This window comes from Petralouisia muris, assembly GCF_004793545.1.
In the GTDB taxonomy this organism is placed as follows: domain Bacteria; phylum Bacillota; class Clostridia; order Lachnospirales; family Lachnospiraceae; genus Petralouisia; species Petralouisia muris.
Genome location: NZ_SRYA01000033.1, coordinates 1 through 56,876, shown reverse-complemented (window position 1 = coordinate 56,876; position 56,876 = coordinate 1). Strand labels below are relative to the sequence as shown.

General features: G+C 43.8%; 55 protein-coding genes. 41 read left to right on the top strand and 14 right to left on the bottom strand.

The annotated features are described in order from the left end of the window. Positions 1-103: 103 nt before the first annotated feature. The gene (locus E5329_RS16260) at positions 104-592 is read right to left on the bottom strand and encodes an RNA polymerase sigma factor (RefSeq protein WP_135990522.1); all 489 of its coding nucleotides are present in this window, start codon (positions 590-592) and stop codon (positions 104-106) included. A gap of 303 nt (positions 593-895) precedes the next feature. Between E5329_RS16260 and E5329_RS16255 the strand changes: the two genes are divergently transcribed. The 6 genes from E5329_RS16255 (at position 896) to E5329_RS16230 (ending at position 6,038) form a co-directional block, all read left to right on the top strand. After that, positions 896-1,315 carry a hypothetical protein gene (locus E5329_RS16255; RefSeq protein WP_135990521.1) on the top strand — a complete coding sequence of 140 codons (420 nt, stop codon included), beginning with the start codon at positions 896-898 and terminating at the stop codon, positions 1,313-1,315. Positions 1,316-1,473: 158 nt separating this feature from the next. Beyond that, positions 1,474-2,766: an ABC transporter substrate-binding protein gene (locus E5329_RS16250; RefSeq protein ID WP_135990520.1), complete on the top strand. Its 1,293-nt coding sequence runs from the start codon at positions 1,474-1,476 to the stop codon at positions 2,764-2,766. Between the two features lie 14 nt (positions 2,767-2,780). Then, entirely contained in the window at positions 2,781-3,653 is an 873-nt protein-coding gene (locus E5329_RS16245) for a carbohydrate ABC transporter permease (RefSeq protein WP_135990519.1), read from the top strand. A gap of 2 nt (positions 3,654-3,655) precedes the next feature. Further along, entirely contained in the window at positions 3,656-4,528 is an 873-nt protein-coding gene (locus tag E5329_RS16240) for a carbohydrate ABC transporter permease (RefSeq protein WP_168356652.1), read from the top strand. A gap of 20 nt (positions 4,529-4,548) precedes the next feature. Further along, on the top strand, positions 4,549-4,950 hold the full coding sequence (locus E5329_RS16235) for a hypothetical protein (protein WP_135990517.1): 402 nt from the start codon (positions 4,549-4,551) through the stop codon (positions 4,948-4,950). Then, complete coding sequence (locus tag E5329_RS16230) at positions 4,947-6,038, top strand: ABC transporter permease (protein WP_135990516.1); 1,092 nt, start codon at positions 4,947-4,949, stop codon at positions 6,036-6,038. The genes E5329_RS16235 and E5329_RS16230 overlap by 4 nt, the downstream gene beginning before the upstream one ends. A 177-nt stretch (positions 6,039-6,215) precedes the next feature. On the opposite strand, the gene E5329_RS16225 is transcribed toward E5329_RS16230, so the two are convergent. Both E5329_RS16225 and E5329_RS16220 read right to left on the bottom strand, forming a co-directional pair. Further along, entirely contained in the window at positions 6,216-6,737 is a 522-nt protein-coding gene (locus E5329_RS16225; RefSeq protein WP_275443351.1) for an FMN-binding protein, read from the bottom strand. Between the two features lies 1 nt (position 6,738). Next, positions 6,739-8,697, bottom strand: a complete 1,959-nt coding sequence (locus E5329_RS16220) for a methyl-accepting chemotaxis protein (protein WP_168356651.1) — start codon at positions 8,695-8,697, stop codon at positions 6,739-6,741. A 166-nt stretch (positions 8,698-8,863) separates the two neighbouring features. Between E5329_RS16220 and E5329_RS16215 the strand changes: the two genes are divergently transcribed. From E5329_RS16215 to E5329_RS16130, 18 genes are all read left to right on the top strand, one after another. After that, positions 8,864-10,327 (top strand): aminotransferase class I/II-fold pyridoxal phosphate-dependent enzyme, encoded by a 1,464-nt coding sequence (locus tag E5329_RS16215; RefSeq protein ID WP_135990514.1) that lies wholly within the window; start codon positions 8,864-8,866, stop codon positions 10,325-10,327. A gap of 267 nt (positions 10,328-10,594) precedes the next feature. After that, entirely contained in the window at positions 10,595-11,182 is a 588-nt protein-coding gene (locus E5329_RS16210; protein ID WP_135990513.1) for a nucleoside/nucleotide kinase family protein, read from the top strand. Positions 11,183-11,340: 158 nt separating this feature from the next. Next, positions 11,341-11,781 (top strand): YaaR family protein, encoded by a 441-nt coding sequence (locus E5329_RS16205; RefSeq protein WP_135990512.1) that lies wholly within the window; start codon positions 11,341-11,343, stop codon positions 11,779-11,781. Between the two features lie 23 nt (positions 11,782-11,804). Further along, positions 11,805-12,794 carry a DNA polymerase III subunit delta' gene (gene holB, locus E5329_RS16200; RefSeq protein ID WP_135990511.1) on the top strand — a complete coding sequence of 330 codons (990 nt, stop codon included), beginning with the start codon at positions 11,805-11,807 and terminating at the stop codon, positions 12,792-12,794. A 3-nt stretch (positions 12,795-12,797) separates the two neighbouring features. After that, entirely contained in the window at positions 12,798-13,697 is a 900-nt protein-coding gene (locus tag E5329_RS16195; protein ID WP_135990510.1) for a PSP1 domain-containing protein, read from the top strand. Positions 13,698-13,824: 127 nt separating this feature from the next. Further along, positions 13,825-14,562 carry a tRNA1(Val) (adenine(37)-N6)-methyltransferase gene (locus E5329_RS16190; protein ID WP_135990509.1) on the top strand — a complete coding sequence of 246 codons (738 nt, stop codon included), beginning with the start codon at positions 13,825-13,827 and terminating at the stop codon, positions 14,560-14,562. A gap of 40 nt (positions 14,563-14,602) precedes the next feature. Beyond that, complete coding sequence (locus tag E5329_RS16185) at positions 14,603-14,998, top strand: hypothetical protein (protein WP_135990508.1); 396 nt, start codon at positions 14,603-14,605, stop codon at positions 14,996-14,998. Between the two features lie 412 nt (positions 14,999-15,410). Beyond that, positions 15,411-15,674: a leucine-rich repeat protein gene (locus E5329_RS32580; RefSeq protein WP_135990507.1), complete on the top strand. Its 264-nt coding sequence runs from the start codon at positions 15,411-15,413 to the stop codon at positions 15,672-15,674. A 358-nt stretch (positions 15,675-16,032) separates the two neighbouring features. Continuing rightward, positions 16,033-16,689 (top strand): response regulator transcription factor, encoded by a 657-nt coding sequence (locus tag E5329_RS16175; RefSeq protein WP_275443350.1) that lies wholly within the window; start codon positions 16,033-16,035, stop codon positions 16,687-16,689. After that, the gene (locus E5329_RS16170; RefSeq protein WP_275443349.1) at positions 16,682-17,725 is read left to right on the top strand and encodes a HAMP domain-containing sensor histidine kinase; all 1,044 of its coding nucleotides are present in this window, start codon (positions 16,682-16,684) and stop codon (positions 17,723-17,725) included. Before E5329_RS16175 ends, E5329_RS16170 begins: the two co-directional genes overlap by 8 nt. Before the next feature lie 84 nt (positions 17,726-17,809). After that, positions 17,810-18,340: a hypothetical protein gene (locus tag E5329_RS16165; RefSeq protein WP_135990506.1), complete on the top strand. Its 531-nt coding sequence runs from the start codon at positions 17,810-17,812 to the stop codon at positions 18,338-18,340. Then, entirely contained in the window at positions 18,250-18,753 is a 504-nt protein-coding gene (locus E5329_RS16160) for an ABC transporter permease (protein ID WP_330572217.1), read from the top strand. Before E5329_RS16165 ends, E5329_RS16160 begins: the two co-directional genes overlap by 91 nt. 334 nt (positions 18,754-19,087) lie before the next feature. Further along, entirely contained in the window at positions 19,088-19,933 is an 846-nt protein-coding gene (rsmI, locus tag E5329_RS16150; protein ID WP_135990504.1) for a 16S rRNA (cytidine(1402)-2'-O)-methyltransferase, read from the top strand. Between the two features lie 46 nt (positions 19,934-19,979). Continuing rightward, entirely contained in the window at positions 19,980-20,891 is a 912-nt protein-coding gene (locus E5329_RS16145; RefSeq protein WP_330572215.1) for a LytR/AlgR family response regulator transcription factor, read from the top strand. A 59-nt stretch (positions 20,892-20,950) separates the two neighbouring features. Then, entirely contained in the window at positions 20,951-22,246 is a 1,296-nt protein-coding gene (locus tag E5329_RS16140; protein ID WP_135990503.1) for a sensor histidine kinase, read from the top strand. Positions 22,247-22,443: 197 nt separating this feature from the next. Next, complete coding sequence (locus E5329_RS29825; RefSeq protein ID WP_168356650.1) at positions 22,444-22,620, top strand: hypothetical protein; 177 nt, start codon at positions 22,444-22,446, stop codon at positions 22,618-22,620. A gap of 1 nt (position 22,621) precedes the next feature. Next, positions 22,622-23,329, top strand: coding sequence for an ATP-binding cassette domain-containing protein (locus tag E5329_RS16135; RefSeq protein WP_135990502.1), 708 nt, complete (start codon positions 22,622-22,624; stop codon positions 23,327-23,329). Then, positions 23,310-24,530: a hypothetical protein gene (locus tag E5329_RS16130; protein ID WP_135990501.1), complete on the top strand. Its 1,221-nt coding sequence runs from the start codon at positions 23,310-23,312 to the stop codon at positions 24,528-24,530. The genes E5329_RS16135 and E5329_RS16130 overlap by 20 nt, the downstream gene beginning before the upstream one ends. Positions 24,531-24,565: 35 nt before the next feature. Here E5329_RS16130 and E5329_RS16125 read toward each other — a convergent pair whose 3' ends face one another. After that, the gene (locus E5329_RS16125; protein ID WP_135990500.1) at positions 24,566-26,338 is read right to left on the bottom strand and encodes a DUF885 domain-containing protein; all 1,773 of its coding nucleotides are present in this window, start codon (positions 26,336-26,338) and stop codon (positions 24,566-24,568) included. A 336-nt stretch (positions 26,339-26,674) separates the two neighbouring features. On the opposite strand from E5329_RS16125, the gene mgtE reads away from it, so the two are divergent. After that, entirely contained in the window at positions 26,675-28,024 is a 1,350-nt protein-coding gene (mgtE, locus tag E5329_RS16120; protein ID WP_135990524.1) for a magnesium transporter, read from the top strand. 64 nt (positions 28,025-28,088) lie between these two features. Here the strand turns inward: mgtE and E5329_RS16115 are convergent, their stop codons facing one another. From E5329_RS16115 to E5329_RS16070, 10 genes are all read right to left on the bottom strand, one after another. Continuing rightward, complete coding sequence (locus E5329_RS16115; protein WP_135990499.1) at positions 28,089-28,685, bottom strand: ATP-binding cassette domain-containing protein; 597 nt, start codon at positions 28,683-28,685, stop codon at positions 28,089-28,091. A 93-nt stretch (positions 28,686-28,778) separates the two neighbouring features. After that, complete coding sequence (locus tag E5329_RS16110; protein ID WP_135990498.1) at positions 28,779-29,474, bottom strand: hypothetical protein; 696 nt, start codon at positions 29,472-29,474, stop codon at positions 28,779-28,781. Further along, on the bottom strand, positions 29,471-30,220 hold the full coding sequence (locus E5329_RS16105) for a hypothetical protein (RefSeq protein WP_135990497.1): 750 nt from the start codon (positions 30,218-30,220) through the stop codon (positions 29,471-29,473). The genes E5329_RS16110 and E5329_RS16105 overlap by 4 nt, the downstream gene beginning before the upstream one ends. 483 nt (positions 30,221-30,703) lie before the next feature. Next, positions 30,704-31,441, bottom strand: coding sequence for a translation initiation factor 2 (locus E5329_RS16100; RefSeq protein WP_330572214.1), 738 nt, complete (start codon positions 31,439-31,441; stop codon positions 30,704-30,706). A 12-nt stretch (positions 31,442-31,453) separates the two neighbouring features. Next, entirely contained in the window at positions 31,454-31,891 is a 438-nt protein-coding gene (locus E5329_RS16095) for a DUF4869 domain-containing protein (protein WP_135990496.1), read from the bottom strand. Between the two features lie 16 nt (positions 31,892-31,907). Further along, on the bottom strand, positions 31,908-32,333 hold the full coding sequence (locus tag E5329_RS16090; RefSeq protein WP_135990495.1) for a DUF1810 domain-containing protein: 426 nt from the start codon (positions 32,331-32,333) through the stop codon (positions 31,908-31,910). A 319-nt stretch (positions 32,334-32,652) separates the two neighbouring features. Further along, positions 32,653-32,949 (bottom strand): Txe/YoeB family addiction module toxin, encoded by a 297-nt coding sequence (locus E5329_RS16085; RefSeq protein ID WP_135990494.1) that lies wholly within the window; start codon positions 32,947-32,949, stop codon positions 32,653-32,655. Further along, positions 32,950-33,198 (bottom strand): type II toxin-antitoxin system Phd/YefM family antitoxin, encoded by a 249-nt coding sequence (locus tag E5329_RS16080; RefSeq protein WP_135990493.1) that lies wholly within the window; start codon positions 33,196-33,198, stop codon positions 32,950-32,952. A gap of 377 nt (positions 33,199-33,575) precedes the next feature. Continuing rightward, entirely contained in the window at positions 33,576-34,016 is a 441-nt protein-coding gene (locus tag E5329_RS16075) for a MarR family winged helix-turn-helix transcriptional regulator (RefSeq protein ID WP_135990492.1), read from the bottom strand. 239 nt (positions 34,017-34,255) lie between these two features. After that, complete coding sequence (locus E5329_RS16070) at positions 34,256-36,040, bottom strand: sigma-54-dependent Fis family transcriptional regulator (RefSeq protein ID WP_135990491.1); 1,785 nt, start codon at positions 36,038-36,040, stop codon at positions 34,256-34,258. Between the two features lie 185 nt (positions 36,041-36,225). Here E5329_RS16070 and E5329_RS16065 point away from each other — a divergent pair, with 185 nt between their 5' ends. The 16 genes from E5329_RS16065 to E5329_RS15990 all read left to right on the top strand — a co-directional run bounded on the left by E5329_RS16065 (position 36,226) and on the right by E5329_RS15990 (position 56,654). Continuing rightward, positions 36,226-37,380, top strand: coding sequence for an iron-containing alcohol dehydrogenase (locus tag E5329_RS16065; protein ID WP_135990490.1), 1,155 nt, complete (start codon positions 36,226-36,228; stop codon positions 37,378-37,380). A gap of 31 nt (positions 37,381-37,411) precedes the next feature. Next, complete coding sequence (pdxA, locus tag E5329_RS16060) at positions 37,412-38,452, top strand: 4-hydroxythreonine-4-phosphate dehydrogenase PdxA (RefSeq protein WP_135990489.1); 1,041 nt, start codon at positions 37,412-37,414, stop codon at positions 38,450-38,452. Positions 38,453-38,464: 12 nt separating this feature from the next. After that, complete coding sequence (locus tag E5329_RS16055; RefSeq protein ID WP_135990488.1) at positions 38,465-39,721, top strand: four-carbon acid sugar kinase family protein; 1,257 nt, start codon at positions 38,465-38,467, stop codon at positions 39,719-39,721. Positions 39,722-39,734: 13 nt separating this feature from the next. Further along, positions 39,735-40,643 carry a 4-hydroxy-tetrahydrodipicolinate synthase gene (gene dapA, locus E5329_RS16050; RefSeq protein WP_135990487.1) on the top strand — a complete coding sequence of 303 codons (909 nt, stop codon included), beginning with the start codon at positions 39,735-39,737 and terminating at the stop codon, positions 40,641-40,643. 1 nt (position 40,644) lies between these two features. Continuing rightward, complete coding sequence (locus E5329_RS16045) at positions 40,645-41,634, top strand: hydroxyacid dehydrogenase (protein ID WP_135990486.1); 990 nt, start codon at positions 40,645-40,647, stop codon at positions 41,632-41,634. A gap of 24 nt (positions 41,635-41,658) precedes the next feature. Further along, positions 41,659-42,990, top strand: a complete 1,332-nt coding sequence (locus E5329_RS16040) for an SLC13 family permease (RefSeq protein WP_135990485.1) — start codon at positions 41,659-41,661, stop codon at positions 42,988-42,990. A gap of 79 nt (positions 42,991-43,069) precedes the next feature. Beyond that, on the top strand, positions 43,070-43,945 hold the full coding sequence (locus E5329_RS16035; protein WP_135990484.1) for an MBL fold metallo-hydrolase: 876 nt from the start codon (positions 43,070-43,072) through the stop codon (positions 43,943-43,945). A 336-nt stretch (positions 43,946-44,281) separates the two neighbouring features. Further along, positions 44,282-45,529 carry an ABC transporter substrate-binding protein gene (locus tag E5329_RS16030; RefSeq protein WP_135990483.1) on the top strand — a complete coding sequence of 416 codons (1,248 nt, stop codon included), beginning with the start codon at positions 44,282-44,284 and terminating at the stop codon, positions 45,527-45,529. A gap of 27 nt (positions 45,530-45,556) precedes the next feature. Next, entirely contained in the window at positions 45,557-46,492 is a 936-nt protein-coding gene (locus E5329_RS16025; protein ID WP_135990482.1) for a carbohydrate ABC transporter permease, read from the top strand. Continuing rightward, positions 46,492-47,313, top strand: a complete 822-nt coding sequence (locus E5329_RS16020) for a carbohydrate ABC transporter permease (protein WP_135990481.1) — start codon at positions 46,492-46,494, stop codon at positions 47,311-47,313. The genes E5329_RS16025 and E5329_RS16020 overlap by 1 nt, the downstream gene beginning before the upstream one ends. Positions 47,314-47,333: 20 nt before the next feature. Next, positions 47,334-50,414: a glycoside hydrolase family 2 TIM barrel-domain containing protein gene (locus E5329_RS16015; protein ID WP_135990480.1), complete on the top strand. Its 3,081-nt coding sequence runs from the start codon at positions 47,334-47,336 to the stop codon at positions 50,412-50,414. 130 nt (positions 50,415-50,544) lie between these two features. Continuing rightward, on the top strand, positions 50,545-52,815 hold the full coding sequence (locus E5329_RS16010) for a glycoside hydrolase family 65 protein (protein WP_135990523.1): 2,271 nt from the start codon (positions 50,545-50,547) through the stop codon (positions 52,813-52,815). Positions 52,816-52,847: 32 nt separating this feature from the next. Next, positions 52,848-53,720: a DMT family transporter gene (locus E5329_RS16005; protein WP_135990479.1), complete on the top strand. Its 873-nt coding sequence runs from the start codon at positions 52,848-52,850 to the stop codon at positions 53,718-53,720. A 106-nt stretch (positions 53,721-53,826) separates the two neighbouring features. Next, the gene (gene pgmB, locus E5329_RS16000) at positions 53,827-54,465 is read left to right on the top strand and encodes a beta-phosphoglucomutase (protein WP_135990478.1); all 639 of its coding nucleotides are present in this window, start codon (positions 53,827-53,829) and stop codon (positions 54,463-54,465) included. Positions 54,466-54,571: 106 nt separating this feature from the next. Then, on the top strand, positions 54,572-55,564 hold the full coding sequence (locus E5329_RS15995) for a LacI family DNA-binding transcriptional regulator (RefSeq protein WP_135990477.1): 993 nt from the start codon (positions 54,572-54,574) through the stop codon (positions 55,562-55,564). Positions 55,565-55,643: 79 nt separating this feature from the next. Further along, complete coding sequence (locus tag E5329_RS15990) at positions 55,644-56,654, top strand: M20/M25/M40 family metallo-hydrolase (RefSeq protein WP_135990476.1); 1,011 nt, start codon at positions 55,644-55,646, stop codon at positions 56,652-56,654. Positions 56,655-56,876: the final 222 nt, after the last annotated feature.

The window sequence follows — 56,876 nt, the reverse complement described above, 5'->3', positions numbered from 1 at the left end:
TTCATTTGAGCCTATTTTTTTCAGCTCGTTTTTTCATAGATTACTTGACACTACCCAATGATGAACCTTAATCATACCCATAATCTGGCAATGTCCTATGTTTTCACGTTAACATCTTTTTTAACCGTTTCAATGCCTCCCGCTCCATCCGATATTCACTGCTTCGAGACATTCCGGTTATTTTGCAGATTTCCTTGACAGTAAGTTCATTGACATACCGAAGTAAAATCAATTCCTGCATTTCCAGAGGCAGCTTTTCCACGGCCATTTGCAGATGAAGGGCTGTTTCCACCTGCTCTATAGGATTTGTGGATATCTTCTCCGTCATTTTCGGTTTTCCTCTGAAATCCTCTTGGGAAAATACTTCTTCTCCCATCTTTTCCCGCTCCGGCTTCCGGTAGAAATCAATGCACAGGTTCCGGGCAATAGTGTAAAGATAGGCCAGTTGTTTGCCGCGGTTTACATAAGAAGTCTGGGTAAAATACCTAAGAAAGGTTTCCTGTGTCAAATCTTCTGCCAGACAGCGGCTCTTTACTTTGAAATAGCAGTATCGGTAAATTTTATCGTATTGCTCGTTGATGTCTATAGACACAGAAAAACCTCCTTTCACAATGTTTAACGTTTAAAGGGACTGAAATGTGTCAAAAAAGTTTTCGCCGATATAACCTATCATATGATATGAGTCAGGTCAATGGATAGGGATTTAAGGAAATCATCACAAGTGGACATATCAGAACATTTATTAAAAAAATATATTTATTTTATTAAGTTTATAAACAGATAATATACATAGGTTGACATAAATAATCAAAAAATATATACTATAAACTATATCTTATATATTTATAAATAAAATATTAAAAGCGAGCAAGTGGTTTAGAAAAGAGGGAACAGCATGAAGAAAAAATTAACTTTTATCCTGACATTATGTATCATGTGTTTTACACTTACATTGCCAGTATCAGCATCTCAAAAAGTATCGGAAGAAAAGCAGCCGCGAGTGCAATTATCTGTTATGTCTTTAATGCTTATAGCGCCAGTATCAGAATCCCAAACAGTATTGGGAGAAAAGCAGCCACAGGCACAAGAATGTGAACAGTGTGGGGAAATGACGTCGAAAATGGTTTTCCTCGCGGATTATGAACAAGGACCTATATCTACGGAGTGCAAGCATGGGTATCCATACGGAGATGATTTAACTTGGGAGAAATATGCTACTTATCAGTATCAATGTTCTAATCCCTCATGCTTATATAAAAGCTCAACATGGAATGCATCTTCTGACTCAAGAACAAAATGCTTTGGGCATCGTTAATTTATGCGTGAACTAAATGTTGCGTTTTGCCAATATTATAGTGATAAAATGAAATCCACTTGCATCACTTTTGATAGATTTGCAGTCGCCTAAATCAATATCTTCAATCAAATTGATTTAGGCTGCTGTACTTTATAAAGCAACAGGGAGGCAATGTTATGAAGAAAAAATTAGCGCTTATTCTGGCGGGATTATTGTGTGCGCTTTCTTTCGCGTCCTGCCAATCTTCCAATTCAACCTCTGAAAAAGGGGCCGCAGGAGGTTCCGGAGATCAGCCGAAGATGGTGATCGCTGTTTCAGAGCAACAGGTAGCATTTTACAGGAAGGCAATCGCAAAATACTGCAAGCTCCATCCTGAAACGGAAGTGGAGATTGAGGTGATCCCCTATATTGACAATACCCCTACGGAGAAAACGGAAAAAGACAGAAAAGCGGCGAAGGACATGCAGGTGCAGATTATGGCGGGCAAGGGGCCGGACGTCTTTCTTCTGGACGAGAATAACGAAGTGCTGCCGGATATGATAAAAAGCAGCCGTAATGGAGTGTTTTTAGACCTGAACACAGTGATGGACGGGTTAAAGGATCTGCCGCTGAACCAGACGGTGCTGAAGGCCGGGGAAGTGGATGGGAAACAGTGGTTTTTGCCCCTGGGATATATGCTGGCCGGCGTTGCCGTGACGGACGACATGCTGGGGGACTGGAGGCCGTCTTCCGACCAGCCGGCTCAATTCTTGGAAGAGGTCGCCAATCATACAGGGGTGGAAAAGTTTCCTTCAGAATTTTTATTGAAAGACTATATACCGGGGCTTTTTGGATCGCCTGTCTTGGATTATGAGGAAAAAACCATTACGTTCTCTCAGGAACTGCAGGACTTGGCAGAGCTGTTAGCAGAGAGACAGGAATTATCTTCCGAAGAGGTATCGGAATTGCCCAATGTTGCGTTGATGGGGCATTATATAGCCAATTCATTCGAAACGTTTGTCCAAAACTCTCTCACTTCTGGCATAGACGTTACGTTTCTGCCGTTCCCAAATGGGGAGGGAGGGATCAACGCGCAGGTGAACGTGTTTGCGGCAGTCCGTGCAAACAGCGCGTGCGCTTCCCAGGCGGGCGAGTTTTTAGCCTTCCTGCTGTCCGATGAAATGCAGGGAAGCACAGGCTGGGAGAATTTTGGCAGTGGAAGAATGCCTACGGCTCTCCCTATTAATAACAACGCTTTTGTGCCGGCGTATCAGTACTGGTTTACCTATGGAACAGAAGAATATCAGGAAGCGGCCGCAAAAAAAGCAGAGGAATTGTTCCAGCTGACACAGCAGGTCACCACGGCCCGTTTCTGCCAGCGTGAGAATTCCCTGGTTTTTGAGGCGGTGTTTATGACAAATGAAAACCGTTCCGTGGAAGAAAAGCTGGATGATTTAAAAAATGAATTGCGCTTCTATTTTGAGGAATGAGAGGGAGGCGCGCGATGAAAGACAGACGTCATTTGCTAGAAAGGAGAAAAAAGCTGACAGGAATGTCACTGGCGGCGCCGGTTCTGCTGGGGACTTTTCTTTTCTTCTTGCTGCCCTTTGCCATATGTATTAGATATTCCTTTACCTTTGGCGTGGGCGGGGCTTACTTTGCAGGCTTCGGGAATTATAAAGATGTGTTCTCCTCCTATGCGTTCCGGCTGGCAGCGGCAAATACCTTGCGGTTTTTAGCTGTGGGAGTTGTCTCCAATATCGCACTGAGTTTTTTCCTGGCGCTGATGATCAAAAAAGGGCTGGCGGGAAGCCGGTTTTTCCGCTACATCCTGCTGCTGCCGTTAGTGCTTCCCATTGCCAGCGTCGTTATGGTTCTCCAGGTGTTTTTTGCTGAAACGGGCGTTCTGAACAACTGGCTGACATCCCTGGGAGTTCCTATTGTCCAATGGCTGGAAGGGCCGAAGGCTTTTTATGTCCTGTTGGGATTGTATCTATGGAAAAGCGTTGGATACAGCGTGATCCTGCTGCTTTCCGGCTTGAATGCAATTCCGGAGGAATTCTACCAGACGGCCGCAATCGAAGGGGCGGGAAGCCTGCAGAAGCTTGTTTCCATCACTCTGCCAATGATGGCCCCGCATCTTTTTCTGGCGGCGGTTATGGGCATTGTAAACGCCTTTAAATCTTACCGGGAGGCATTTCTTTTAGGCGGGAAACATCCCCATGACAGCATTTACATGATACAGCATTTTCTGAACAACAATTTCGAAAATCTGAATTATCAGAGGTTAAGCGTGGCGGCCATCCTGCTTCTTCTGGTTTTGGTTTTTCTATTGTGTGGATTATATATCCTTCAAAACAGATACAGGGAGGAATGAGAATGAAACGGCGGCGTTTTACAAATTCTAACTGTCTTTCACAGGCTTCGGGCGCCATCTTTTTCCTGATTTTAGGGGCTTTGGTGCTGTTCCCAGCAGTCTATACCCTGTGCAACAGTTTTATGTCCCCTTCTGAGAACAGCCGGTATTATGCGGCTGCCATGGGCCAAAACGAGAATGCAAAAGCGGCGTTTCACCTTATCCCGGATGCTTTTTCTCTGGAAGGCTATTACATGGTCTTTTTAAGAAGCACGGATTATCTGATGAAGTTCTGGCGCAGCCTGTTTCTGTGCCTGGCCATTTCGGCGGGACAGATTGCCGTCAGCGCGCTGGGAGGATTCGCTTTTGCTAAATATCCGATTCCCCTTAAAAAAGGGATATATTTTTTATTGATGGCGCTGATGATGATGCCGGTGCAGGTGACGCTTGTGCCCAATTATATCATTCTGGATGAACTGAAGCTTTTGGACACATGGCTGGCGTTGATTCTGCCCATGATGTTTCTGCCCTTCGGGACGGTGTTTATGACGCAGATTTTTAAGGGAATACCGGATGAGCTTTTAGATGCGGCAAAGCTTGACGGGGCGGGAACGCTTCAGTCATTGTTCCGGGTGATGGCGCCTATCGGGAAAGGCGGGTTCATCAGCGTGTTTCTTTTATCTTTTGTGGACGCGTGGAATATGGTGGAGCAGCCCATTACGTTCTTAAAGGACATTTTAAGATATCCCCTTTCCGTGTTTCTTGCAAGCGTAAACCAGGTGAATTTTGAGCTGTCTTTTGTGTGCGGCGTTTTGGCGGCGCTGCCTATGCTTCTGCTGTTTTTCTTTTTCCATGAGGAGCTGACTCAGGGAATTGAACTGTCAGGGGTGCGATAACATGTGAAAGGACAGGGCTTATGAAGAATTCAAAACAATTTGCAGTGCGGATGGCGGCGGCGCTTTTTATCATCCTGGCGCTGTGCATCGTCCTGGCCCATAGGATTGAAATCCTGCTGTTGACGGAAGTGCGGACGGTGACCGTTCCGCCCGCCATAAGAATGGAAGACGGAAGCACGGTGGTGAAGGTTTCCCCTGCCTGCATTTTCACAAACAGAAACGGGCAGCCCTGCGTGATGCTGCTGCAAAGGAGAGAAGGGACATGGGGGACGGAACTGTATGTGGCGGAAACTTCAGTCCAGATATACAGTGCAGATTATGACTTCTGTTTTCTGGAAGGGAATTTGGAAGGACAGACATTGGCGATTTATCCAAGCCGGAGCCTGTCTGACGATGAGACTGTGAGGTGTGTGGAAGAATGAAGACAAGAAACATCCGCTCCTTGATATGCGGCGTAATTTGCCTTTCTTTTTCCGCGTTTTTCTTCTTTGGGGCGGCTTTTGTCAGCGGGGATTTAAAGAACCGGACGCCCTTTGCCATAGAATTATACAGCCCTCAGGGACTGGAGGTTTCCATAGCGCAGGCGTCACCTCTTACAGAACGGGGCGGGTTTGCCGCCGCCAGCCCAGGGGAAAAAGTACAGGCTGCAGATGGGGCAAAAGGCAGATCCGTTTTGGCATATTGCCAGATGACAACGGCCAATTATGGGGCGTACGCAAACCTGCAGTTCAGTGAGGGGCAATATTTTTCAGACGACGCTTCCGCTGAACATGCGGCAGTGATACCAGAAAGCCTTTCCAAGGAGCTCTTTGCGGGAAGAAGCGGGAAAAAGACGCTGTATATCAATGGGACGGAATTTGCAGTCTGCGGAGTTTACAAGGATGATGGCGTTCTTGTCCAATTGGGTTCCGCCAAACTCCCTGTGATCTACAGAAATGGATCAGAAAATTCGGACGCGCCGACGGAACATTTGCTGATCGGGGCGGATGCCGCAAAAACAGCCGAGCAGCAAGTGCAGGAGACGGCAGTGACGATGAGAGCCCCGCTGGAAGGGGAGATAAAGGATTTGGGACGTTTGCATCAGTTAGGGGACAGCATTCTGCTTCTCGGGTTCTTTTTTGCCGGTTTGTGGTTTATTCTGCGCTTATGCATCTTCTCCTATCAGAAGCTTATTGCCGCATATGAATGTAAGGAACATACCTCCCAGAGAGGCTTTCAGGCTTTTCTGGGCGCCGGCGCATTGGCGCTTGCGCTCTTTGGCTTTGCGCTTCTTTTACAGCTTGTGCGCATACCAGCCGTCTACTTGCCGGAAAACAATATTTTTGACTTCCCGTATTACGGGCGGCAGATTCTGCGGGGAATACAGCAAATGAATACAGACTGCCGCATCAAGGATTTTTCAAGAATCTGCGCCTTTTATTTGTGCGCGGAAACAGTCTCGTTAATCCTGGGAGTTCCGTTGTTCTGGGCGGGGTGCCAGAGTTTGCGCTGGGGATTTCTGGATAAATAAAAATAGGAAAGATAAGTGTAATTTGAGCTGAAACTTCAGTGAAATATATTGTAATGCTGCGTCCTAGTCAGATTTGAGAAAAAAGAATATTGCAAATAATTAGAGCGTGTTTGAAAAATACTTTCTGTCAGATGGCAAGGATGGTTTTTCAAACGCGCTCTAAAATTCAAACGAAATCTATTCCTGCTCCGTGGCAACAACTGCAATTTCCGTATCTCCTTTTTTGGCGCATTCCAGCACTGCCGCCGCCAGCCTGCGGAAATTACCGCCAGAGGAAGAAGCCCCTGCTATCATATCGATATCATCTGCACTCTGGTCTGCCAATAATTCTGCTGCGTAAGTTCTGGTATACCGGTTTGGATATGTACCGGAAACAGGATTCATATTTTTCATATAAGCATTATCCCATGCCTTAATAAACCCGCTTGGATTCCTGGCATTAAATTCCACGCTGACAATCTTATTGTTCATGACGCAGATGGTAACATATTCTTTCCAACCATGAGAATATTCGTCCATTATTGCAGTATAATAACCATCTTCCCATTTTCCCTCTGATTTCTGGCTGCCGCAGCCGGAGAATATTACGCAGATACATGCCAAAAGCCCCGCCAGGCAGATTTTTGATCGTTTCTGCATACATGCCCAAAAACTTCTGGAATGTAATGCAGAAGTTTCTATGCTGTTTTTCTTCTTCATCTTATTTGTCCCTCCTTAACCGGAACTGCCCGGAAATATTCTGCAGTCCTTCCGCCTGCTTATGAAGCTTCTGGCTGGCGGTGGTGCTTTCATAGCTGGAATCCAGGTTTCGCTGAGCCACATTGCTGATTTGCGCTATCTGATCTGACATATTTGCCAGAGATTCTTTCTGGACACTTACAGACTCTTCCAGCCGCTTGGTAATATCTGTCATTTTACTGGTTACTTCATTGATATCATCAAAGGATTCTGCCGCCTGTTTTGCATAAATCACGCCATTTTCGATGGCTTTCAGGGAACTGTTAATTACCTCAGAAGCATGTTTTGCAGAATCCGTGCTCTGGGCTGCAAGTTCTCTGACTTCAGAAGCCACCACTGCAAATCCTTTTCCAAATTCCCCTGCCCGGCTGGCTTCCACTGAAGCGTTCAAAGCCAGCATATTGGTCTGTGCGGCAATGTTTTCCAGAATCCGGTTCACCTTGGTAATTTCCAAAGAATTATTGTTGATATCCTCCATGGCTTTCAGCAGATTCTTCATATTGGCGTCTCCGGCGTCCATGCTCGTCTTTGCTTTTTCCATCAGCTCTCCGGCCATTCTGGTATTATTGTCCACCTCAGAAATATTTTCCTCAATTGCTTTCGTCTCCTCTGTCAGAACCATCAGGGAACTGGACTGTTCACTGGAACCTGTATGTACCTGAACTGCACTTTCTGACACAATGCCGGCCGTTTCCAATACCTGTTTGGAAGAATCCTGCACCGACATCAGCATCTGGCTTAAAGAAACAATGATGCTGTTTAAGGATTCCTTCATAATCACAAAATCCCCATGGAACTCACCTTCCACTGACACATCAAAATCTCCTTCAGAAATACTAGATAGAATCTTGGACAGTTCAGAAATATAGCCATTAATACTGTTTACAGTATTGCTCAAAGATGCTGAAAGCACCTGCGTTTCATCCTTTGTCCTGCTGATTTTTGTAGGCGTCTTTAAATCGCCATTTGCCAGAAGTTCAATCCGGTTGGTAACGCCTTTCAGAGAATTTTTAATTCTGGAGGCATAAGCGACAGTATAAATTCCTGCTACCAACAAAATCCCCAGGGTAATGTAAATTCCCAGCAAAATACTGTCGTTGGCCGGTCCCATAAAATCACTTCTTGGGACAATAATTGCAAGATACCAGTCGGTTCCGTTGATGGGAACATAACTGATAAGTTCCGTGTCTTTCTTATATTCATAAGTCATAATGCCAGTTTCTCCGGAAACTACTTTATTCTCAATGACGTCAGTTCCCACGTATTCCGCCATATCGGTTTGTTCCCGTACCAAATCAGTATTCCGATGCCCCATAATGCGGCCATCTGCATTCACAATAAAAGCTTCTCCGTTGGCGCTGATATTGATGCTGCTTAGCACATCGCTTAAAATATCATAATTATAGCTTCCCACCAGATAGTAGTTCAGTTCTCCCTCTGTATTGAAAATCGGAAGCCCTACTGCAAGCTCCAGCACATCCCCATTTTCAAAAATATCATCTATTACCATATTTTGAGTTTCCTGCAAAAGAGGGAATAATTTTCTCTCCTTTAAAGACGCCGGGCATTTCTCATCTCCCAGATACAGGCTTCCCTCTGCGTTATACAGGCCAAGCCATGCAAATTCAATGCCAGACTGGGCGTTTTCCAATACAGACAGCTTTCCTTCCTGAGAGCCGCCAGGATCCGTAATGGCTTCATTTTCCCCAATCATAAAAATCCGGTCTGACAGCATATGCAGATTGCCCTCTAAGTTCTGGGACGCCGTTTTCGTCATGGACGGAAGTACATCAGACAATACACTGTCTGTCAACGATTTCATAGAACGTGTCATTAACACAACAAATACCACTGCCAGACAAATCATCATGAGATCTGTATTGAACAGTATCCGCCCGCTAATACTTCTTTTTGCTTTCACTTCATGTTCCTCCTGCATTACTTTCTGCTCTAATTGTTAACTTCTTTCCTATTTTACTACGGGACAATTTGAAATTCAATACAACAATTACTTTCCATGCCGCTCTTTTTCCAGTATACTATGAGTAAGAAATATTTTTCCAAAAAAATGATAAAAGGAGCGTCTTATGTCCAATAATATTTTTTACACCCTTCAGAAATCCGCTTATCTGGATCAGAAATTGCAGACGTATGCGGCCAGTGATTATTATCCCTTTCACATGCCTGGCCACAAACGGACAGACAAGCTGGATTTTCCAGACCCTTATTCCATTGATATTACGGAAATTGACGGGTTTGACAACCTGTACCATGCAGAAGGAATTTTAAAAGAAGCACAGATGCGGGCTGCTGAAATGTTCGGTGCAAAAGCAACCTTCTATCTGATTAATGGCAGCACCAGCGGCATTTTAAGTGCAATCAGCGCCGCCCTTCCTCCCAAAGGAACACTTTTGATGTCCAGAAACAGCCACAAATCCGCTTATCATGCCGCATATTTAAGAGAACTGGAAACCATTTATCTGCTGCCCGCCGCAGCAGAATTCGGCATTTCCGGTTCTATTCCTCCTGCTTATGTTGCTCAGGCGTTAAATGATTTTCCCCAGGTGGGAGCCGTATTTATCACATCTCCTACTTATGATGGCATTGTATCTGATATTCAGGCCATCGCTGACCTTGCTCATGCCAGAGGAATTCCTCTGATAGTAGATGAAGCCCACGGCGCCCATTTTGCTTTTTCCAGGAAATTTCCTTCCACAGCTTTAGAATGCGGTGCGGATATCGTGATCCAAAGCCTTCATAAAACCCTGCCATGTCTGACACAGACGGCTTTGCTCCATGTGAATTCCAATCTGGTGGACATAAGTCTTATCAAAGGTTTTCTTGATATATACCAGAGCAGTTCTCCCTCTTACCTGCTGATGGCTTCCATGGAACGATGCATCCGGTTTATGAAAGAGGAAAGCGCCGGGTATGTCACGGAGTTCACTCAAATGCTGCAGAAATTTTACCAGAAAACGGAAAATCTGCGGCATTTAAAGGTTTTTCGTAAGTCCAACTGCTCTGGGGAGATATGCTTTGACCATGATTTTTCCAAAATATTAATTTCCGTAGGAACCACCGGCCTTACGGGAAAAGAATTGTATGACCTCCTGCTGCACACTTATCATCTGCAGATGGAAATGTCCTCCGGCCATTATGTTACCGCCTTAACCTCCCTGATGGATTCTAAGAGCGGTTTTCAAAGGCTGTTTTCGGCGTTGGACGACATTGATCACAAGTACAACGCTTCTGACACGGATCATCCCCACAAACTGCTGACAACAGAGATGATTTATCAGATGCCGAAACCCAACATGTCCATTTCCGCTGCCATAAACCAGACCACGGAGCTGCTGCCGCTCAAAGCCTCTACCGGCCATACCAGTCAGGAATATATTTATCTGTATCCCCCAGGAATTCCTCTGGTTGCTCCCGGAGAAATCATGACGGGAAAGCTGTTGGGCATTATTTCCCAGTGTCAGAAGCAGGGGTTGTCTGTGGTGGGGCTGAGTGATATGGAAAATAATAAAATTAAGGTGGTAAAGATGTGAGAATTATCTTTGGGACAAATGCCAGCAACCAGGTATAGGAAATTATACATAAAATGAGACAAGAACAGCGCCGCTCCAAAATGGATGCCCCGAAAATGGTGTAAATGTCCTTACGGACACCGCCTATCCTGTTGGCAGACAGGATAGGCATTTTTATATTTTCCATAGATTTATCAGAATTTCTTTTGCAATTTTCCACCACCTATACTATACTATAAAAGGGCTTTTTCATTACCCCAAAAATAAACTGATATATAAAGGAACGTTATGGGAAAAATATTTTGCTTAATGGGAAAAAGTTCCTGCGGAAAAGACACCATATATAAAAGAATTTTAAAGGACGCCTCCCTTTCCTTAAAAACACTGATACCATACACTACCCGTCCTGCCCGGGACGAAGAAACAAACGGTGTGGAGTATTATTTTTTAACAGAGAGGGAACAGCAGCAGCTTGCCCTGGAAGGGAAAATTATTGAACTGCGCGCTTACCATACGGTTCACGGAATCTGGAAATATTTTACTGTAAACGATCACCAGATTAATCTGGAGCAATACCATTATCTCATTATCGGGACACTGGAATCTTACCTCAAATTACGGGATTATTTCGGAAAAGATCTGCTGGTTCCTTTGTATATTGAGCTGGAAGACGGGGAACGTCTTCAGCGGGCCCTGAATCGGGAACGGATACAGTCGCATCCGAAATATAAAGAGCTTTGCCGCAGATTTCTGGCAGATGACGAGGATTTTTCCAGGGAAAATCTGGAACAGGCAGACATTGGGGTATCTTTTGTCAACGATGATCTGGAGTGCTGTATCCGGAAAATTATTTCTTATATACAGGCAAATATGTAAGGCGCCTTTTTAAAAATACAGGCAATAGTCAGGGCGCTTTTTCAAAAAACGGCTGCAGCCGAAGTTTACGCTGCTTTTAACTTTACAATACAGAGGAAAAAACCGATAATAATATTATATAACCTGAAAAATACAACAACAGAGAGGCAGGTGATTCCATGGCGCTCAAAGTAGATTCCGTCAATGCCCTGCAACCGGTGGAAGCAGCGCAGCAGACAGAAAAAGGCGACGGGAGTTTTAAATTTACCCTGGCAAGCCAGGTGGAAGAGGCCGAATTACAGGAGAAATTAAACGGTCTGATGAACGATATTACTGCTCAGGGCGAAAAGCTCTCCGAGCATATGGATATCCGGGATATGAAAAAATACCGGGAGCTGGTAAAGGATTTTCTGAATGAAGTGGTCAACCGATCCCACAAGTTTTCCAGAGAGAATTTTCTGGATCGCAGAGGACGCCACCGGGTATACGGAATTGTCAAACTGGTGGATAAGAATCTGGATGAACTTGCCAGCGAACTGGTAAAAGATGAGAAAGACCATCTTGCAATTTTAAGTAAAGTAGGAGAAATCCGAGGACTGCTTTTGGATATCTCTACTTAAATATACGGAAATGAGGAATGATTATGGCAGGCTTTTCAAGCATAATTGGACACGAACAAATCAAAGAACACTTACAGAATGCAATATCCATGGATAAAGTATCCCATGCCTATATATTTAACGGGCCGGCTCAATCCGGTAAAATGATGTTGGCGAAAAGTTTCGCAATGGCGCTGCAATGCCAGCAGAAAGGTACGGAAGGATGCATGGCCTGCCATTCCTGCAGACAGGCATTGTCTGACAATCATCCGGACATTATCTATTTGCAGCACGAAAAGCCCAATACCATTTCCGTAGACGACATACGCAGGCAAATCAACAGCGATATTGCAGTGATGCCCTACGCATCCACTTACAAAATATACATTATTGATGAAGCGGAAAAGATGAACCAGCAGGCACAGAATGCATTGCTTAAAACCATAGAAGAGCCGCCGGCTTATGCAGTGATTTTGCTTTTAACTGCCAATTCAGATGTTTTTCTCCCTACAATTTTATCTCGGTGCATAACACTGAATGTAAAAGCAGTGGCAGATGAGAAAATCCGTTCATTTCTGATGAAAGAATATCAGATTCCGGATTACAAAGCGGATATCTGCACCGCCTTTGCCCAGGGAAACGTGGGTAAAGCGATTCAGCTTGCGGGTTCAGAGGATTTTAATGAAATTAAAAATTCGGCCCTGCAGCTTTTAAAGAGAATTAAGGAAATTGAATTGTATGAAATGATGGAAGCCATCAAGCAAATCAGCAATTATAAGCTGGAAATTAATGATTATTTCGACATTATGACTATCTGGTATCGGGATGTCCTTCTTTACAAGGCCACCTCAGACGCAAATCATCTCATCTTCCGGGATGAGGTTTATAATATAAAAAAGCAGGCAAGCAAAAGCTCCTATGAAGGAATTGAAAATATAATCAAAGCATTGGATAAGGCAAAACAAAGACTGAACGCCAATGTAAATTTTGAACTGGTAATGGAGCTGCTGTTGCTGACAATGAAGGAGAATTAAATTATGATAAAAGTCGTAGGAGTCAGATTCCGCACTGCCGGAAAAATCTATTACTTTGACCCCCAGGATTATGAGCTCACCCTGGGAAGCCATGTCATCGTAGAAACGGCCAGAGGCGTGGAATTCGGCACCGTTATGATAGCTCCAAAGGAACTGGAACCGGATCAAGTGGTTCAGCCCTTAAAACCTGTGATCCGTGTTGCTACGCCAGAAGATGAAAAAATCGAAGCAAAAAACCACCAGAAAGAAAAGGAAGCTTTTAAAATCTGCCTGGGTAAAATCCAAAAACACAAAATGGAAATGAAACTGGTGGATGCAGAATATACCTTTGATAATAATAAGCTGCTGTTTTATTTTACTGCAGACGGTCGCATTGATTTCAGGGAATTGGTAAAGGATTTGGCGTCCGTATTCCGTACCCGTATTGAACTCAGGCAAATCGGCGTCCGGGATGAGACCAAGATTCTGGGAGGTATCGGCATTTGCGGAAGGCCCCTGTGCTGTAATACTTTTCTGGCTGAATTCGCACCGGTATCCATTAAAATGGCGAAGGAACAGAATCTTTCTCTGAATCCTTCCAAAATTTCCGGCGTTTGCGGCAGACTGATGTGCTGCCTGAAAAATGAAGAGGAAACTTACGAATATCTAAACAGCCGTCTTCCTCATGTGGGCGATCACGTTACTACAGACGACAGATTAAAGGGCGAGGTTCACAGCGTTAATGTATTGCGTCAGACGGTCAAAGTTCTGGTGGAAGTGGATGATGAAAAAGAAATAAAGGAATATAAAGTGGAGCAGCTGCGGTTCAAGCCCAAACGGAAAAAAGAACATTTGAAGCTTTCTGCGGAAGAATTAAAGGAACTGTCAGCGCTGGAAGATAAAGGAAAATCCAAGATTGATTGACGTCTCCGGCCAGGGGCGTTACAGATGACAGCTTGACCATTCAGAACCAACCTGAGGCATTACAGATGACAGCTTGACCGTTCTGAGGCAGTCGGACAAGCTGTCATATTCATAGAGGAGTTAATTTATGTCAGTTGAACTTTTAGAAGAAGAACGTCTGGACGAGCTGCACCGGAACGGGTATTTTATTATCCAGAATCCCAGGAAATTCTGTTTTGGAATGGACGCTGTTCTCCTTTCCGGCTTTGCCAAAGTCAAACGCGGGGAAACAGTACTGGATCTGGGCACAGGAACTGGGATTATTCCTATTTTACTGGAAGCTAAAACCCAGGGAAAACACTTTACCGGGCTGGAGATTCAGCAGGAAAGTGCAGATATGGCAAGGCGCAGCGTAGCGTACAATCATTTAGAAGATAAAATTACCATAGAAATCGGCAATATTAAAGATGCTTCCGAGCAATTTGGAGCATCTTCTTTTCATGTGATAACCACTAATCCCCCTTATATGACAGAGCGCCACGGCCTGACAAACCCTAACGAAGCCAAAGCCATTGCCCGCCATGAAATCCTCTGTAATCTTGAGGATGTTATAAGGGAAAGCGCCAGGCTGTTAAAACCCCAGGGACGGTTCTATATGGTGCACCGGCCCTTCCGGCTGGCGGAAATTATGGTATTGATGCATCAATACGGGCTGGAACCAAAGCGGATGCAGCTGGTTCATCCTTTTGTGGACAAAGAGCCGAATATGGTTCTTATCGAAGGGCTTCGGGGCGGCAATCCAAGGATAACGGTGGAAAAGCCGCTGATTGTATATAAAGAACAGGGGGTATATACCGAGGAGATTTATGATATTTATGGATATTGAATTAAGATTTGGCGGGTGAGTTGGAAGGTTTATATAGATTATGGAGAAGGTATTAATGCGTTGGGTATTAATACCTTTTTATTTGCGGTGTTTTTCTCCATTTGCGAATGTGAAAATTCCAATGAGTGTATATGCCATTGCTGATTTTGCATTTGGTTATTATGATTATCGTGAAAAGGACAGCTATGGTTATGACGGAACAGCAAAAACCCCAGATGTCACCGTAGAGCTAGATGACGCAATTTTAGAACCTGATATTGATTATGACGTTGCTTATAGTAATAATATTGAAATTGGGACGGCAAAGGTAACTGTTACAGGAAAAGGGTATTATACAGGCAGTATAGAAAAAACATTCACTATAAATAAGGGCGGCAGCACATCTGGAACAAATCCTGAAACGCTAAAAAGCTGTATGGCGCATGGAGTGGTATAAAGAGAAGCGGAAGTATTAAGAAATAAAAAAGTTGCTAAAAAGGATTGATACTCATGTTGTGTACAGAACAATAATGGATATTTATGGGCAAATCGGGCTTGAAATGGTATAAGGGTAGAAATTAATAATGGGCTGGGAATAAAAGGCGAAAATAAATAAGTCTACCTTGTATCTTAACCGGATTAGGTAGGCTTAAAACTTACTTATAAGGCTAACCACGCTTGTGGGCGGTTGCTCCTTTTCTATAATATAACATTTCTGTATCTGAAAATCAACTGCATTTTTGAATCTGGCGAAATTATTACCCTTTCATATCTGACACACATCCCATAAACAGACACCAATTTTGATGCCTTTTTTCCGGGATTTTACGGTTTTTGGTGCGATAGGATGAAAAGAAGAAACGCCGGAAATGCCTATAAACAGGCACTTACAGCGTTCCATAAAGATTGATAAAAGCCACGCCATAATAAGTATCGAATGGTATGCATTTTTGGATTGCCAAAATTTAAAGAGCGTAACAATTCCCGCGAGTGTTAGAACCATTGGAGATATTTCATTTGGTTGCTATGATTATCAAAAACGTAAAGATGGTGAGGGATATATATACAGAAAAATGTCTGATTTTGTGGTATATGGAAAAACTAGTTCGGCGACAGAGCGGTTCGCGAGATGAAATGGGCTTATAGTTTGTCCGCTAGAAAATGACGGAGGCAAGGGGAATTATAAGGGAACAGCTACAAAACACTTTACCATCCAAAATGTGTCCCAGAACAATTCTAACGACGATTCCCAGACTGGTTCTCAGAACCTGACCTGTGCGAAAACACTGTGAGTTTCGGGAGACCTGCCCTCCAAATGTTTGACAGTTACTCCTGATTATCACAAAGGGTTCGTTGTTTATTTGTTGAGATTTGTGTAGTATAATTATTTTTAAATGTTGACTGGCAAAGGAACAGTCCGTTATTGATAATTTATATGTATGATAGAAAAACAAACCGGAAAGGCAGCCATATCAAGGAAAAGGAGCAGAAATGGCTTATAAGATATTGATCATTGATGATGATACCGAACTTCTTAAAATGCTGAAAAAATACTTTGAAATAAAAAAATATGAAATCATTACAGCAGAGAATGGATTAGAGGGGTTAAACAAAATAAAGCTGCAGCCAGATATCATATTGTTGGATGTAAATATGCCGAACATTGACGGGATAGAGGTATGCAGGAGGATACGGGATAAAGTAGCCTGCCCTATTTTATTTTTGACAGCAGGGGTAGACGAACAGGACGTTGTAAATGGGCTTTCTTCAGGAGGCGATGATTATATTTTAAAGCCGTTTAGCCTAAAGGAGCTTGATGCAAGGATTACGGCGCATTTGAAGCGGGAAACACGGCGCAAAGAAAAGACAGAATGCTGCTTTCAGGGCGAGCTGTCCATTGACTATAAGGCAAAGGCCGTGCAGATTCGCACCGACTATTTGGAGCTGACAAGATTAGAATATGGAATTATTGAATTTCTGAGCATGAATCCGGGAATGGTTTTTGATAAAGGCAGGATTTCTTTCCGTGAGAAAAACAATTTGTTTATATATGGCGGCCGCCTTATTTTGCAGTTTTCTTCTCTCGGCAGTCATTGCCAGAATTACCGTACGGACGCAGATGCAAATCTGGTGGAATTATGTGGATGAAGAAGCATATTTTAAAGCAGTAGAAAGTGAAGGTCCTAATTATGTAGCAGATATTCCAAGGCCAAGCGCTTATGAGATGACACAGTCAGATCATTTTGTGTCAGAGCTTTGTGATTTCTTACAGACTTATTCCGTGTTAATACTGTCTATTGCAGGAAGCTGCGGGGCAGTTTTCCTCTTTTACCAGAACAAGCTAAGAAAGCCGATGGAAGAACTGGCACAGGCCTCGAAAAAGATTGCTGAGAATCATTTGGATTTCGGCATTACTTATGAGAATAAGGACGAGATGGGTGTGCTTTGCAAGGAGTTTGAACGGATGCGGAAACAGCTTGCCAGAAATAACCAGATATTATGGCGGATGATAGAGGAGGAAAAGATGCTGCGGGCGGCTATTGCGCACGATATACGCGCTCCATTGTCCGTTTTGAAAGGGTATCAGGAAATGCTGATGGAATATCTGCCAAGTGGAGATATCAATATGGGACAGGCAATGGAAATGCTGTCAGAAAGCGGACGTCAGATTGAACGTATGGATGCTTTTGTGGAAGCAATGCGGAAATTGAGCAGTTTAGAAAATCGGGAACTAACAGCGGGGGATATTTCTGCCAGACAATTAGAGAAAGATATCCAGGCAGAACTTACCATTTTGGAAAAAGAGTATGGCAAACAATGCAGGCTGCAGGCATTAGAATCAAAGGAAGAATTTTGCGGAGATAAGGAGATTATTTTGGAGGTAATGGAAAATCTTCTGTCAAATGCCCTGCGTTATGGGAAACAGCAAATTACAATTATAGTAAAGATCAGATATGCGGAATTAAGTATCTGTGTCAGGGATGACGGCGCTGGCTTTCGGGAAGATGCAGAAAAAATTGCAGAAGCGTTCTATGGGCAGAATGTGAAAGACAGCCTGAAACATGTGGGACTGGGAATGTATATCAGCAGGCTGTATTGTGAAAAGCATGGGGGAAAATTAATTTTGGAAAATGATGAACAGGGAGGGGCTGTGGTGATAGCAATATTCCGCCGGATTGCGTAAGTAATCCGGCGTTTTTCTTTTCATTGTCTTTCTGTTGTGATTTCTTTTTTACAATGGAGTCATTAAGAATAAGGAGGCAGAATTATGTGGTCAATTTTGAAAAGAGAGGTAAAAAATTATATTAGAAAACCTCTGCTCTGGCTTGGCGTCGCAATTGTCATTTTCATGGTATTTCAAAATGTAAGCCCTTATCTGAATGTCCATTATCTCGCAGAAGGGGAAACCATTGTGAATGATTATCCAGAGACGTATCGGGATGGAGATGTTTTCGACGGATATGTGCCAGCAGATAAGGGGCTGAGGCGGGAATTATGGGAAGAGCGGATACGGGAAGTCCTGATTTCCGAATTTGAAATGGACCATGCGGGAGCACAATCTGTGATTGATGAAATGAAAGAAATGGATATTGCCAAAGCGTGCAGGCATCTGGAAGGATGCAGTTACTACGATGCATATTACGAGTATGTGGATACGGCCTATCACAAAGGGACCCGTGAAGAAATCAATTCCTATATTGCAGAAAAATTGGAAAAAAGGAGATTTTCGTACTACTTTTCAAGAAAATTTGCCGATTTGCAGGACTGTTTATGGGATTTTTTGCAACCGTTTTATTAGCTGTGTTATTTATGCAGGATACGAGAAGGAATACCTATGAGCTTCTTCATACAAAACCTGTCAGCGCAGGAAAATACCTGTCAGGCAAAGTGGTGGGTGGTTTTGTGGTCTGCCTGATTATACTCGCAGTCTTAAATCTGGTATTCTTCGGTTTATGCCTTGTATCAGCGGGAAACAATGGATTTGAGGTTCATTTGGCGGATTTTCTATTGGCAACCTGCTTTTATATCCTGCCGAATATGCTGATGATTGTAAGCGTCTACAGCCTGATTTCATTACTATTTAAAAGTCCGCTGCCCACAGTGCCGCTTTTGCTTCTTTATATGGTGTATTCAATGTTTTTTGTCATAATCTTTAGCCTCGTCAGGGGAGTGACTTATTCTGATGAAATAGGGATCACAATCGGATTCTGAGGGCTTTTATCAAATTTACTTTCCTGCCTCTTTCGGAAAAAGTATGCAGGGGACGGATTACAAATAAAATTAATCAGTGAAATACCGCCTCAAATAGAATGCAGTTCTTGTGAGGCAACGCTTGAGGATGCTTACATTTATATTGCGAACAAAGAAGCGTAATTGTAATAGGCCAAAACAGCGTCAATGAATTTGCCCGTAACGGTTCTAATTTCAGGCAGTTGTTGCAAAAATCCTGCTATTGCGAAAAGATTTTACCTATGCTAAAATCAAATTACAAAAATACCCGATTCGGGAAATTTCAAAATTTCCCAATAAAAGAAAGGAACACACTATGCAGGGCAAATTATATTTGTGCGCCACTCCCATTGGAAATCTTGAAGACATTACTTTAAGAGTTCTCCGTGTTCTCAAAGAAGTGGATTTAATTGCAGCGGAAGATACCCGCAATTCCATTAAGCTGCTGAACCATTTTGATATCAAAACCCCAATGACAAGCTACCATGAATACAATAAAATTGAAAAAGCATACCAGCTTGTGGAAAAAATGCAGAAAGGCCAGAACATTGCATTGATTACCGACGCAGGAACGCCCGGCATATCAGATCCCGGTGAAGATTTGGCGCGCATTTGCCAGGAATCTGGCATTGCCGTCACGTCCCTGCCGGGAGCGGTCGCCTGCATTACCGCCTTAACCATGTCCGGCCTTCCCACGAGACGTTTTGCTTTTGAAGCATTTCTTCCCCGGGAGAAAAAAGAACGGGCCTGTATCCTTTCTTTGCTGAAACAGGAAACCCGCACCATCATTCTCTATGAGGCCCCGCACCATCTGCTGAAAACTTTAGAAGAATTATATGAGGCGTTGGGGGACCGCAGCATTACCGTCTGCAGGGAGCTTACCAAGAAATATGAGACGGTTTTTGCCTCCACCCTTTCCGGCGCTGTTTCCCATTATGGGAAGGAAGAGCCGCGAGGGGAATTTGTTCTGGTGATTCAGGGCAAAAGCTTTCAGGAAATTCAGAAGGAACAGCAGGAAAGCTGGGAAAACTTGACGTTAGAGGAACATATGACTCATTATGAAAGTCAGGGCATTTCCAGAAAAGAAGCCATGAAGCTGGTGGCAAAGGACCGTGGCGTTTCTAAACGGGAAGTATATGCAAAATTACTGGAGAATTCATGATTTTGTAAGCAGCGTTTCTGCCAGTTTAATGTAATGTGGTGAGAATATGAAGGGAGACAGAAAGCTTGCAATCGGCATACAGGATTTTTGCAGCCTGCGTGAACAAAATGCCTACTATGTGGATAAAACACAGATGATAGAAGAATTTTTAGACGGTACGAAAGATTTCCGTGCATTGTTCATAGAAACGAAAACCAGCGGCAGCCGCATTTTTATTCTATGTAAGCGAGGTGATACTATGTTACGCATAGCGGTTTGCGATGACGATAAGGCAGCGGCGCAGGCCCACAAGGAAATTGCAGAAAGATGTTTGCAGCAGTGCAAAAGCGTTGGAGAAACAGCAGTTTATACTTCCAGCGACAATCTGCTTTACGATATTGCCGAAGATCATTTTTTCTTCGACCTGATTTTGCTGGACATAGAAATGCCAGGAAATTCGGGTATGGAAATTGCGGAAAAAATCAAGCCGTACCTTCCAAATGTGAAAATTATTTTTATTACCTCTTATATTGAATATGCCATAGATGCATTTGAGCTGTCAATTTTCCGATATGTGCCGAAAAATGATATCGAACAACGGCTTCCTGCCGCAATACAGGATGCAGTCAGACTGCTGGAACTGGAAGATGGGAAAACTTATACCATTCAGACAAACAGCCGTCTGGAAAGAATTCCTTACCGGGAGATTTACCATATTGAACGGGATGGAAAAAACGCCTGCATTACCGCTGCCAGCGGAGTTTCCAGGGTGCGCAAAAGTCTGCAGCAGGTTTATGAAGAACTGGGAGCAGAAGAATTTATCTATATTGACCGGGGCTGTATTGTAAATATGATACATATTATGCAGGTGAAGGACGGCATGGCAGTACTGAAAAACGGCAAAGCCCTCCCAATCAGCCGTTCACATTTGCAGCAGGTAAAAGAGCAGATTAACCATTATTGGGGGATGCATATATAGCACACAGTATATGGAGTATGTAACAGTTTAAACAGTAGAGAGGGGGGAGGGACATATATATGACAGAACTGTTTCTTTTATTCTCAAATATTGCAGCCGGAGGAATAAGAATTCTTATATGCCTGTTTCTTATTTTTCGTCTGCTGTCGGCTAAGAAACCAAACAGAAACAGCGTTATGGCAGCATTGGCCGGCATTACTGTTCTCTCTGTCCTGCTGTTCATAGCAGGATGTTCTGATTTTTACCGCATGGTATCAGAAACCGTCCTGATTGCTGTCTGTGCCTGTCTCTTTCAGGGAGCGGATACAAGAATGAGCTTGTTTGTGGGAATTTTTTATGAGATTGCAGTTTCCTTCCTGCAATTTCTTATCATGGCATGGGCAGGCGTTATATTTCGCTCTCCGGCATTTCTTGACGATAGCGAAGGAAAGGGACAGACTGCAGTCTGGCTGATGCACATACTATTGATGGCTGCTGCGATTTATCTTTGGAAGCATCCGAAGATAAACAGAAAAGAGGCTTTTCACTTTGCATCGGGGATTGTTGTGACAGGATTTCTTGCAGTTGTAACTTTATCCCAGCAGACGGCGCTTTCCATTTCGGATGATACGCTGGATATGTGGACTATTTTAGCAGTTGTTCTGATGATGTCTGTTCTGGTGTTCAATATGAACCGCCAATATGAAGCGGAAAAAGAACTTGCAAAATTAAAATCTCAGCAGGCCCAGTTGTTAGAGCGTGACTATACTGCTTTAAACCAGGCATATGCCGTCAATGCCAGACTGTTCCATGATTTTCATAATCATATTGGCGTTCTGCGCCGGCTTCTTGCCCATGAAAAGCTGGAGGAAGCTGTGCAATATCTGGATGCATTGCAGGCGCCTGTACAGGAAATGACTGAAACCGTGTGGACAGGCGATGAAACTGTGGATTATCTTATTAACAGCAAAGGTCAGGCTGCCGGGGATAGCGGGATAAAGTATCAGGTGAAGGTGGAATTTCCTCAGCATACCAACCTTAGAAGCGCTGATGTGTGCGCCATATTGGGAAATCTCTTAGACAATGCCATAGAAGCAGCGCAGCAAGTGCAAAGAGAAGAGGAACGGTTTGTCCGGCTTACGATCCGCCGGATCAATCAAATGCTGATCATCAAGGTAGAAAACAGTTTTGCAGCGCCTCCAGCACTTTTAAACGGTGCGCTGAAAACATCAAAAGAAGAAAACGGACTGCATGGGTGGGGCTTAAAAAGCGCCCAGACTGCCGCCGAAAAATACGACGGTATGGTGCAGACTTCCTATGGGGACAACATCTTCCGGGCTGTTGCCACTTTATCTTATCAGGGCTGTAAAGTATAGTAAATGCTTTGCAGCTTTTATTTTACAGGGCTGTAAAGTATGTGAAATGCTTTGCAGCTTTTATCTTATCGGAAATTTCTCTGGCTCTCCTTTTTCGCGGTCAAAAACCTGCCGAATGCGGACATTTACGCACTGGCCTTCATTTTCGTATATGATAAATACACAACAAAGGAAAACAATTTCAGGAGGTAATGATTATGCGTCATGTATATATTCGCGGAATTATGAGTTTGATCTGGCTGGCGGCAGCTATTGTAAGCGGTGTGTCCGGCAATTTTGAAATGGCTGGCCTCTATGCGATTTTGGGCGGAGTGTTCCTGTATTTTGCCTATGCAATATGGAAAAAAGAAAAAGACAGGAAAGGAGGACGGTAGCATGGGAAGTTCTCTGTTAACGGTTAAAAATTTAAATGCATGGTACAGCAGAGAAAACATGGTTCTGTCTGACTTTTCTTTGGAATTGGCTGAGCAGGAAGCGGTGGGGCTGATTGGGCTGAACGGAGCCGGAAAAACAACATTTCTGAAGGTGCTTTCCGGCCTGCTGTCCTCCTTTCGCGCTGAAGACGTCCGGTTTTTGGGCCAGCCTGTCAATCTGAGGGGACGGGAGTTTAAAACAAGCCGCTATACGGTATTTGCCGAGGATAATTCCTTTCCTTATTTTACATTCCGGGAATATCTGTCCTATGTTTTTTCCGCTTATGGAAAGGAATTGCCGGATGTGTCAGAACTGATACAGGGATTTCATTTTGAAAATTATACGGATGTTTTATTGAAGGATTTGTCCACCGGCAATAGTAAGAAGGCGTTTTTAATTGCTGCCTTTGCATTAAAACCAAGGCTGCTGCTTTTGGATGAGCCGGTCAATGGCCTGGACTTTCAAAGCACAGAATATTTATATCAGCAGATCGCTGGTTACAAAAAGTATGGGACAGTCCTGTTTTCTTCCCATATTTTAGAAAGTATCACACTGACCTCTGACCGGATATTTGTTTTAGAACAGGGAAAAATCCGGCAGACATTGGAAGGCGGACAAATAGACGCCGCTGATATTCGGGAGACCCTGCATGAGAAAAATGATATTTAAATCTTTTGCCAAAAATCTGTTTGGAGTAAAATATGAAAGACTGACACGCAATCTGTTTACCTGTTTGATTGTATTTTGGGGATTGCATATTGCTGATTTGAAAGTCCAGATTTCGCCTTTTATTTTCTATCTGATGACAGGCGCTTTTACTGCTGGCGTGATGTGGCAGGCTCTAGGTTCGGAGGAGCAGGCCGCGCAGATGCAGAATTTGTTTATGATGCCCTTCCAGCGGCGAGAATTCGTCTTTTCCTATATCGCCGCATTAGGCGCCTATACCCTTGTTACAAAAACAGCCATGCTTCTGTCGGTTTTACTGGCGGTATCAGACTGGAAGCCGGCAATCATCCCTGGAAGCATTCTCTGGTCAGTCAATGCAGTTCTTATGGCTGCTGTAATTTATTCTTTTAAAAAGCATTGGTATGCTGGCGTTTTCTGGACGATTGCTGTGGCTGCCGCTGTTCTGTTTTTGGGAAATCAGCCCTGGTTTCTCTTAATTATTATTGCTAACATTGTTTTTGCAGTCATGCTTTTACAAAAAGCAGACGGTTATTCTTTTTATCTGCAAAAAGATGAAAACAGTCATCTAATCAAGGGGCGTCCACGTGACTCCGTATGGAGGTATCTGTTCCGGTATTTGATACGCCATAAGAATTATTTGCTAAATACTGCTGTTATGTGGTGTGCAGCCTGTGTATTGCCTCTTTTTTTCAGACAAATGGAAAGTATGTCTGTGGCTCCCATTGGCTTTGCGATTCTGTCTTTGAATACGCCTGTCTGTATTCTGCTGTCCTGCGATCCGGATTTAGAGCAGGCGGTCCGTTTTCTGCCAGGCCAGATGAAATCATTTTGTGTGCCGTATTGCCTGTTTATCTTTTTATGCAACATTACGGCAGATGTGATTTTCCTGTGCAGCATGCAATTTCAAAAGGGCGGAGTTGACTTTCCTGTGATTGCAGCAGCATTGTTTTTTGCTTTGCAAAGCGCAATTGGTTCTGTCCTTCTGGAATGGTTTTATCCAGTCAGGGGATGGAAAATTGAAAGCGATCTGTGGCACCATCCGCGGAAATATGTAGTTCCGGTCATTATGTTGTTACTGGCAGGGGCAGTTGGGATATTTCCGATTTTAATTCCCGGGCTGATCCTTATGCTGATGGTTGAATCTATCCTATTGTTCCTTTATTGCCAGAAATGCGGAGCGTGAAAAATATCAAAAAAGGTTCCTGACATCAGGATGTTTCATTCTGCATAATACTCCGGCAAATATTTCTTCAGGATAGAAAAAGGCGCAGTTCCCATTTTCATCAATGCACGGTGAAATTGATAATCACTGTAATTTTCCTTATATTTAGCCATTGCATATTCCCTGAGATTTAAGAATTCCAGATATCCCACGTAATATTTCAGATAATGGGCAGGCTCTTCTACAATCAATTGATAAATATCCTGAATGACGCTTTTATCATTAATCTGATATGCTGCAAAAAAATCTATGGTATCCCTCAGCGTCCAGCCGTCATGGTGAATGCCCAGATCCGCGCTGGCATAGAGGCTCAGCAGGGCAGACTGATTTTTTTGCAGAAAAGCAGCAACGTCTCTGTCCACGTCTGCATAATAAAATGACTGCATTTCCACATAAGTTGCCCATCCTTCTGCATAACCGCTGCTGCCGAACAGACTGCGGACAGGTTCCAGCCCGCAGCTTCGTTCCATTACATTCTGGTAAAGGTGCCCTGGAAATCCTTCATGAGCCAGAGTAGTATAAAGCTCCAATTTTGTATCGCCTTTGGATTTATTGATATAGATGCAATTCTGAGAAATATCATCTATGGGCGGCGTCAGGTAAAAGGCAGGCGCGGTATATTCTTCCAGAGAAGGATGCACCTCTTTGATGGCAAATGAAACCGTGGGCGGTGATGGAAAATCCTTTTGCATTTTATTTTGTAAATCTTTCAGAATCAATTCTGGTTCTTCGGTAGGAAGCTGATAGTTTCCGCACTTTTGCCCGATATCCGGGTGTTCCTTGGCGATGCTTGCCAGATCCTCCAGATCTTGTTTCCGCTGAGCCTTCACCTGCTCCTGCATTTCTTCTGCCGATAAATCGGAGCCAGTGGTATCCTGAACCAGATATTCATAGTATTCTTTTCCGCCAGGCAGGCCGCAGAGACCGCCAGAGTTTTTTCCAGTGCCTTTCAAGGCAGATAAATCTTCTGATAACCGCTGATAAGCCGGTATTAAATCGCCTGTCACAACCTGCCTGTTTTGCGCCTTATATAGCTCTGCCTGTTCCGGCGTCAGGAATTTGGCTTCATCTACACGATCATCAAAGGTGGACAGGAGATAATTGCTTTCGGGATTTTCTACAAAATTACTGCATTGCGCCACAATATCATCCACAGCAAAATCTGCCATAAATAGCCCAAGCTCTGCCTTTTTCTTTTCCACATCCATGATCTGTGAAAATAATTCCGGCGTACAGGATAAAAGTTCCAGATAATCTTTAATGTCTTTTTCATCATAAAAGGTATATTCCGCCAGCAATACCGGAAGCTGAGACTGAAAGCCGGTAGAGGGTCTTAAAATTTCTTCGTGCAGACGAAATTTTCCCGCCGGAATTTCCTTTTCTATACAATCCATCATAATATCATAGGTCATTTGCTGGGAAACGGTCAGATCCTTTTTGTTAAATTTCTTCAGATTTTCTTTCCAGTTTTCCAAAATAACTGCTGTTTCATTTCCTTCACCAACAGATACATTGCCATATGTAACTTTGTAATCCTGAATGCCATAATTTTCCGGGTGTGCCAGATTGTAATGCATATTCAGCGTACTTGCCGTAACTTCCGCTCTGAAAATCTGATTCATATAAGCGGAAAAATCTTCCCTACTTCCCTGGCTGCCCCCGCACCCCGCCTGCAGGCACATTAATATGGCGAGTATCATCAGCATGATTCTATTTTTTATATTCTCTTTCCGTAACTTGAATTTCTCTCCGAAAAAATTTTTTCCCATACCAAAATGCACTTTCTGCGGTATATTCCTTTCATTTTATGTCTGTCTTTCCCTCATTATGCAAAATAACCCAATGACAATTACAAAAGGATATGATATGATTTACCATGAGGATTTACCATGAGGAGGGACCCGGTTCAAAACCGCACCACTACCTCTGCCTAAGATACCGGGAGGAGCCCTGATGGTTTTATCGCCCGTTCATGTAAGATACCGGGATGAGCCCTGATGGTTGTCCCCAAAATAATTTTATAAGCAAAAAACCAAAAAGGAGGGATACCCATGGGAACCACAACCAACATGAATCTGGATCTGGACAACTTAGACTTCACAGATATGGAGATCGAAGAAATCCATCGCTTAGCCGAAGAATTGTTAGAACAACGAAAGTATTCCCTGCTCAGGCAGATGCTTAACAACCTGAACTCTGCCGATATCGCCCTTCTTTTTGATGAGATGGACAAAAAGGAAATCCCCTTGCTCTACCGCCTGCTTCCCAAGGAAGAAGCGGCAGACAGTTTTTCCTACATGAGCCGTGAGATGCAGAAAACCCTGATTAATACATTAACCGATCGGGAGCTGCGGGCAGTCATGGACGATATTTTTCTGGATGACACCGTAGACATGATTGAGGAAATGCCGGCGAATGTGGTAGCCAGAATTCTCCGTAATACAGATGAGGAAACCAGAAAAATAATCAATCAGGTACTGAACTATCCCAAGGACAGCGCCGGCAGCCTGATGACCATTGAATACGTTAATATTAAAAAGGAAATGACCGTAGGCGCAGCCATCAATCGTATCCGCCACACTGCCGTGAACAAAGAAACAGTGTATACCTGCTATGTGACAGAGCACCGCAAACTGATTGGAATGGTATCGGTCAAAGATCTGCTGATGGCGGAAGATGCTATGCAGATTGAAGACATTATGGAAACAAATGTGATTTCCGTAGATACTCATGAAGATAAAGAAGAAGTTGCAAAAGTATTTAACAAATACGATTTCCTGGCAATTCCTGTGGTGGACCGGGAAGAGCGTCTGGTGGGAATTGTCACCTTCGACGACGCCATGGACGTTATGCAGGAAGAAAATACTGAGGATATTACCAAGATGGCAGCTATGACCCCCACCGAGGACAATTATTTTAATACCTCTGCCTTTTCCCATGCAAAAAGCAGAATTGCATGGCTGCTGTTTTTGATGTTATCCGCCACGGTAAGCGGTTCCATTATTACCCATTACCAGGAATCCTTCAAGCTTTATCCCCTTTTGGTTTCTTTTATCCCTATGCTGACCGGAACCGGCGGTAACTGTGGTTCTCAGAGCTCCACCTTAATGATTCGGGGATTGGCGCTGGATGAAATTAAATTTAAAGATATTTTTAAAGTAATGTTTAAAGAATTCCGCATTGCCCTGCTGGTAAGCACTGTTCTGGCAGTTGTAAATGGACTTCGGATTTATATTCAGTACGGAGATTTGCAGATGGCCTTTGTGATTGCCCTTGCGCTGATTGCCATTGTGATTTTATCGAAATTTATTGGTTGCAGCCTGCCGCTGATTGCTGAGCATATCCATCTGGACCCGGCGTTGATGGCTGCCCCTTTGATTTCTACTATCGTGGATATTTGTTCTATTTTGATTTATTTTAAAATTGCTACGATTGTGCTGCATATTGCTGTCTGAAATCCGTAATGGTATGTAAAAAGAGCCGTATTCCTGCTGCTTCAGGTTCGGCTCTTCTTTTACCTTACGGGTGTATTTTTCCATTGTTCAAGGTAATCACCTGATCAAACACAGGGTGCTTTTCCGTATCAAACCCGTGTGCTGCAATGACAATCGTCTTATCTTTTTTCATGCCTAAGATACGCTGCAGTATCAAATGGAAATGCTCATCATCCAATGCATTAAAAGGCTCATCCAGGAGCAAAACATCTGGGTTTTCCATCACTGCCTGGCAAAATCCCAATCTTTGCTTCATGCCCAGAGAATAATTCTTTACTTTATTGTCGATTTCATCCAGTAAATGAACTTCCTCTAAACATTTCTCAATTTCTTTCATACCAATTTTTTTCTGAATGGAAGCAAGGAATTTCAGATTCTGCCTTGCGGTTTCATGAAGCGCAAAATTAGGCGTTTCAATCATAACTCCATAGCTATATTCCGGCTTTTCAACAGTGCCCCTGGTGGGCGCGATCAAATCACACAGCAGTCTCAAAAGCATCGTTTTTCCGGAACCATTGTGTCCCCGAAGCAAATAAAGTTTTCCCTTTTCAAAGGTTACGGATATATCATCCAGAACAATCCTGTTTTTTAATTGTTTCGTTACTCCAATTAATTTTATCATCCGTTTTACTCCTAACTTTCTATACGCAAGAACATACTATTTGCCAGATAATTTGAGCCTTTCTTGAAGGGGCAGGAACCTATTGGCAAAAACTTAGTTCATGAGCGCATCAAAATCCTTTCGTAAATATATCATGCCGCTAAGTACAAGGATCACCGCTGCTTTTCCCATGATGTTTACCATCCAGTAAGACTGCCACTGACAGGAAGCAATCACAATCATCAAAAACACATGATTTTCATAGGATAACATTTGGCTGATCATGTTTATTCCGGCAATCACAAATAAGGGAACCTTATATTTGGCTCCAAGCAGCTTTAACAGGATAAAACACTGGGCAAACATCAGCAGGGTAAAAAAAGTTGAACCCATGTCATAAAGATAGAAGAACGTAATTTCTCCCGTGTATACAAAATAAGCTGTGTAAATAACCTGTTTGATTGCCAATATCTTAAAAATTTCTTTTAAGGCTGCTGTCAGCAATACAACCTTAAACTTTGATTTTCCGCAGCGGGTGATAATATAATCGCTCATCTCAAATATTTGCGAAACTGCCTGGAGAACTGCCGCAAGAAGCAGAATTGTAAGCCCAAGGTTCAGCATATAATGATACAGCATAAATTCCATCGTTCCATCCAGCGGATTAATAATTGTTCCCTGTATCAAAAATTCAAAGCTCAGGAGAGTGTTATCCGTTTCATTTACAACTATAAGATGGAATAACAGGATACACAGGAACAATTTTATAAATCGGATCACCTTGCCATCCTTCCATAAAGCGGTACTCATAACAGATAATCCTCCATGCGTCTGACATTTTTCAGGTATAAAATAAAGGACACGACTATCAGCGTAAGCGGATAAAGAATTACATAAACAACAGAGTCCATTGGAGAGCCTTCTACCGGAACAATATTCGGAGAAATCAGCGCCCCCAAATTCGTCAGCGCATGTTCAAAAATAAAATGGCGCACAATATTACTCAATGTTCGATTAATATTTCCCAACAAAAATCCAAACATATATCCACCTACCAGAATCATAACAGGTAAAAATTGTATGACAAATTTATTCTTAAGAAAAACCGAACTAAGTGATGAAATAATAATCAGCGGTATCATGCAAATGATAGAATACAGGACGAATCCCAGAAGTGTGAAAAGATATCGGGCAATACTGATATCTGTTACCGGCCCATATTCCTGTCCCACTTCACGCAGCGAAGAAATATATGGAACGTGAAACCCTCCGCCGCTCCAAAATAAAAAAACAATAAATACTATCATAAAAATGCAGCAGCAAAAAGTAAACAGATATATCAATTGGGCCAATATTGTTTTTCTCATATAATCCTTATATTTCATTCGTGTCATCAAGAAATTGCCATAACCTGACTGCAATGTCCAAAATGTCTGTCCGCCGATATGTATCCCCATGCCAATGATTAAAATCATCCAAAACAGCAGGAAAAAAGGCATGTTTAAGTAAAACAGCCGTTCAAAAGAATATAATCCGGTAAAACTTTCCGACATCATGGTTAAATATTCTACATCAGAGTCCGAAACAGCTTGGCTTAAAGCCTGAACAAATTCCTGCTTTTCTGCATAATCACTCCAAAGACTGGGCAGTATGCCCAAAATTGGGAGAAGAATTAAAATGATATTAAATTTTGAACGCCAATAGAATTTTATTTACTCTAAAACCAATGTACCTTATTCTCCTTTTTGCTTGACGAATAGAAAGAGAGCCATACTCTGCCTTTTCGGATTCTGCATTTTTGGTTAAAATTTTATGCCTTCTATTGTCTTTAAAATTTTTTCCTTCACTTTCTTGTTTAAATATGAAATATTCAGCTTTTTTTTGGAATATTTTAAATATGTGCCTTTTGTCCTGTCTGTTAATAAAAATGTAAAGAACTGTTCCCAGCTAAAATATTTTTGACTTTCAATATGGTCAGCCGGATTAGCCAATATTTCTGCCAGTTCATTCCTTTCAAGCACGCTAGAGCTTAAAATCAGCTATTCAAATGATTCTGGTAAATACAGGTTAATTTCTCTGTGATCTTTTATTAAACGTATCATTTTTTCCATTTCAGCGCCAAAAGCAGCACCGTCTGCAATTACCAAAATTTGACTGTAGGATAACGTTTCCAGTCTTTCCACAACTTTTAAAAATATATTAGATTTGCCTCCTGCACTGATGCATTCAATCTCTGTATTTCCAAGTGCATTTCTAAAAAATTGGTATCCTGAATTAGAATCCTCTACAATAACTATGTTTGGTAATACCTCTCCTGTCAGATTTTCTGCAGGATACAAATGATAAAATTCATGGTATGTCTGCCTTAATGTACCATATTTTCCAGAACTCTGTATCCCATAAATTTCCTCTATACTATAGGGCAAAGAGGGAATGCCATCTCTTGTTACAATCACATAATAATTATCTGTTCTCTGAATTAATGACGCAAATTCATCTGTAAGGACAAATTTGTTTCCTTCATCTATAAATACAATACTCTCCTTTAAAAAAGCAAGATTTTGTTCCCACTTATTTCCTGAAAGTACCGCACATTGTCTTTCACAATTCAGCTTTATCCCGCTTTCTGCACCATTTTCATAATATTCTCTTACCATTTCTATAAGCGTAGTTTTTCCCGTAGCACTGTCACCACGGATCACCGTAAGATTCCTGCGAATTACAAAATCATACCGAACACGTTTATTTTGTATTATAATTCTATAGGTACCTCTCATTATTAACACCCCTTAAACATAAATTCCGGCAATCGGGACCAATTCTTTCATACTATGAACGATTTTCCCGGTATTTAAAATGCAGATGTCAAAAGAGCCTTCTCCAAAATCAAGAAGATGACGTAAATTAATTGTTATATCCTGCCGTTTCCCAATTTCTAATATCCACTTTGCACAATTATCCCCACAAGTAGATGCATTAAAAATTGTCTGGGGTTCATTTTGTATCAGAATCAAAGTTTTTACCCCTCCCGATAAACTAACAGGCGCGATTTTTCCTAAAACCGGACTGTCTATTACAGCCTCACCTAGTACAACAGATTTATCAACATCCAATATCATTTTCTTCGAAAAGGGATCTGTAATCCATGCATCTTCATAAACATTTTTAAAATATACCGCTGTATTAAAAACAGCTTCCGGCATATCTCCGTAATAAATACTTAACATATATTTCCGTTCTCCTTCATTTCTGGCCTGTCAAAATCTCTTCCGTTTTCTGATCTGTCTCTCCATGAAAAAATTTATCCAGCACCTTCTGAAACGTCTTACATTCCGGCTCCGCCAGCAAAAACAAAGTCATGGAAGATTTCAGCTTCATATCATCCGGCCATCCCATCACATAAGCGGCATCATCCGATTCCGTTTCCAGAAGAGCCTGGGAAATTTCAAGCAGACGGCGCCGTAAGACCTCATTTTTCAGGTATTCCTTTGCCTCTTCCATGTCTTTGATTGCATAATATTGAGCCATTTCGCTGTATCCAAGTCCTGCAATCTGGGGAAAAATAAACCACATCCAATGGCTTCTTTTTTGTCCGTTTTGTATTTCCTGCAAAGCTGTAGGATAGGAACTCTGTTGTGCAGTTAGAAAACGTTTTAATCCTTCTTTCATTTGATTCCTTTCCGTGAAAAAACATATCTTTCATATATGTGTCCATAAACCAAATGATTTGCTGTTTTTATTATTCCAAGAAAAACAGCAAATCATTGGGAGAATAAGAATATGTTTCAATACACTTGATATTAGATATTTCGATAATTAATACACTTAATTATTTTTTATCTGCTGAAAATAATTAACCAACTATTTCGTTCTTTCTTTTGTAATTTTAGCTTAATCTATGAAAAATTTATTAAAATTACTTTAATAAAATCTTTCTTTATAATTCTAAATATTACTTTAAATACTTACAATTGATAACTAAATGATTCTATTCCACTTTTTCATAATGCGTCCACATACGAATTATTTTAATAGTTCCTTCATAGAAAATATCATCAATTGTAACAGGAGTATTGTAAATCTGATAAACAAGACGATGTTGTATATTAATTCTTCTGGAATACAATCCTTCCAGATTTCCAACCAGCTTTTCATATCTTGGCGGCCTCTGATACGGATTTTCCCTGATAATATCCACAAGATGTTTTGCTTTTTGTGAAAGATTGAAAGCCTTTAATTTTTCCAAATCTTTTACAGCTTGTTTTTCATAAATAATTTTATACACTTACCATTCCACCATATCTTCCGAAATGCAATCTTCCACAGGAGTTTTCGCCCCATTAAGTATAGATTCTGCCATACCTTCAATGGAATTCAAATATAGTGTTTCCTGTATTGCATTCCAATCGTCCTCTGATAGAAGAACCGCATTGCCTCTCTTTCCAACAATCAATGCAGGTTCACTGTAAAGATTTACGTTCTCTACCAGATTATAAAGATCCTTTCTTGCTGTTGTAATATTAATAGTTGACATTATAAAATCTCCTTTTCTAATTTCTAAACGTGTAATTTTTATATAGTTCCTTTGTGTATTGATTATCTCTCGTTCATTCTTGTATAAGTATTGTAGGACAACATAATATTATTCTGGATATAGATTCTATTATTACCAAACATTTCAGCAAATAAATATAAGAATATGTTTCCAATCACATTATCATATTTAGTCTTTCATCTAAATGTGTAACTATTTTATTGTTGTATAAAATTCATAAATATTAACTTATGATATTCATCTTTATCAATCAATGAGTAAATATCTTATACTTTATCTGTAATGACGAGATTTTATATGTCTTATTTATTATAGCGTACGTTAATACGTACGTCAATAAAAATTTTTATTTATTTTCATTTCCCATACCCCTTGAAAAATCCGCTCAGATTCTGCAGTGCCTGCACCAGCACTTCCACCTGATCCTCATTCAATCCCTTTAAGGTTGCCTGCACCATTTCGTCATGAAATTTCTCATGATGGTCATAAGCCTTCTCTCCTTTTTTTAAAAGAGAGATCAAAACCACTCTTCGGTCCTCCTCGCTGCGCACCCGGTTCACATAACCTTTTTTCACAAGATTATTAATCGCAATGGTCAGAGTCCCAACCGTCACTGACAAAAGCTTTGCAACTGCCGACATGCTCTTGGCTTCCCCTTTTCCGATTGCTTCTATTACATGCATGTCATTATTGGAGATATCCTTGAACTCTTCGGTAATAATCGCTTTTTCTTCGATATCCATAATTTCATTGAAAAGTTTTACCAGGACTTCGTTGATTGTATTGTAATTTTTCACAGGGATACCTCCTTACATGCAATTGCTTTTTGATATTATACCACAATCAAACTGCGGTATGCTAGAGCGTGTTTGAAAAATCATTCCCTCTGCTCTTTTTTTCATCCTGCCCCGCTAAAAACCGGAAAATCTCGGAAAAACAGTGTCAATAATGGAGTCCGTTTCTGGGATGTGTGTCAAATAATAAAGGGTAATAATTCCGCCGGATTCTAAAAATACAGTTGATTTTCAGATACAGATTAGAATGTATGATTTTTAAGGATTCTCCAAAGCGTACTCCTGCTGATTCCAAGTCTTCTGGCTGTTTTTTCTTTATTCCCCTGTTCCTCTGCCAACGCCTGACGGATAATCCGATAATTAATCTCATCCAGAGTTCCGGATAAGTCAAATTCCCCGGCAGAAGCAGCGCCGAATCCTGGTTCCTGCTGAAGAATTGCTGTAACGTCGCTGCTGGAAATATACGGAGTTTCTGTAATGGTTACAAGTTCTTTTAGCACATGCTGAAGCTGATCCAAATTATTTGGCCAGCGGTAAGCTGTCATCTGCTCCATAGCCTCCACGTCCAGACCGATGATCTGTTTTCCAAAGGCAATGTTAAAACGGTGAATATAAAGGGCCGTAATGCCCGGAAACTCCTTCAGTCTTTCCCGCAACGGCAAAAGCGCAAGAGTAAGGCAGGACAGCTGATTCTCCATAAACTGCCGCACAATCCGGGCGGAAGAGCTGTTGCTTCCATTTTCAATCAGGGATACAATCAAGCGGTTTCTGGAGGGAAGCCTTGTCTGGACGACATAGGTAAACAAGCTGTCAAGCTGTTCCGCAGAAAGAGCGGCCGGATTTTTAAGGTAAATCACGCTTCCAACCTCGTTCAGCGGGGAGTTTTCGCTATTTAACAGCCGGTGCCATTTGCGTTCTCCCATAAGCCCGCAGTCAATGGTAAACAGGGGAGCGTGGCGGTAATTGCTCTGTTCATAAATAAGGGCCGCCGCCCTGTCCTTCCCGGTTCCTGTTTCGCCGAGAATCAGAACCGGCAGACGGCTTTTACTGTATTCCTTCAGGATTCTCGGCAAATCCCCCAGTTTCTCTGTTCCATTGTAAAAATGCAGAAAGTCATTGACTTCTTCTAATGCATAATTAGTCACCTGGATTCCCAGATCCTCCGCTTTGGTCAGCGCAGGCTGTCTGCGGATGATTACGGCCGTATATTTCTGTTCTTCATAAAACAGATGACGGCTGGACAAATAATAGATGTCGTTCCGAATCTGCTTTGCCACTGCCTGATTGGGATGCTTCCGAAGCATGCTTAAAGAATCCTCAACAAAATCCATCAGAGAAATATGGATCTCATCTACCGCAATACTTGAAAACCAAAGCGCGCCTGCCGGAGAATAGATTAGAAATTCCCTGTCCTCCTCCGTCAAAAGCGTTTGAAATAAGTCTTTCTGTTTGTGCACATGGCTGGAGGAACGCACCAGTTTAACGGCTTCATTAATTGCATTTTCGATGCTTTCCGCTCCCGAAAGGATCAGATGGCAGTTCATCCCAAGCTCCTTGGCAGCTTTTGCCCCTGTCATGTCACAGAGAACCAGCGTGCAGCCTTCCTCCTGCGCCCGGCGCAGAAGCGGCAGCGCATCATCCGTGCTTTTAAAAGTTATAATATCAATGTCATATTGAAGCAGATCGCACAAAAGCCCCGCGCATTTTGTAATGCCGCAAAAACCTGCGATCACAAATTTTCCGCCGTAATTTTCGGCAAGTTTAATGCTGCGGAGCACGTCATACACAGAAATGGATATATCTATCACAGGCACCTCAACGGCCGATTCAATCAGTTCCGCCGTTCCGCCCCGAGAGATAATTACATCATAATTCTTATGGGCAAGCTGCACCGCAATCTGCCTGCCGATATCCAGATCTCCCGTCTGCACCGTCAAAGAAATATCATCTCTTTTCTGGGCAAGTTCCGTCAGAATATTGGACATCCCTTCATAGGGGGCCACTGCAAGTATTTTTGTTTTCTGCATGGCAGTTTTCCTTCCTTTTTTCTTTTATTATATACTCTAATGTTTTAAAATACAACATTTCTTGATTGTGTTGTTTCAAAATACAACATTATTTTCACTAACTTCAATTGAATCCCTATTATAAACCAGATATTATAATCTTACGCATCATAAACGTATTAAAATAAAACAAAGGAGAGAAGTACATGAACTATCAGAGCAAAATCCCGTCATGCGTATTCGGCGGAGAAGGCTGCATTGCGCGTATCAAGGATATCATTGAAAAAGAAAACGCGAAAAAAGCCATTATATTCACGGATCAGGGAGTCTGCGCAGCAGGACTTCTGGAGATTCTGACAGACCTCCTGGAACATGCCAAAACGCTTTATCAGGTATTTGACGCCCTTGCGTCAGAACCTTCTTACCAGGATGTGGAAAATACCATGAAAGAAGTGAAAGACTATTCCGGCGACCTGATAATTGCAATCGGCGGCGGAAGCGTAATGGATGCAGCCAAGCTTTGCAGCGTGTTAAAGGATGCGGATTACGCCGTAACTGATCTCCTGCACCATCCGGCGCTGGCAAAAAAGCAGATTCCCACTGTCATGATTCCCACAACCTGCGGAACGGGAGCCGAAGCCACCTGCAACGCGATTGTCGCAATCCCGGAAGAACAGTCTAAACAGGGAATTGTCAATGAAAACATGATTCCGGACTATGTAATTTTAGATCCCCAAATGATACGACGCCTTCCAAAATCAATTGTAGCCGCAACCGGAGTGGATGCGCTGGCCCATGCAGTGGAATGCTATACCTCCAGGAAGGCCACCCCCTTTTCCGATACCTACGCTCTGGCTTCCGCAAAACTGATTTTTCAGAACATCCGAAAAGCCTATCAGAATCCAGAGCATATGGAAGCAAAAAACAGCCTGCTTTTAGGCGCTTTTTACGGAGGAGTGGCGATTGCCGGAAGCGGAACCACCGCCGTGCACGCTCTGTCCTATCCTCTGGGCGGCAAATACCATATTGCTCACGGCGTATCCAACGCTATTTTATTTGCGCATGTTATGGAATTTAACAGAGATGCCTGTGAGACGCGCCTTGCGGCATTATGTGACGGCGTATATCCGGAATTGTCAAAACAAGCATCTTCGGAAAAGGCTCGCTATATCATTGAGCAGATTGCAGATATTGTGAAAGTGACGGAGATTCCCACAGATTTAGGGGAATTTGGGGTCAGGCCAAAAGATCTGGATTTTCTCGCTGAGGCAGGAAGCAGACAGCAGCGGCTTTTGGTAAACAACCGAAAAGAACTGAGCCTTGAGGATATCAGAGCTATTTACCAGAAGGTGCTGAAATAAAGACTCTGAAAGGTAGAAAGGAGAGCAAAATATGAAGCGGCCAATCATCGGAATTACGATGGGAGATCCGGCAGGAAACGGTTCCGAACTTACGGCGAAAGCCCTTTCCAATACAAACCTGTACCAAACCTGCCGGCCAGTGGTTATCGGGGATGCAGCCTGCATGGAAGATGCGGTCCGAATCGCCGGGAAACAGGGGCAGGTTTCCATACACGCCATACAAAATATCCAGGAAGCGGCCTTTACGGCCGGAACGATTGATGTATACCACATGGGGCTGGTTGACAAGGCAAAACATAAATTCGGACAAGTTTCTGAAATGTGCGGCGAAGCGGCGTTTCAATATGTGAAAAAAGTGATAGAACTGGCTCAGGCCGGGAAAATCGATGCAACCGTAACCAACGCCCTGAACAAAGAAGCCATCAACCTGGCCGGACATCATTATTCCGGACATACGGAAATTTATGCGAAATATACAAACACTGATAAGTATACCATGATGCTGGCCCATGAGAACCTACGGGTCGTCCATGTATCCACCCATGTTTCCCTGCGGGAAGCCTGCGACCGAGTAAAAAAAGACCGTGTACTGGAAGTCATTCGGATTGCCGACAGGGCCTGCAGGGATTTAGGCATTACAGCGCCAAAAATCGGCGTTGCAGGGCTGAACCCTCACTGCGGAGAAAACGGATTGTTCGGAACAGAAGAAATAGCAGAAATTCAGCCGGCAATTGAAGCGGCAATGGCAGAAGGCATTTGCATCCCGGAACAGAAACCAACGCCCCCGGACAGCATTTTTTCCAAGGCAATCGGCGGATGGTATGACATTGTGGTTGCAATGTACCATGATCAGGGACATATTCCTCTGAAAGTAAAAGGCTTTGTTTATAACCAAAACCTCAGGAAATGGGATGCCGTAGCCGGAGTCAACATAACTCTGGGAATTCCTATCATCCGGGTTTCTGTGGACCATGGAACTGGATTCGATCTGGCAGGCAAGGGAGAATCCAACGAATTAAGCCTTGTGAATGCGATAGATTACGCAATCAGGCTGGCTGCAAAGAAAACATAGCAGGAGGAGATTATGGTAAAGCTATTAATTATTGCAGATGATTTTACCGGCGCGCTGGACACAGGCATTCAATTTGTAAACAGAGGAATTGCCACACAGGTATTCACCGGCAAACCGGAGCGTCCCGCTGAAATCGCCGCGCAGACAGAAGTGCTTGTGGTGGATTCAGAGACAAGGCCAATGACGCCGGAATCAGCTTATGAGAACGTAAAAGAAATTACAGCATGGGCAAAAAGCCTAAATATTGAAATTATTTTTAAAAAGACAGATTCCGCTCTGCGGGGAAATATCGGAAGCGAACTGCAGGCAGTTTCAGATGGAAACAGGGAAAAAACGCTTTATTTCCTTCCTGGCTATCCTAAAATGGCTCGGCTGACCATCAACGGATTCCATTATATAAAAGAAACGCTGTTAGAACACAGCGTATTCGGGCAAGATCCCTTTGAACCTGTTACTCAGTCTTATATTCCGGATATTATCCGCCAGGAGAGCCAGATGTCCCTGCAGTGCATCGGAGGAGATGAACCCCTGAGCCGTATCAGCGGCAATCCTTCGGCAGTAATCTGTGATATCCGCCATCAGGAAGATATGGAAGCGCGGGTGGAAGAGCTGTTAGAGCGCGGGCAGCTTAAACTGATTGCCGGATGCGCGGCGTTAGCGGACAGCCTTGCCTCCAAAATTCCATTCCACAGAAATGCGCCCAATCAATGCCGACAGACCAATGGGCTGTTTGTGGCATGCGGAAGCCTGAACCGAATTACAGAACAACAGTTAATCTATGCGCAGAAAAACGGATTTACCCGCCAGCACCTGACCATAGAGCAAAAACTGCAAAAAGGTTATTATGACACATCGGCAGGCAAAGCATTTCTGCAGTACATACTGGAAACCTGCCGAAAGCATCCGCAAATGATCGTAGACTCCATGGGCGGCGAAGAAGCGATGGAGGCTTACCGGAAAAAATATGGCATTTCCATGCCAGACGTAAGGCGTCTGATCCCGGAAGCGCACGGGCAGATTGCAGATTTCCTTGCAAGAAATCACATGGATATTACCGTGCTTACCACAGGCGGGGATACCCTGATGGGATATATGAAGCTGATCGGCTGCACACAGATCCGGCCTGTCTGTGAAATTGAACCGGGAGTGGTAGTCTCAGAACTGGAAAACAGAGGTTTTCTACAACAGGTAATTTCCAAATCAGGCGGCTTCGGAACAGAAGACGTATTAGTTCGAATCGCGGAAAAAATCACGAATTTCAACAAATAAAGGAGACAAAACTATGGCAACTACAGAATTAAAAGGAATTATTACGCCGATTCTAACCCCAATGAACCCGGATGAAACCATTAATACAGAGGAACTCCGCAAACAGATTGACCGTCTGATTGACGGCAAAGTACACGGCATTTTCCCTTTCGGCACCAATGGCGAGGGTTACATCTTAAGCGAAAAAGAGAAATGCGAAGTATTAGAGCATACCATTGACCAGGTAAAGGGCAGGGTTCCGGTTTATGCAGGCACCGGATGCATCTCCACCGCTGATACCATCCGCATGAGCAAAGAGGCGGAAAAGCTTGGCGCAGATGTACTGTCCATTATCACTCCCAGCTTTGCCGTTGCCTCCCAGAAAGAACTGCAGGAGCACTACACAGAGGTGGCAAAGCATGTAAATACCCCAATTGTCCTTTACAACATTCCCGCGCGCACCGGTAATAAGCTGCTTCCTGAAACTGTCGCCCGGCTTGCCGCCGACGTTGATTTAATTATCGGCGCAAAAGATTCCAGCGGCGACTGGGAAAACCTGAAAGCCTACATTGCACAGACAAAGGAATTAAATAAAAAGTTTTATGTGTTGTCCGGAAATGATTCCCTCATCCTTCCCTCCTTAAAAGAAGGCGGTTCTGGAGGAATTGCAGGCTGTTCCAACGTATATCCCCATGTGCTTTCCTCTATCTATAACTTATTCCAGGAAGGCAGAATCCAGGAAGCGGAAAAAGCGCAGGAATCTATTGCCAGCTTCCGGGCGGTCTTCCAGTATGGCAACCCCAACACAGTAGTCAAAAAAGCTGTTTCCATGCTGGGCTATCCGGTAGGCAGCTGCAGAAAGCCTTTTAATTACCTCTGCCCGGAAGGAGAAGAGGCCCTTGCAAAAGTGTTAAAAGAGAATGCAGAGAAAGGGATGAAGTAATATGAAATTTGTCATGACTCAGGCAGTATGCGAAGAAGGGATGAACATGCTTGAAAACATCGCCGATATCCATGTGGCGGATGATCCGGAGCCCAATCATTATTTGGATGCTATGCAGGACGCAGACGCACTGATTGTGCGTATTGCGACATGCGATGGACAGGCCATTGCAAACAGCCCCAATCTGAAAGTCATCGGACGCACTGGCGTAGGATACGATTCTGTAGATGTGGCTGCAGCCACAGAACGGGGGATTCCGGTCATCATCACGCCGGGGGCAAACAACAGAAGCGTAGCGGAACATGCGGTGGCAATGATGTTCGCATTATCTAAAAATCTTATGGAAGCCCATCGGGAAATGTGCGCAGGAAACTGGGAAATCCGCGGGGCAAAAAAGGCGTTTGAGCTGGAAGGTAAAACCGCAGGGATTATCGGGCTTGGCGCAATCGGCCGGGAAACGGCCAAAATCTGCAAAGGCTGCGGAATGAAAATTGCCGCCTATGATCCCTTTCTGACAAAAGAGCAGGCAGTAGAGATGGAAGCGGAATATTACGAAGATTATACAGAATTGCTGAAAAACAGCGATATCGTGTCTATTCACGTTCCTCTTACCGAAGATACGAAAAATATGATTTCCAAAGAACAGTTACGGCTTATGAAACCAACTGCGCTGCTGATCAATTGCAGCCGGGGCGGTATCATAAACGAAGCAGATCTGGCGGAAGCGTTAAAGCAGGGAATGATTGCCGGAGCTGGAACCGACGTCTTCTGCCAAGAACCGCCTGCGGAAGACGACATGCTTCTGCAATGTCCAAATCTCATTGCAAGCCCGCATTCTGCAGCGCAGACAAGAGAAGCGGTAATTAAAATGGCTCAGATGTGCATAAAAGGCTGTCTTGCCGTTATAGAAGGAAAAAAATGGCCCTATGTAGCGGACAAATCCGTATACAGCCATGAAAAATGGAAAGAGGCTGCCTGGGCCGAATTATAAAAACAAAGATTGGGGGACTACCGGATGGATTCAAGTATTGTATCAATTATTATCGTGCTTATCATTATTGGATTATTTGTATGGAATAAACTGCCAATCAGCGTTGTGTCAATCGGAGGCTCCATCGCCATGGCGCTGTTTATTCCCGAGATGGAACTTTCCGCCGTTTACAGCGGCTTCAGCGCAACCGGATGGCCCATGGTGGTTGGAATGTGCATTGTAAGCGCCGCGCTTTTTGAAACCGGCATTGCAAGGCAGATAGGAGAACGGATCGGGAACTCTTTCCTGGCCAAAACAGAACGTCGATTTATCGTCACAGTCAGCGCTGTGTGCAGCCTGATGTCCGCATTTATGAGCAATAACGGAACTGTCGCCATCTGGATGCCGATTATCGCCATTGTAGCAGCCAATTCCAGCGGACGAATCCGTTCCAAAATGGTTATTTTTCCGGCGGGAACCTCTGCCATTATTGGCGGCGCATGCTCACTGATCGGCTCAACTTCCCAGCTTGCGGCTAACTCCGTGCTCCAGGGCTATGCCGGCTATGAAGAAGGCATGGGAATGTTTGATATGACTAAAATTATGCTGCCGGCGGCAATTGTTCAGGTTATTTTCTGGGGAACCCTGGGCTACAAGCTGCTTGACAAGGTATTAAAACCGGAAAGCCCTGACTTTGACAAGGGAAACATCTACGCAGCTTCCGAAATCCGGAACCTGGAGCAGAGCAGGGAAGCGGACGCGCCGGCCTTAAAAGGCAAACTTGCGCTTTTTACTATGATTTTATGCATCATCCTGTTTGTTTTAAGCGGTTTTATGCCATTTAAGACATACTTTAACATCGGAATTATCGGGCTTTTGGGCGCCGCCATCGTACTTGCGGCAGGATGCATTTCCGTGAAAAAAGCTTATGCCGATCTTCCCTGGGACGTGCTGGTCTGCATCGGAACCATTTCCGGCATTGGAACTGGTCTCGATGTTTCCGGCGGCGGCGCGCTGATTGCAAACTTTGTCTTAAATCTCTTCGGCGGACAGAACGCTTCCGTTGTTATGCTGACCATTGTAATCGCTCTCCTGACCAGCGTGCTGACCAATATTATGTCCAACAATGCAACTGCGGCCATGCTGACCCCGATTTGCATTGCAATTGCATTGTCTCTTGGAATCAGCCCGCTGCCCTGGGTTATTGTAATCGGCGCCTGCTCCAACCTTGCCATTGCCACTTCCTTCGGGACAGCTGTTAATATGCAGATTCTTCCGGCCGGTTACAAATTCTCAGACTTTGTTAAAATCGGCGGTCCGCTGCTTATCCTTCTGATCGCAGTGGCAACTGTCAGCAGCGTTGTATTTTTATTCTGATTGCAGCGCAATCGCAGAAGCGCCATATTTTATTTTTTGCAGCTACCGACAGCGTTGTATTTTTTCACGGAGGAACAAAATGCCAATAAAAGATGATTATGCGTCTTATCTCAAAAGACAAAAACAATTTCAGGAAAAACCCATTGCAAAATACTGGACCGAACAGGAAGCCCGGTACGTGGAACCTTTTCAGATTTTCGGCAATCTTTACTATGTGGGAGACAGCTGGGTATGCGTCCATCTTGTGGATACAGGAGACGGCCTTCTGCTGTTTGACGCGGGAAACTGCGGCGCGGAAGCCATGCTGATTCATAGCATCTGGGAGATGGGATTCCGTCCACAGGATGTAAAATGGATCATTCTCTCCCACGGCCATGTGGATCATTTTGGAGCGGCTCCTTTCTTCCGGAAGATGTTCGGAACTAAAATCTACCTGGGACAACCAGACGCTGAAATGTTTCGCACAGCGCCAGAACAATCCATGATACAGGAAAGCAGCAGCTGCATGGATATGCTCTTTGAGGCGGATCATGAAATTGAAGAGGGAGAAATCCTCATATTCGGAAATACAAGCATCCAGTTTTACCTTGTTCCTGGCCATACCAGAGGATGCATCTCCTGTTTTTTCAATGTTACAGACGGAATAAGCGTAAAACGGGCGGGATATTACGGCGGCTTCGGATTCAACACACTGCAGAAAGATTTTCTTCTGGAAATCGGCGATATAAAATTGGAGGCAAGAAAAGTCTACCTGAATTCCATCGACAAAGTAATTTCCCAGAAGGTAGACATTTTTATGGGAAATCATGCCTCCAACGTAAACTTACTGAAAAAAAGACAGTATATGCTCGAACATCCCGGAAAAAATCCCTTCCTGGATTCAGAAAGCTGGCGAAATTACCTGGAACAAAAAAAGCAGGAACTTCTGGATTTGGAAAAATCTGACAACTTATAACCACCATATACCCAGATAAAAAGTTTATATTTATCTTTTGCATAGCAGAAAGAAACAGCGTCAAATTGAGTGATGTAGATACATAACCGCTCAATTTGACGCTGTTTTTGCCTTTGTCATATTTGCCCTGATTCATTAAGAAATATTGCGTTTTCCATTTAAAGATGTTGAATCCATACTGATATCCTCTATATTTTTTATGCATACTGCACAAAAAAATATTTACTAAATTATGAAAATAGTAAAATTTTATTTTATTTACCAAGTAAATATTGATTTATTTACCAATTAATACTACAATAATTTTACCAAAACAACTTTAGAGGAGGAAATACTATGAGAAAGAAATTAGTGGCAATGTTAATTCTTGCAATGACAGGAACCATGTTCTTAGGCGGCTGCGGTTCAGACGGAGGCAGCGGTTCAGGCGGCGGAGACGGCAAAAGCGGCGGTAAGGTAAAAATCCGTTTTGCATCCTGGGATGAAGCAGAAGATGTAGACGCACAGCAGGCAGCCGTAGACAAGTTCAACGACGCCCACGACGACATTGAAGTGACTCTGGAAGCCTATGGCGGAGAATTCGATACCAAAATCAGCGCCGGAATGGGTTCAAACGATATGCCGGACGTGATGTACATGTGGAACTATCCTGCATATTCTCAAGGATTGGAGCCTCTGGATTCCTACATTGAGAAAGAAGGCGAAGATTACAAGAAGAACTTCTATGACACCCTCTGGAACTATAATTCCTACGACGGCAGCACCTACGGCATCCCAATCGGATTCACCACGCACGCGCTGTTCTATAATAAGGACATTTTTGCAGAAGCAGGCATTGCGGAGCCAACCAATGACTGGACCTGGGAAGATGTACAGGCAGCTTCCAAGACTATCACGGAAAAATGCGAAGGCAAGAAGGGATTTTCCTTCCAGATGAAACCGGACCCCTATGATTATGAAATGTACCTGTGGAGCAACGGGACAGCTTATGTAGACGCAGAAGGAACCTTAGAGGGCAACCTGAATTCCGACAAGGCAAAAGAGGTATTCCAGATGTTCCAGGATATGGAAAAAGACGGTTATGCAGTTGCAACAGAAAAGAGCGGAACAGATGAATTCCGCGCCGGCAACACCGGAATGTATGTATATGGCTCCTGGTCTATCAATACCTTAAAAGAAGACGGCGTAAACTTTGGCGTAGTAAATATTCCGTCTTTTGGAAACCAGACTTCTATTAGTATCTTAAGTTCCTCCGGAATCTCCATGTCCAAGGACAGCAAGAACAAAGAAGCTGCATGGGAATTCATTAAGTTCTGGACCAGCGAAGAGATGAATAAGGAAAGAATCGGCATGGAACTTCCGGTACTTTACTCTGTAGTAGAATCTGAAGGCATTATGGAACAGCCGGAATACGCACCGTTCTACACCATGCTGGAACAGAGCTCCGACTATACGCCATCCAGCTTTATTTACGAGAGCTGGTCTGAATTGTCAGAGAATCTTTCCCTTTCCTTTGAGCGGGTATTCAACCCAAGCGCAATGGAAAATGTATCTGATGTATTGGACGAAGCCGCGCAGCAGTAAGGTTACCCCGATAGGAGGGATTGAGGGATGAAGCAAAAACGTATATCCAGGAAAGCGATTCCGTACCTTTTTATTTTGCCATGGATCATCGGCTTTCTTGTATTTACCATCGGTCCGTTGATATTCTCCCTGATTATGAGTTTCTTCAACTGGCCTCTGGCAGCAGACCCGGAATTTGTGGGGTTTGGCAATTATATTGAAATGTTTACCAGCGACAAGCAGTTTTTTAAATCACTGACCATTAGCTTGAAATATGCAGCCATCTTTGTACCGCTGAATATGATTATTGCATTATTTCTGGCAATGCTGATTACACAGCCGGTCAGGGGCGTAAAGGTTTTTCGTACCATTTTCTACATCCCCACCGTTATATCAGGCGTAGCAGTATCCATTCTCTGGGGATGGATACTGAACGGGGATTACGGAGTGTTGAATTATCTTTTGTCCCTGCTTGGCATTGAAGGCCCCAAATGGCTGGTGGATCCCGCCTGGGCAATCCTTGCAGTCATTATTGCCAGTGCCTTTGGGGTAGGAAGTATGATGCTGATTTTCTACACGGATATTAAAAATATTCCCATTGACGTGTACGAAGCGGCTACCATTGACGGCGCAAACCCGGCAAGGCAGTTTTTCAGCATTACTCTTCCGATTATTACGCCGACTATTTTGTTTAACCTGATTACCTCCATTATCAGTTCCTTCCAGCAGGTAACGCTGGTAATGCTTCTGACTGGAGGAGGGCCTTTGAAATCCACGTATTTCTACGGCCTTTACACATACAATAACGCATTCAAGCACCATAAGCTTGGATATGCAAGCGCCAATGCATGGGTAATGTTTATTATTATCCTGTTCCTTACCGCACTGGTATTCAAATCGTCTTCTGCATGGGTATTCTATGAATCAGAAGCCGGCGGCGTGGCAAAGAAAGGGAAAAAATCAAAACGGGGAGGGAAACGCTGATGAAAATGTCTAAAGTCTCAAAAACCATTATTTACATCCTGCTTGGGATTATGGCGCTGTACTTCCTGTCACCTTTTGTCTACATGCTGTTTACGGCGTTTAAGACAGAGGCGGAAGCAGTGGCCTATCCGCCCAAGCTGTTTCCGGACAAATGGCTCTGGCAGAACTTTGCAGACGCCTGGAACGCGCAGCCTTTCGGCACATTTTTGTGGAATTCCCTGCTGGTTACCGTTGGAACTACCGTTGGCCAGGTAATTTCCTGTTCCCTGGTGGCATATGGATTTGCCCGGTTCAACTTCAAGGGTAAAAATGTGCTTTTTATGGTTCTTTTGTCCACCATGATGATTCCCTGGGACGTTACTATGATTCCTCAGTACATGGAATTTAAGATGTTTGGATGGATTAATACCTTAAAGCCGCTGATTATACCGGCATGGTTCGGTTCCGCCTACTATATATTCCTGATGAGACAGTTTTTGATGGGCATACCGAAGGATTTTGAAGAGGCGGCCCGGATTGACGGCGCCAACGCCTTCCAGATTTACTGGAAAATATTTATGCCGATTCTGAAGCCATCCTTGATTTTAGTAGGAGTTTTGAATATGATTAGCGTATGGAATGATTACCTTGGGCCGTTGATTTTCTTACAGGACAGAAGCAAATATACTCTGGCCCTTGGCCTTGCAGCATTTAAGGGAGTCCATGAGACACAGATTATCCCCATGCTCTGCATTACCATCATCATGATTATACCGCCGATCATTATATTTATCATCGCCCAGAAATACATTGTGGAGGGCACAAGCGGATCGATTAAATAAATTATCAAAGGAGAACTGTTATGTCAGGACGAGTAAAAAAACGATGGGAAGATCATTTACTGGAACACATCGGCAGAAGAGAAGCCCGTACCTCCTTTTACCGGGATTCTTCCCCAAGACTTACACTGAACGGCAAATGGAAATTTTTATATAGGGAAGCTCCCGAACTTTCTCCTGAAGGATTTATGAATAAGCAAGAAAGCACAGATGGATGGGACACAATTGATGTTCCATCCGTTTGGCAGTTAAGGGGATATGATCGGATGCATTACACAGATGTACTGTATCTCTTTCCGGTCAATCCGCCCTTTGTGCCAACGGAAAATCCGACAGGAATCTACAAGCGGACCTTTGAACTGAACAGCCAATGGCTGAACAATGACACTATTTTAAAGTTTCACGGAGTGGACAGCGCCTATGATGTCTGGATCAACGGGACGCATGCCGGATATGGAAAGGTAAGCCGCCTTGCCGCAGAATATGATATTACACATCTTGTCTGCGAGGGAGAAAATGATATCACTGTCCGGGTATACAAATGGTCTGACGGAACCTATCTGGAAGATCAGGATATGTGGTGGATGTCCGGAATTTTCCGTGACGTAGAGTTAGTGAATGAACCGAAGCAGGCTCTGCTGGACGTTCAGGTGAATGGAGATTTAGATGCAGCTTATGCCAATGGGATTCTGAAGGTAAAGATCCGCGCTAAGGAAGCAGACTGCCAGGGAACCTGGAAACTTTGCAAAAGTGATAAAATCTTTGCTGAAGTCACCAACAGCTCGGAAGCAGAAAAAGACGGCGCCCTTTCAGCAGACAACTGGGGTTCCGGGAACAAAGAAGCAATTGCCAGCGGCTCTTTTGAAACAAAAGACGGCAGTGCATCCATCGAAGAAATCATTCCAAAGGTTCAGAAATGGACGGCGGAAACCCCGGAACTTTATGACCTGCACATTTCCACCCAACAGCAGGAACTGTGCATACGCACAGGCTTCCGTAAAATAGAAATGATAGATAATAATTTCTGTGTGAACGGAATCCCGCTCTTACTGAACGGCGTCAACCACCATGATTATAACCCCAAAGAAGGCCGCAGCGTCACCTGCGAACAGATGAAGGAAGACGTGATCTTAATGAAGCGGCACAATATTAATGCGGTGCGCTGCTCTCATTATCCGGCCAACAGCTATTTCTATGATCTTTGCGATGAATACGGCCTTTATGTGATTGACGAAGCAGATCTGGAATGCCATGGCTTTGAGTGGGTGGAACGCTATACCTGGATCACTGACGATCCTTCCTGGGAACAAGCGTATGTGGACCGCAGCGTCCGCATGGTAAAACAGGACAGGAACCATCCCTGCATCATTATGTGGTCCATGGGCAATGAATCCTCGTTTGGCTGTAATTTCCGCAGTGCGGCAAAAGCGATTCGGGAATTGGACGATACCAGGCTGATTCACTATGAAGGAGACTTTGAAGCAGAGGTGACAGACGTCTATTCCACCATGTACACAAGGCTTGCGCCTCTGGAAAAAATTGCAGCAACCACGGAAAAAGGAAATAAGCCCCATGTGATGTGCGAATACGGCCATGCCATGGGAAACGGCCCGGGAGGGCTGGAAGCCTATCAAAACCTTTACCGCAAATACAAACGTCTTCAGGGAGGCTTTTTGTGGGAGTGGTATGACCATGGCATTTACACGGAAAAAGACGGCAAAGCTTATTACCGTTACGGCGGAAATTACGGAGATTTCCCAACCAACGGAAATTTCTGCATTGACGGAATTCTGATGCCGGATCGTACTCCTTCTCCGGCCCTGTTAGAATACAAGCAGGTAATCGCACCCATTGAAGTAACAAGGATCAAAGGAAAACAACGGGAAATCCGGCTGAAAAATTATTACAATTTCCGTTCCATGGACGGGCTGTACCTGAACTGGGAAATTGAAGGAGGCGGCAGCTCCATCCAAACTGGCAGAATAGATGCCCTGGATGCAAAACCAGGTGAGGCTCAGACCGTAACGATACCCTATGAGGAATTTACTCCAAAAGCAAATACCCATTATTACCTGAACCTTTCCATACGGGAAAAAGAAGCGGTTTCCTATGCCAAAGCAGACCATGAAATTTCCTATGTACAATTTGAACTGGAAGAAAAACAAATCTGCTTCTCGAAACGTCCAGCAGGAGAAGCTTTAAAGATAACGGAAAAAGACGGCGTCCTTACCATAGAAAATGATAAGCTCTGCGTCAGATTCCATACCGTATTCGGAACGCTGTTATCCGTGTCCGCAGAAGGAGAAGATTACCTGACTGCAGGACCCGAAATGACTGTGTACCGGGCCACCATTGATAATGATATGTACAAAAAGGATGACTGGATGAACAAATATTTTATCCAGAAATCCAGTGAACAGAATGCAGGATTCTCCTGGAAGGAACAAGAGGGCAGGGCGATCGTTACCATCCAAAAAGACTTCGGATGCCTGAACCAGTCCTGGGGCTATGAATGCACCTATGAATATCAGATTTATCCCTGCGGCCACCTGGAAGTGCATTTAGATGCAAAGCAATTCCAGCGGGGAAAACTGGAACCGGAATTTCTGCCTCGTCTCGGCGTTAAAATGCGGGGAGGTCAGGCGTTACAGCAAACAATCTGGGAGGGCATGGGTCCCGGTGAAAATTATCCGGACAGCAAACGGGCCTGCACCATGGGCATATACCAAAACACTGTGGAGGGCATGGGCACAAATTATGTGTATCCTCAGGAGAACGGTCATCGGGAAAATGTTCGGTGGTTTGGCATTGGAAACGGCGCAAAAACTCTGCTGTGCACCATGGAGCGCCCGCTGGGATTGAACCTTTCCAACTATACCGATGAAACCATTGAGCAGGCAGCCCACCCCTTTGAAATGGAACCTGCCGAAGATGTGATGATCCACCTGGATTACAAACACTCAGGACTTGGCAGCAACAGCTGCGGAGAAGAGCAGCTGGAAGCGTTTAAAGTGAAGCGGGAAGATTTCACTATGGCGTTTCGGCTGCAGATTGTGAACCAAGGAGAGGAGCGGCAGGAAGCGTCAAAGAGATATTTGCATTAATGTTATTTTTCATTTGGAAACGGACGGCAACTGAATATAGAAATAAAATTTTTAGCTAGAAAGAAAGGAGACTCCATTGAGCAATCAATTTTCAGAAAAACTTCAGGAATATTTAAGCAGCGGCCAGTGGATGGTTGTGCAGGACAATTACAATCCTTATGAGAATCTCAAATATGAAAGTCTGTTCTGCTTAACCAACGGTTACCTCGGTACCAGAGGAAGTCATGAAGAAGGCACTGCAAGAAGTATTCCCTGTACTTATATCAACGGAGTTTTTGACAAGTCAGAAACATTTATGCGGGAACTGGCTAACATGCCTAACTGGCTGACCCTTAAGCTCTATGTGGAAAAAGAATTAATCGGCATTGAAAACTGCGACATACTCTCATTCACGCGAGCGCTGAACATGAAGCGGGGCTGTCTTGTGAAAAGCGTCTGCCTCCGGGACCGGAAAGGCCGGGAAACCAGAGTGGAAAGTGTGCGTTTTATCAGCCGTGCGCATGTACACCGTATGGCAGTCCGACTGTATGTAACGCCCTTAAATTACAGCGGAATTATAGAAATTGAAAATATCATTGACGGCACTGTCATTAACTTCTGCGATGCGCCCCGGTTCAAGGTAAAACATACTTACCTGACAAAAAATGAAGCATTGGATGAATCAGGCGCATACCTGGAAGTGGCAACCAGAGACAACCATCTCCATGAGGGCTGCGGCACGGTTGTCCAGGCGGTTCAGGAAGGAAAAGACGTTGTCAAAACTAATGTATTTCATGATTTCGGAGAACAGGCAGTGGAATTCCTTGACTTTGACGCATGTCAGGGAGAAACTGCAGAACTCACCAAATATGCTGTGATCTATACGGAACGTGAAGTGAAAAAAGAAGCCCTGAAAGAAACCATTCAGCAGGAAATGAAGGGCTTCCTTCAGACAGGGTTTGAGGCGGAATTTGAACTGCATCAGAAAGCTTGTGAAGCGCTCTGGAAAGAAGCAGATATTCAGATTGAAGGAGACGAGGAACTGAATAAAGCCATCCGCTTTAATGTATTCCATCTGATGAGCACTGCCAGCGAATCCGATTCCCATGTAAATATCGGAGCCAAGCTTCTTCACGGTGAAGAGTACGGCGGGCACGCTTTCTGGGATACAGAGCTTTTCATGCTGCCGTTTTTTGCCTATACATTTCCCAAAAAGGCCCGCAGACTGGAAACCTATCGTTACCACCTTCTGGACGCTGCCCGGGGGAACGCTCAAAAAAATGGCTTTCAGGGAGCCCAATACCCCTGGGAATCTGCAGACGACGGCACAGAACAGTGCCCGGACTGGACCATTGAGCCGGACGGAACCTGTTACCGCTGCTATGTTGCTGTCTATGAGCACCATGTAACGGCAGCCGTTGCTTTTGGCATTGCCAATTATGTGAGAATTACCAAAGACACCGATTTTCTTCTGCATATGGGAGCGGAAATCCTGATGGAAACAGCCAGGTTCTGGATGAGCCGCTGCCAGTATATCGAAGAAAAAAACCGTTACGAAATCCACAAGGTAACAGGCCCTGACGAATGGCATGAACCGGTGGACAACAATGTTTACACCAATTATCTGGCAAGATGGAACCTGCGCTATGTGATAGCCCTGGCAGAGCAGTTAGAACAGGAGCATCCTGAGGAGTACAGAAATCTTGCTGAAAAGATACATCTTACCAAAGAAGAAATTGCCTCCTGGCAGCAGGTGCAGGGTAAAATCTATCTGCCAAAAAAGGAAGGCACACAGCTATTAGAACAATTTGAAGGATATTTTGACTTAAAAGAAGTCCTCATTGAAAAATATGACAAAAACGACTGGCCCATCCGGCCGGAGGCGTTAAAAACCACAAAGACAAGCCAGACACAGATTATCAAACAGGCGGATGTGGTAATGCTTCTGCATCTTCTGGGAGAAGAATTTGACGAAGAAACCACGAAGCTGAATTACAGCTATTATGAAAAACGCACCATGCACGGTTCTTCCTTAAGCCCCAGCATTTATGCTATTATGGGCCTGAAAGTGGGCGACGCATCCAAAGCTTATCGCTATTTGCGTCGGGCGGCGTTTCTGGATCTGGTGGATCTTCAGGGCAATACAAGAGAAGGAATCCATGCGGCAAACGCTGGCGGCGTGTGGCAGACGGTAGTCTTCGGTTTTGCAGGGTTATCCACAGATGACGCTGGAAGGCTGCACATTAATCCAAAGCTGCCAGAAGAGTGGAAGGGCCTGACTTTCCGGATTCACTGCCCCGAAAGCTGGCTTCAAATCCACATTGACGGGGAGCAGCATGTGGATATCACGGTTCTGGATGGAAAAGAAGTGGATATCCTTGTCAATGGAAAAGCCGTGAAAGCGCATAAAGCAGATGCCTAACATGTATTTCGTTAGAAAGGAAGGTTAAAATCATGAAAAAATATCTTGCAATTGCAGGCCTGATTGCCGTTACAGTCATTTGGGGAGGCGGGTTTGTAGCCAGCGATATGGCTCTGGAAAGCCTTCGCCCCTTCCAGATCATGGCAATTCGGTTTCTGCTGGCCACCCTCCTGATGGGCGCCGCAAGCATCCGGGAGCTGAAAGGCATAGACTTTAAAGAAATCCGGGCCGGCGTCTTGATGGGATGCGCCCTTTTCGTAGGTTTTGCCTTTCAGATCGTAGGGCTTCAGTACACCACGCCCTCCAAAAATGCATTTTTAACGGCTCTGAACGTAGTAATGGTGCCTTTTATCGCCTTTGTTATTTTAAGAAAGAAAATCAGCATCAAAAGCATTGCAGGAGCAGTCATGGCTATTCTGGGCGTAGGGCTGTTATCTCTGGAAAAAGATTTGTCGCTGGGCGTCGGAGACGCATTAACGCTGGTTTGCGCCGTAGGTTTTGCCTTCCAGATATTTTTCACCAGTGAATTTGTGAAGAAATATCGGGTCGTAGTACTGAATTTCATACAGATGCTGACAGCAGTTGTTTTATCCGTTGTCAGTTTGTTCCTTTTTGGGGAAACCAAATTCCAGGTAACCTCCAAAGGATGGCTCAGCGTTCTTTACCTTGGAGTCATCAGCACCGCTTTGTGTTATCTTTTACAGACTGCCAGTCAGAAATACGTGGATGAAACCAAGGCCGCAATTATCCTGTCCATGGAATCCGTATTTGGAACTATGTTTTCCATTCTGATTCTCCATGAACAGGTAACCCTGCGGATGGTTTGCGGATGCATAATTATCCTTGCAGCCGTTCTTGTATCGAATCTGGCGGACGCACAGGCAGAGCCGGAAACGGAAGGATAAACGCTGAACACTTAATAACCGGATTTTACTTTATGGGACGAAAAACGCTGATGTTACCTTGAAGATCATAGGGAAAGCGTTGCAATTATTTAAAGGAGTATGAACATTGAGATATCGAGCAATTATATTTGATTTAGACGGAGTTATCTGCCATACCGACAAATACCACTATATGGCCTGGAAACAGGTGGCGGATGAGCTTCATATTTATTTTGATGAAACCATTAACAACCGCCTCCGCGGAGTGAGCCGCATGGAAAGTTTCGAGATTATCTTAGAACGTTATGACGGCACAATGAGCCAGGAAGAAAAAATAAAATATACCACGCAGAAAAATGAAGTATACAAAGAACTTCTGAAAAATATGAGCCCTGCAGACCTGTCAGATGAGGTAAAGGAAACCCTTGACGCGCTGCGAGAGCAGGGCCATAAGCTGGCTATTGGCTCTTCCAGCAAAAATGCAGGGTTCATCCTGAATCAACTGGGACTGGGAGATTACTTTGATGCAGTTTCCGACGGAAATAATATTACAAATTCCAAACCGGACCCGGAAGTATTCGTCAAAGCGGCTCAATTTGTAGGGGAAAACCCCAAGGACTGCCTTGTGGTAGAAGATGCAAAGGCAGGGCTGGAAGCGGCTATTGCAGGCGGCATGGAATGCGCAGCCATCGGAGACGCTGTCTCCTGCGGCCTTGCAACCTGGAACCTGAATACCTTTTCTGACCTGAAAAAAGTAACAGGCTAAGCCGCTTTTTTGGACTTTCAGCACACTTGTAAACCCATGATAAATATGTTAGAATTACTCTGAAAAAACAGGGTGTTATATTATTAATTATGGAGTGTAAAGTGGAATGTCAACGATTAAAGATATTGCAGAATTGGCAGAAGTTTCTGTTGCAACCGTATCCAGGGTTCTGAATTATGACGACACGCTGACCGTACAGGAAGAAACCCGGAAAAAAGTATTCGAAGCTGCAGAACAGCTGGAATACCATATGAAAGAGAAAAAAAAACGCAGGCGCAAATTAAAGCTGGGAGTCATCTGTTCCTATTCCCCGGAAGAAGAACTGGAAGACCCCTTCTACCTGGCGGTACGGATTGCTATAGAAAAAGAAATAGAAGACAGGAATTATAAAAGGGTGCCTTTAAGCATTGAAGATGGAATGCAGCAATTTTCCGCAGTAGACGGGATTATTTGTCTTGGCACATTCAGCCGGACAACGGTCCAGAAAATTGATGATACCCAAAAGCCCCACATTTATGTTGACACTATCGGAAACCGCAACACCGGAGATTCCATTATCACAGACTTAAGGATTGCGGTAGAGCAGGTGATGGAATACCTCTGGTCTTTAGGACATCGCCGGATTGGCTTTGTTGGAGGAAATGAACTTGATTCAGACGGAAATGAGATTCTGGATTCCAGGCTTCCCACCTATCAGCGTTTTCTGACTGAAAAAAACGCTCTTCAGGAAGCATATATCAAAATCGACGGCTATACCTCAAGGCACGGTTACCGGATGATGAAAGAAATTTTAGAAGAAACAGAGCGGCCCACAGCCATATTTGCAGCCAATGACTCTCTGGCTGTGGGCTGTTACCGGGCCATTCAGGAAATTGGTCTTCAGATTCCAGAGGATATCAGTGTCATCGGCTTTAACGATATCTCCATGGCAAAATATCTGGCTCCGCCGCTGACTACGGTTCATGTCCACATGAATTTCATAGGACGGCAGGCAGTAAAAATGCTGGTAGAACGCATCCAGTTAGAACGAAAAGTAAACATCCATGTCTCTGTCTCCACGGAACTTGTAATCCGAAAAAGTGTGTGCAGGGCAGATTGATATATAAGCCTTTTACATAGCAGATTAGAGCGTGTTTGAAAAACGCAGGCAGAGCAGATTGACAAGAGGACAGACTAAAATGAATGAACATTTTTTAAATCATATATTAAGTGAAATCTCTGTATCCGGCTGCGAAGGGCCGGTACAGGAGACGATAAAATCCTACATGAAGGACTATGCAGATACCATACAGGAAGACGAAATCGGTGACGTTATCTGTATCTTAAACCCGGAAAGCAGTACGAAAATCATGCTGTCTGCACATGCCGATGAAATCGGGGCAATTATCTCAAATATTACAGAAAAAGGACGGCTTCAGGTGGTAAACCGAGGCGGTATTATCCCCTTTACCTATCCAGGGCAGCAGGTGATGATCCTCACAAAGCAGGGCATGGTCTACGGCGCGGTAGAAGCAAGGCGGGAATTCTTTGACAACAAAGAATTGACAGCAAAAGATTTTCTGATAGATATCGGCGCAAAAACAAAGGAAGAAGCATTGACCCAGGTGTCTCTGGGAGACGCCGTAGCCTTAGATACCCATATCCGCCCCATGATGAACGGAAGGTTCACCGCACGGGCCTTAGATGACAGACTGGGCGTTTTCATTATTATGGAGGCTCTTCGCAGAGCGAAGGAAAAAGGCTGTACCGCAGGGGTATACGCCGCATCCACCGTGGGAGAAGAGACCACTAAAAACGGCGCATACTGGTGCAGCTCCAGAATCAATCCCAATCTTGCAGTGGTGGTAGACGTGACCTACTGCAGCGACTACGGGGATAAAGAAACTTCAGAAGCCGGAACTGTAACATTGGGTGGCGGCCCCGTTCTCTGCAACAGTCCAACCGTTACACAGAAATTAAACCGGAAAATGGAAAATTGCGCCGCAAACATGCAGATTTCCATCCAGACGGAAGCGGCCAGCGGCCTGACCTATACCGATGGAGACAAAATCCATTTCACCAATCAGGGAATTCCCATTGTACTGGTGTCCATTCCCCTGCGGTATATGCATACCCCTGCTGAGGTTGCAGATAAAAAGGATGTGGAAGATTGCATTGAATTGATTGCAGAGTTTTTGTGTCAGTATTGATGCTTTCTGCTAAATATAAACCCGTGAACGAAATGATTTGCCAACAAGTTTTCACTATTTCAAAAAGATCCGCAAATCATTTGGAAAATAAGTATGCTCTTGAGTAGAGCTGAATTTACATTGATAAAAGTCCTGCATCATTTTATGGATTGATGCAGGATTTTTTACTTTATAGGAAATTGCGATTTTTGAGGAGAGAAAAAGAACAAGAGTTTACCGAAC

Coding starts and splice junctions, on each gene's coding strand:
- E5329_RS16080 (WP_135990493.1), bottom strand. CDS start 33,198: ATGTCAACTATTAATATTACAACAGCAAGAAAGGATCTTTATAATCTG.
- E5329_RS16070 (WP_135990491.1), bottom strand. CDS start 36,040: ATGCAGAAAACAAAAATACTTGCAGTGGCCCCCTATGAAGGGATGTCC.
- pdxA (WP_135990489.1), top strand. CDS start 37,412: ATGAAGCGGCCAATCATCGGAATTACGATGGGAGATCCGGCAGGAAAC.
- E5329_RS15995 (WP_135990477.1), top strand. CDS start 54,572: ATGTCAACGATTAAAGATATTGCAGAATTGGCAGAAGTTTCTGTTGCA.
- E5329_RS15990 (WP_135990476.1), top strand. CDS start 55,644: ATGAATGAACATTTTTTAAATCATATATTAAGTGAAATCTCTGTATCC.
- dapA (WP_135990487.1), top strand. CDS start 39,735: ATGGCAACTACAGAATTAAAAGGAATTATTACGCCGATTCTAACCCCA.
- E5329_RS16010 (WP_135990523.1), top strand. CDS start 50,545: ATGGTTGTGCAGGACAATTACAATCCTTATGAGAATCTCAAATATGAA.
- E5329_RS16135 (WP_135990502.1), top strand. CDS start 22,622: ATGGGAAGTTCTCTGTTAACGGTTAAAAATTTAAATGCATGGTACAGC.
- E5329_RS16210 (WP_135990513.1), top strand. CDS start 10,595: ATGGGAAAAATATTTTGCTTAATGGGAAAAAGTTCCTGCGGAAAAGAC.
- E5329_RS16095 (WP_135990496.1), bottom strand. CDS start 31,891: ATGTTAAGTATTTATTACGGAGATATGCCGGAAGCTGTTTTTAATACA.
- E5329_RS16240 (WP_168356652.1), top strand. CDS start 3,656: ATGAAACGGCGGCGTTTTACAAATTCTAACTGTCTTTCACAGGCTTCG.
- E5329_RS16090 (WP_135990495.1), bottom strand. CDS start 32,333: ATGAAAGAAGGATTAAAACGTTTTCTAACTGCACAACAGAGTTCCTAT.
- E5329_RS16105 (WP_135990497.1), bottom strand. CDS start 30,220: ATGATGTCGGAAAGTTTTACCGGATTATATTCTTTTGAACGGCTGTTT.
- E5329_RS16045 (WP_135990486.1), top strand. CDS start 40,645: ATGAAATTTGTCATGACTCAGGCAGTATGCGAAGAAGGGATGAACATG.
- E5329_RS16015 (WP_135990480.1), top strand. CDS start 47,334: ATGTCAGGACGAGTAAAAAAACGATGGGAAGATCATTTACTGGAACAC.
- E5329_RS16145 (WP_330572215.1), top strand. CDS start 19,980: ATGAAGGGAGACAGAAAGCTTGCAATCGGCATACAGGATTTTTGCAGC.
- E5329_RS16115 (WP_135990499.1), bottom strand. CDS start 28,685: ATGATAAAATTAATTGGAGTAACGAAACAATTAAAAAACAGGATTGTT.
- E5329_RS16230 (WP_135990516.1), top strand. CDS start 4,947: ATGAAGACAAGAAACATCCGCTCCTTGATATGCGGCGTAATTTGCCTT.
- E5329_RS16040 (WP_135990485.1), top strand. CDS start 41,659: ATGGATTCAAGTATTGTATCAATTATTATCGTGCTTATCATTATTGGA.
- E5329_RS16025 (WP_135990482.1), top strand. CDS start 45,557: ATGAAGCAAAAACGTATATCCAGGAAAGCGATTCCGTACCTTTTTATT.
- E5329_RS16125 (WP_135990500.1), bottom strand. CDS start 26,338: ATGGGAAAAAATTTTTTCGGAGAGAAATTCAAGTTACGGAAAGAGAAT.
- E5329_RS16020 (WP_135990481.1), top strand. CDS start 46,492: ATGAAAATGTCTAAAGTCTCAAAAACCATTATTTACATCCTGCTTGGG.
- E5329_RS16130 (WP_135990501.1), top strand. CDS start 23,310: ATGAGAAAAATGATATTTAAATCTTTTGCCAAAAATCTGTTTGGAGTA.
- E5329_RS16035 (WP_135990484.1), top strand. CDS start 43,070: ATGCCAATAAAAGATGATTATGCGTCTTATCTCAAAAGACAAAAACAA.
- E5329_RS16185 (WP_135990508.1), top strand. CDS start 14,603: ATGGAGAAGGTATTAATGCGTTGGGTATTAATACCTTTTTATTTGCGG.
- E5329_RS16030 (WP_135990483.1), top strand. CDS start 44,282: ATGAGAAAGAAATTAGTGGCAATGTTAATTCTTGCAATGACAGGAACC.
- E5329_RS16215 (WP_135990514.1), top strand. CDS start 8,864: ATGTCCAATAATATTTTTTACACCCTTCAGAAATCCGCTTATCTGGAT.
- E5329_RS16195 (WP_135990510.1), top strand. CDS start 12,798: ATGATAAAAGTCGTAGGAGTCAGATTCCGCACTGCCGGAAAAATCTAT.
- E5329_RS16005 (WP_135990479.1), top strand. CDS start 52,848: ATGAAAAAATATCTTGCAATTGCAGGCCTGATTGCCGTTACAGTCATT.
- mgtE (WP_135990524.1), top strand. CDS start 26,675: ATGGAGATCGAAGAAATCCATCGCTTAGCCGAAGAATTGTTAGAACAA.
- E5329_RS16110 (WP_135990498.1), bottom strand. CDS start 29,474: ATGAGTACCGCTTTATGGAAGGATGGCAAGGTGATCCGATTTATAAAA.
- rsmI (WP_135990504.1), top strand. CDS start 19,088: ATGCAGGGCAAATTATATTTGTGCGCCACTCCCATTGGAAATCTTGAA.
- E5329_RS16175 (WP_275443350.1), top strand. CDS start 16,033: ATGGCTTATAAGATATTGATCATTGATGATGATACCGAACTTCTTAAA.
- E5329_RS16055 (WP_135990488.1), top strand. CDS start 38,465: ATGGTAAAGCTATTAATTATTGCAGATGATTTTACCGGCGCGCTGGAC.
- E5329_RS16235 (WP_135990517.1), top strand. CDS start 4,549: ATGAAGAATTCAAAACAATTTGCAGTGCGGATGGCGGCGGCGCTTTTT.
- E5329_RS16100 (WP_330572214.1), bottom strand. CDS start 31,441: ATGAGAGGTACCTATAGAATTATAATACAAAATAAACGTGTTCGGTAT.
- E5329_RS16140 (WP_135990503.1), top strand. CDS start 20,951: ATGACAGAACTGTTTCTTTTATTCTCAAATATTGCAGCCGGAGGAATA.
- E5329_RS16250 (WP_135990520.1), top strand. CDS start 1,474: ATGAAGAAAAAATTAGCGCTTATTCTGGCGGGATTATTGTGTGCGCTT.
- E5329_RS16065 (WP_135990490.1), top strand. CDS start 36,226: ATGAACTATCAGAGCAAAATCCCGTCATGCGTATTCGGCGGAGAAGGC.
- E5329_RS16245 (WP_135990519.1), top strand. CDS start 2,781: ATGAAAGACAGACGTCATTTGCTAGAAAGGAGAAAAAAGCTGACAGGA.
- E5329_RS16255 (WP_135990521.1), top strand. CDS start 896: ATGAAGAAAAAATTAACTTTTATCCTGACATTATGTATCATGTGTTTT.
- E5329_RS16165 (WP_135990506.1), top strand. CDS start 17,810: ATGTGGTCAATTTTGAAAAGAGAGGTAAAAAATTATATTAGAAAACCT.
- E5329_RS16205 (WP_135990512.1), top strand. CDS start 11,341: ATGGCGCTCAAAGTAGATTCCGTCAATGCCCTGCAACCGGTGGAAGCA.
- E5329_RS29825 (WP_168356650.1), top strand. CDS start 22,444: ATGCGTCATGTATATATTCGCGGAATTATGAGTTTGATCTGGCTGGCG.
- E5329_RS16190 (WP_135990509.1), top strand. CDS start 13,825: ATGTCAGTTGAACTTTTAGAAGAAGAACGTCTGGACGAGCTGCACCGG.
- E5329_RS32580 (WP_135990507.1), top strand. CDS start 15,411: ATGCCTATAAACAGGCACTTACAGCGTTCCATAAAGATTGATAAAAGC.
- E5329_RS16225 (WP_275443351.1), bottom strand. CDS start 6,737: ATGAAGAAGAAAAACAGCATAGAAACTTCTGCATTACATTCCAGAAGT.
- holB (WP_135990511.1), top strand. CDS start 11,805: ATGGCAGGCTTTTCAAGCATAATTGGACACGAACAAATCAAAGAACAC.